The following is a 57,671-nucleotide window of genomic DNA, read 5'->3' on the forward strand; positions in this document are numbered from 1 at the left end:
TACCAGCGCTGGCCGGGTTAAACCAGGTAATTAAACGATTTACTTATACCTGACTAAGGGTCGATTCCGTTCTGTGGAACCGACCTGAAGCCGTGAATCAGTGGGCTTCATCCCAGTTGTCACCCACACCGACTTCAACCAGTAAAGGCACGTCGAGCTGCACGCTACCTTCCATCAGCGCGCGGATTTTCTGACTGGCTGCTTCAACGGCCTCCGCTTTCACTTCGAACACCAGTTCATCGTGAACCTGCATGATCATTCTGACACTATTGTCGTTTTGCTGTTCCAGCCACGCATCAACAGCAATCATCGCCCGCTTGATAATATCTGCTGCCGTTCCCTGCATCGGCGCATTGATCGCGGCACGTTCAGCGGCTTTCCGGCGAATGGCATTGCTGGATTTAATATCCGGCAACCACAGTCGACGGCCTTCAATCGTTTCGACATAGCCTTTACTTGCCGCCAGCTGGCGGGTGTTCTCCATATAGCGCAGTACGCCCGGATAACGTTCAAAGTAGAGGTCCATATACTTTTTCGCTTCGCCTGCGCCAATGTTCAGCTGGCGCGAAAGACCAAATGCACTCATGCCATAGATCAGACCAAAGTTGATCGCTTTCGCACTACGGCGCTGTTCGGCGCTGACCTTGTCCAGTGGTACACCAAATACTTCGGATGCCGTGGCACGGTGAATATCTTCGCCCTGGGCAAAAGCGTCCAGTAATCCTTTATCCTGAGAGAGATGCGCCATGATACGCAGTTCGATTTGTGAATAGTCTGCCGCCACAATGCGATAACCTTTGGCCGCGACAAAGGCCTGACGGATTCGGCGTCCTTCGTCATTACGCACCGGGATGTTTTGCAGATTCGGATCGGCAGAGGATAAGCGACCGGTTGCGGTAACGGCCTGATGATAAGAGGTATGCACCCGCCCGCTCAGCGGGTTGATCATCAGGGGCAATTTATCCGTATAGGTCGACTTAAGTTTAGATAAGCCGCGATGTTCCAGAATCACTTTGGGCAGCGGATAGTCGAGTGCCAGCTCAGCTAACACCTCTTCGCTGGTTGACGGCGCACCGCCCGGTGTTTTCTTGGTGGGTTTGATACCCTGTTTTTCAAACAGGATCACCTGCAGCTGCTTGGTGGATGAGAGGTTGAAGGGTTCTCCCGCCAGCTCATGTGCTTTTAATTCAAGCTCAGCCAGTCGGGCAGTCAGCTCTTTCGAATGTTGCGCCAGAATAGCCTGATCGATTAACACGCCATTGCGCTCAATCCTGGAAATTACCGTCAGTAATGGCATCTCAATCTGCTCGAAGACTTTTCTCGGGCCCGCTTCTTTCTCCAGCTCTGGCCACATCTTCAGATGCAACTGCAGGGTCACATCGGCATCTTCGGCAGCATAATGGGATGCCTGCTCCAATGCGATTTGATTGAACGTCAGCTGATTTTTGCCTTTACCAGCGATCTCCTGGAAGGTGACCGTTTTGTGGTTAAGCCAGCGAGCAGCCAGGCTATCCATGTCATGTTTACCCACCACGCTATTGAGAATATAGGACTCAAGCATGGTGTCGAATTTGATACCGGCCAGTTCAATATCGTAGTTTTTCAGTACGCCACGATCGTATTTCAGGTTCTGGCCCACTTTCCAGGCGCTGTCATCTTCCAGCAGGGGCTTGAGCTGTGCCAGAACGGCCGCGCGATCCAGTTGTTCAGGCGCATCGAGATAGTCATGGGCAACCGGCAGGTAGGCGGCTTCGCCGGGCGCAATCGCGAAGCTGATGCCCACGATGTTAGCGCTCAGGGTATCCAGCGCGTCGGTTTCCAGATCAAAGGCGAAGACCTCGCTGTTTTTCAGTTTCTCCAGCCAGCTGTCAAAAAGATCCTGATCCAGAATGGTGACATAATTCTCGGTCGGTAATACGCTGCTGGTTTCAGGCACAGCAACCGGCTCATCGGAGAGCGCTTTCTGTGCCTGAGTATTACTTTTCTTGCCCTGCAGCCATTTCCCATCCTGCAGGTCACTCAGCCAGCGTTTGAACTCATAACGGCTGAACAGGGTCTGCAGCGCCTCGACATTGGGTTCAGTGACCGTGAGCTCTTCACAGGGCAGCGCCAGCTCGACGTCCGTCTTGATGGTCGCCAGCTGGTAAGAGAGAAACGCCACGTCCCGATTCTGCTCAAGTTTGGTCGCCATGGTTTTCGCGCCACGAAACCCGAGATCCGCTACTTTATCCAGATTGTCATAGATGGTCTGCATGCTGCCCAGACCCTGCAGCAGAGCCTGTGCCGTTTTCTCACCCACGCCGGGAACGCCAGGGATGTTATCTGAGCTGTCGCCCATCATGGCCAGAAAATCGATGATTAAGGCTGGTGGCACACCATATTTCTGCTCGACCTCTTCCGGCCCCAGGATGGTGTTGCTCATGGTGTTAATCAGCGTGATGGCTGGCGTGACCAGCTGCGCCATATCCTTGTCGCCGGTGCTGATTAGCACTGAAAGGCCTTTTTTCTCCGCTTCCAGCGCCAGCGTACCGATAACATCATCGGCTTCAACGCCGCTCACAGCCAGTAGCGGCAGACCCATCGCCCGCACCATCTCATGCAGCGGCTCGATTTGCGCCCGCAGTTCGTCAGGCATCGGCGGACGATGAGATTTATAATGCTCGAACAGCTCATCCCTGAAGGTTTTGCCTTTGGCATCGAACACTACAGCAACGTGACTCGGATTATATTGCGCCAGCAGGCTTTTCAGCATGTTGAGCACGCCGTACATGGCGCCAGTGGGTTCACCTGCACTATTGGTCAGCGGCGGAAACGCGTGATACGCGCGATAAAGATAGGATGAGCCATCGACCAGAATGAGGGGATTTTCTGCTATTTGCGCCATAAGTCTGTGTTGTCTTCGTTGCTATGGGTTGGTCTATAAGGATGCCACAAGCTGGCGGAAATGGTGAACTAAGGCACAGGATATGTCGCGTTTTTAACGGTTCTGGAGGAAAGATCGCAACGATCATTCTGTGGATAACTTTGTGCGTAAAAATTATAACGCGCTGCTATTCAGGATCTTAAATGATTTGGCTATTAATAAAATACATAATTTTCATTAGCTTATTTAATTTCCGTGACCCGATCGCCATTTTTAATTACGTGATCCCTTGTGTGGATATTAAATTTATGCCCTGGAGATGGACAAAATTTACGTCTCTGTTTAATGGCATAAAAAAACGCCAGCAGAGCTGGCGTCAGATGGGGTGGTAAGGCAGATTACTTCTGGCTTACGAGGAATTTAACCACGTTCGCGTAATCAGCAACGAAATTGTCCATAGAGCTGGTATCGAGGCCGCCGTTGTTCACCATATATTTGCCATTCACGAACATCGCTGGCACACCGCGCAGATCAACATCCGCAGCCGCTTTCTGCTGTTGTGCAACCAGCGCTTTTACGGCAAAGCTGTTCCAGGCAGCATCGTAGTCAGCAGCGGAGATACCGGCCGCTTTAACAAAAGCCTCTTTCAGACTGGCAGGATCGGTAATGGTCTGCGTTTTCTGAATGCCATCAAAGATCGGTGCTGTCACCTTATCTTCAACGCCCAGCGCCATGGCGACGGCCCATGCCTGAGTCACAACCGGTCCCAGATCACCACCAAGGAAATCGACGTGGTATTTCACCAGCTTTGTATCAGCAGGCAGATTCTTTTTCACCGCGTCATTAACGTGATAAATACGTTCAAACTGATAGCAGTGCGGGCAGAAGAAGGAGAAGAACTCCATCACCTGAGGTTCACTGGCCACAGGTTTTGGCAGACTCACATATTGTTTACCTTCAGTGAACTGGGCAGCAGACGCGCTGAATGCCAGCACTAAACCCATCAGTGCAAACCAAATTTTTTTCATCGTGAAAACTTCTCCTGACTACGTCGTTAATATTGCGGTGTCAGCTGCAGAGGAGGTTCCTGCAACAGCTTCTCCTGCTCGGTAAAGAGTGAAATTTGCCTGCGCCAGAAATCTTCATCTGTCATCCAGGGGAAAGCGCGCGGAAAAGCGGGATCCTGCCAGCGTCGGACAACCCAGGCCAGATAATAAACCATGCGCATAGCGCGTAAAGGTTCAATCAGTGACAATTCATTAATATCAAAGTCACTGAATTCACTGTAAGCCTCCAGCAAAATATCCCACTGTATACGCTGTTCCTGTCGATCGCCGCTGATGAGCATCCACAAATCCTGTACCGCCGGACCATTACGGGCATCATCCAGATCGACAAATAGCGGTCCATCGCGCCACAGGATATTCCCCGGATGACAGTCGCCATGTAATCGTAGCGGCTGCCACGTGGTATGCCACTGTTGCTGCAGCGTGTTACCCAGCTTATCGATAGCCTGTAGCAGCGCGGTCTTAAGCGAAGCAGGCACTAATTGTGAGTGCTCCAGCGCCTGTCGGGGTTCATGCAGATACTCATCAAGACCGATGGCAGGACGATGGTTGAACAGCGCTTTGCGCCCGGTCTGATGAATGCGGCCCAGGAATCGGCCTACCCATTCCATCTGATCTTCATTGTCTGTCTCATATTGCCGTCCGCCCAGACTGGGAAATACGGCAAAGAAGAAGCCAGCGTGGCTGTGCAGTGTCTCGCCCTTTAACCGCAATGGTGCCGCGATGGGCACCTCATCAGCCAGCAGATCGAGCGCATACTGATGCTCTTCAGCGATCTGTTCAGCACGCCAGCGCTGTGGGCGATAAAACTTCGCGACATAGCGGCGTTTTTCATCATCGCTGAATTGGTAAACCCGGTTCTCATAGCTGTTCAGGGCTGTCAGACCTGATTCGACGCGAATTCCTGTATCCCAGAGCGCATCAAGCAATACGTCGGGATTCAATGTCTGGAAGTTGAAAGCAGCGTCGCTCATCATATTACCTGTAGTTGCCCTTGCAAATAGCAGCCAAGGATAACACTACTCGTCCTGTTTAATGACACCCCGTGCGCGAAGCAGTGCGGTTTTGAAATCAACTTCATAGTCTTTTTTCAGGCCTGGGATCGCATCATCGCTGGCTGAGTCACGCATTTTGAGATGGTAAATTAATACATCGTCGGTTAATTCACTTAACGGGCCACGCAAACCAGATTCCTGCGCCAGTTTCTGCAAAAATGTGACCAGATTCAGGTCAGGCTCTTTTTGCCAGGCGGGTTGCAGCAGTTCGATCAACTCGTTTAAACGATGGCATTTCATTGAGGTTTCTCCGTTATTCACAGTGCGTCATCAGCGAGGGCAAAGCCATGACAATATTGACCGGCATCATTCTGGCTGGTGGTCAGGGCCGCCGTATGGGTGGTCAGGATAAAGGATTAGTGCAACTGGATGGCAGGCCGCTTTATCAGCATGTCCTTGAACGGCTCAGGCCACAAGTCGACATTGTCATGATTAATGCCAATCGTAATATTGATCGCTATCAGTTAAGCGGGTGTCGGGTTGTGCAGGATGTTTTTGATGGCTATCCGGGTCCGCTGGCCGGTATCTACAGTGCATTAGTGGCCATCGACGGTGAATGGGCTGCCTTTTGCTCCTGTGATACGCCTGCAGTTCCTCTTAACTTTGTTGAAAAACTGGCTGAACAATGTGGAGACGCCCCTGCAGTCTGGGTCCGCTCACAATCACGCGACCACCCCACGCTGGCGCTGATTCATCGGAAGATGGCAGTGCCTCTTCATGACTATCTTCACGCCGGTGAACGACGTCTGATGCATTTCCTGCGCGACCACGGCGGCCATGCTGTTCAGCTGGATAATGATGAATCTGCCTTCCGCAATATCAATACGCCTGATGATCTAAATCATACTAGCTCAACCAACTGAGGAGGGGATTAATATAGATAAAATTGAAAAAACGAAGCTCAGTTAACAATGTCTTTTTTTATTAAAAATAAGGCAGGCAATTTATCACGCTCGAAAAAATAATCCGTTACTCATTTAAAATAATAGAATTGTATCTGAGTTGAATTTTCCTGAAAGTGACCAATAAAATTGTTAACGGGAAGTCAGCGGACTACATTAAATGGGCAATAATAGTCATTACTGCCCAGGCGCTTTAGAGAGCTATCAGCCAGCAGTGAGGATATTAGTCCAAACTGCATCAGCACGGGCCACTGAGTCAGTAGTCCCTTCAGCAGCACCGACTACCAGTCCAAAAACAGCACCCCAAATACCGCCAAACAGGCCACCAAGGACACCCTGTGCTGGAGCCAGAATTCCACTGGTTACGCCGTCAGTATTAGCAGAAATATTATAGCAGGACCATGCAACGCCCATTGCGCCAGCAATCATTCCAACCACTGCGCCGCCGATGCTGTCTAAGAATCCAGTAGAGGCAGCACCTGATACTAATTCTGTTTCAGCGATAGTAAGTTCTTTCATTTTAATCTTCCTTAAATTAGTTAATACGCAATTGAAATCCATCTAAAACATTTAACTTAATTAAACATCATCATTAGTTTCAATCAGTCACTAATAAATGTAAATAGAATAAAATCCATTTATTCCAGCAATATATTTCCCGTCTGTTATAAAATCCACAATCACATTAAGTTAATAAGTTAGTTAAATATTAAATTGTAGAATATCAAAAGTAATTAACTCGATATTTATTCTATTTTTCACCTGTTGAGTGTCGTAATAGTCAATATAAAGGAGATCACTGGCCGTAGTTTACCGTATCAGAGAGGGGTTCTCAGGCTGTTTTCGGAGATTATGGTGCGGTTTTTCACGATCTGCAGACGTAAAAAAGCCCCGCACTCGCGTGCGGGGCTTCTTCACTTATTTAATGCCTGGCAGTTCCCTACTCTCGCATGGGGAGGCCCCACACTACCATCGGCGCTACGGCGTTTCACTTCTGAGTTCGGCATGGGGTCAGGTGGGACCACCGCGCTAAAGCCGCCAGGCAAATCTTGGTGCACGAAACGAATCTTTTACGCCATGACCGCGTTGCCATCGCTCAGCCACACCGGTCACATGCCTCAGTATGCTCCCGCTGATGTCTTCGCTCTGCGCCTTGTCACGCCGCAAAATCTTTCGTTTCCGCTAATTTTATCCGGAATAAGCTGAAAATCTGTCTCTCAAAAACGCCTCTGGCGTTGTAAGGTTAAGCCTCACGGGTCATTAGTACCGGTTAGCTCAACGCATCGCTGCGCTTACACACCCGGCCTATCAACGTCGTAGTCTTCAACGTCCCTTCAGGACCCTCAAGGGGTCAGGGAGAACTCATCTCGGGGCAAGTTTCGTGCTTAGATGCTTTCAGCACTTATCTTTTCCGCACTTAGCTACCGGGCAATGCCATTGGCATGACAACCCGAACACCAGTGGTGCGTTCACTCCGGTCCTCTCGTACTAGGAGCAACCCCCCTCAATTCTCCAGCGCCCACGGCAGATAGGGACCGAACTGTCTCACGACGTTCTAAACCCAGCTCGCGTACCACTTTAAACGGCGAACAGCCGTACCCTTGGGACCTACTTCAGCCCCAGGATGTGATGAGCCGACATCGAGGTGCCAAACACCGCCGTCGATATGAACTCTTGGGCGGTATCAGCCTGTTATCCCCGGAGTACCTTTTATCCGTTGAGCGATGGCCCTTCCATTCAGAACCACCGGATCACTATGACCTGCTTTCGCACCTGCTCGAGCCGTCACTCTCGCAGTCAAGCCAGCTTATGCCATTGCACTAACCTCACGATGTCCGACCGTGATTAGCTGACCTTCGTGCTCCTCCGTTACTCTTTAGGAGGAGACCGCCCCAGTCAAACTACCCACCAGACACTGTCCGCAGCCCGGATCACGGGCCTACGTTAGAACATCAAACATTAAAGGGTGGTATTTCAAGGTTGGCTCCACGCAGACTGGCGTCCGCGCTTCAAAGCCTCCCACCTATCCTACACATCAAGGCTCAATGTTCAGTGTCAAGCTGTAGTAAAGGTTCACGGGGTCTTTCCGTCTTGCCGCGGGTACACTGCATCTTCACAGCGAGTTCAATTTCACTGAGTCTCGGGTGGAGACAGCCTGGCCATCATTACGCCATTCGTGCAGGTCGGAACTTACCCGACAAGGAATTTCGCTACCTTAGGACCGTTATAGTTACGGCCGCCGTTTACCGGGGCTTCGATCAAGAGCTTCTCCTTGCGGATAACCCCATCAATTAACCTTCCGGCACCGGGCAGGCGTCACACCGTATACGTCCACTTTCGTGTTTGCACAGTGCTGTGTTTTTAATAAACAGTTGCAGCCAGCTGGTATCTTCGACTGGCTTCGGCTCGGGGAGTAAATCCCTCCACCTACGCGCCAGCGTGCCTTCTCCCGAAGTTACGGCACCATTTTGCCTAGTTCCTTCACCCGAGTTCTCTCAAGCGCCTTGGTATTCTCTACCTGACCACCTGTGTCGGTTTGGGGTACGATTCTGTGTTACCTGATGCTTAGAGGCTTTTCCTGGAAGCAGGGCATTTATCACTTCAGCACCGTAGTGCCTCGTCGTCACGCCTCAGCGTTAATAAGGGACCGGATTTACCTGGACCCTCCGCCTACACGCTTAAACCGGGACAACCGTCGCCCGGCTGATATAGCCTTCTCCGTCCCCCCTTCGCAGTAACACCGAGTACAGGAATATTAACCTGTTTCCCATCGACTACGCCTTTCGGCCTCGCCTTAGGGGTCGACTCACCCTGCTCCGATTAACGTTGAACAGGAACCCTTGGTCTTCCGGCGAGCGGGCTTTTCACCCGCTTTATCGTTACTTATGTCAGCATTCGCACTTCTGATACCTCCAGCATGCCTCACAGCACACCTTCGACGGCTTACAGAACGCTCCCCTACCCAACAACGCATAAGCGTCGCTGCCGCAGCTTCGGTGCATGGTTTAGCCCCGTTACATCTTCCGCGCAGGCCGACTCGACCAGTGAGCTATTACGCTTTCTTTAAATGATGGCTGCTTCTAAGCCAACATCCTGGCTGTCTGTGCCTTCCCACATCGTTTCCCACTTAACCATGACTTTGGGACCTTAGCTGGCGGTCTGGGTTGTTTCCCTCTTCACGACGGACGTTAGCACCCGCCGTGTGTCTCCCGTGATAACATTCCTCGGTATTCGCAGTTTGCATCGGGTTGGTAAGCCGGGATGGCCCCCTAGCCGAAACAGTGCTCTACCCCCGAGGATGAGTTCACGAGGCGCTACCTAAATAGCTTTCGGGGAGAACCAGCTATCTCCCGGTTTGATTGGCCTTTCACCCCCAGCCACAGGTCATCCGCTAATTTTTCAACATTAGTCGGTTCGGTCCTCCAGTTAGTGTTACCCAACCTTCAACCTGCCCATGGCTAGATCACCGGGTTTCGGGTCTATACCCTGCAACTTAACGCCCAGTTAAGACTCGGTTTCCCTGCGGCTCCCCTATACGGTTAACCTTGCTACAGAATATAAGTCGCTGACCCATTATACAAAAGGTACGCAGTCACCCTGATAAATCAAGGCTCCCACTGCTTGTACGTACACGGTTTCAGGTTCTGTTTCACTCCCCTCGCCGGGGTTCTTTTCGCCTTTCCCTCACGGTACTGGTTCACTATCGGTCAGTCAGGAGTATTTAGCCTTGGAGGATGGTCCCCCCATATTCAGACAGGATACCACGTGTCCCGCCTTACTCATCGAGCTCACAGCATATGCGCTTTTGTGTACGGGAGTATCACCCTGTACCCTGCGACTTTCCAGACGCTTCCACTAACACACATGCTGATTCAGGCTCTGGGCTGCTCCCCGTTCGCTCGCCGCTACTGGGGGAATCTCGGTTGATTTCTTTTCCTCGGGGTACTTAGATGTTTCAGTTCCCCCGGTTCGCCTTGCAGCACTATGTATTCATGCTGCAATGATGCACAGAGTGCACCGGGTTTCCCCATTCGGACATCGACGGCTGTAGCGGTTCATATCACCTTACCGTCGCTTTACGCAGATTAGCACGTCCTTCATCGCCTCTGACTGCCTGGGCATCCACCGTGTACGCTTAGTCGCTTAACCTCACAACCCACAGGCGTTTTTCAACGCTGCAGACTGCAAGCATTTGAGAGACTCGGACGCATCGTATTTTTCATTCTTATTACGGAGAATGAAAACGACACGTCGTTTCAATTTTCAGCTTGTTCCGGATTGTTAAAGAGCAAATATCTCAAACGCGGCCCGGCTGCTTACGCAACCAAATCGGTTTTGAGATACTGTATGGAGACACCTTTCACCTGTCACCAAGCAGGTGGCGTCCCCTAGGGGATTCGAACCCCTGTTGCCGCCGTGAAAGGGCGGAGTCCTAACCGCTAGACGAAGGGGACACGATAGTGTCACGACTTCGCAGCCGTCCTGCTCATTACTTTTTATCAGACAATCTGTGTGGACACTGCGCGGGAAGGTATCTTCAGGTAAGGAGGTGATCCAACCGCAGGTTCCCCTACGGTTACCTTGTTACGACTTCACCCCAGTCATGAATCACAAAGTGGTAAGCGCCCTCCCGAAGGTTAAGCTACCTACTTCTTTTGCAACCCACTCCCATGGTGTGACGGGCGGTGTGTACAAGGCCCGGGAACGTATTCACCGTGGCATTCTGATCCACGATTACTAGCGATTCCGACTTCACGGAGTCGAGTTGCAGACTCCGATCCGGACTACGACGCACTTTGTGAGGTCCGCTTGCTCTCGCGAGGTCGCTTCTCTTTGTATGCGCCATTGTAGCACGTGTGTAGCCCTACTCGTAAGGGCCATGATGACTTGACGTCATCCCCACCTTCCTCCGGTTTATCACCGGCAGTCTCCTTTGAGTTCCCGACCGAATCGCTGGCAACAAAGGATAAGGGTTGCGCTCGTTGCGGGACTTAACCCAACATTTCACAACACGAGCTGACGACAGCCATGCAGCACCTGTCTCAGAGTTCCCGAAGGCACCAAAGCATCTCTGCTAAGTTCTCTGGATGTCAAGAGTAGGTAAGGTTCTTCGCGTTGCATCGAATTAAACCACATGCTCCACCGCTTGTGCGGGCCCCCGTCAATTCATTTGAGTTTTAACCTTGCGGCCGTACTCCCCAGGCGGTCGACTTAACGCGTTAGCTCCGGAAGCCACTCCTCAAGGGAACAACCTCCAAGTCGACATCGTTTACGGCGTGGACTACCAGGGTATCTAATCCTGTTTGCTCCCCACGCTTTCGCACCTGAGCGTCAGTCTTTGTCCAGGGGGCCGCCTTCGCCACCGGTATTCCTCCAGATCTCTACGCATTTCACCGCTACACCTGGAATTCTACCCCCCTCTACAAGACTCAAGCCTGCCAGTTTCAAATGCAGTTCCCAGGTTAAGCCCGGGGATTTCACATCTGACTTAACAGACCGCCTGCGTGCGCTTTACGCCCAGTAATTCCGATTAACGCTTGCACCCTCCGTATTACCGCGGCTGCTGGCACGGAGTTAGCCGGTGCTTCTTCTGCGGGTAACGTCAATCGACGCGGTTATTAACCGCACCGCCTTCCTCCCCGCTGAAAGTACTTTACAACCCGAAGGCCTTCTTCATACACGCGGCATGGCTGCATCAGGCTTGCGCCCATTGTGCAATATTCCCCACTGCTGCCTCCCGTAGGAGTCTGGACCGTGTCTCAGTTCCAGTGTGGCTGGTCATCCTCTCAGACCAGCTAGGGATCGTCGCCTAGGTGGGCCATTACCCCGCCTACTAGCTAATCCCATCTGGGTTCATCCGATAGTGAGAGGCCCGAAGGTCCCCCTCTTTGGTCTTGCGACGTTATGCGGTATTAGCCACCGTTTCCAGTGGTTATCCCCCTCTATCGGGCAGATCCCCAGACATTACTCACCCGTCCGCCACTCGTCACCCGAGAGCAAGCTCTCTGTGCTACCGTCCGACTTGCATGTGTTAGGCCTGCCGCCAGCGTTCAATCTGAGCCATGATCAAACTCTTCAATTTAAGTTTGATTTGCTTAAACAAGTTAAGCGGTGCTCATCTGTAAAACGTCATAATGAATTTCATTATGTGTTCACTCGTGAGGCTTTGATATTTTGTTGCGTCCTAAGACGCTGATATCAATCCTGCGAGTGCCCACACAGATTGTCTGATAAATTGTTAAAGAGCAGTGCGAACAGTGCGTTAGCGCCCTGTCGCGAGGTGGCGTATATTACGCTTTCCTCCTGCAGAGTCAACCTCTTTCTCAGAAGTTTTTCTCCGGCGGCGCAGTCTCCTGTGCCTCTCAGCCCGTTTCCCGTTGCCGGTGTTCCGTGTCGATGGAGGCGCATTATAGGGAGTTTCCTCAGGCTGACAAGTGTTTCTTCGAATTAATTTACTGAGCGCATCTTTTTTAAACGAACGGCTTAAAAAGAGACGTTTCATGGCCGAATAACGCACAAAAACAGCGATCAAACGTTGTAAAGAGACCTGCCGTTGCGGGTTGCGGGTGCTATTATTTTGCTTCTTCTCGCAGGATAACCCCAGGAAGGATACTCAATGATAAAATCCTCGCGCAGCATGGCCGGTTTGCCATGGATAGCGGCTATGGCCTTTTTCATGCAGTCACTCGACGCCACTATACTAAATACTGCCCTGCCCGCTATCGCCACCAGCCTCGACCGTTCTCCCCTGGCCATGCAATCCGCCGTTATCAGTTACACCCTCACTGTCGCGATGCTGATTCCGGTCAGCGGCTGGCTCGCCGATCGCTTCGGCACGCGCAAGGTATTTATCATTGCGGTTTCGCTGTTCACTCTTGGCTCGCTGGCGTGTGCGCTCTCACCGACGCTTTCGGTGCTGGTTATATCGCGAATCGTACAGGGCGTGGGTGGCGCAATGATGATGCCGGTCGCACGACTGGCGCTGCTACGCGCCTATCCGCGCAGTGAACTGCTGCCGGTGCTCAATTTCGTCACCATGCCAGGATTGGTTGGCCCGATACTGGGCCCGATGCTGGGCGGTGTGCTGGTCACCTATGCGACGTGGCACTGGATCTTCCTGATTAATATCCCGATAGGTATTCTCGGCATTATCTACGCACGCAAATATATGCCGGACTTCACCACGCCCAAGCGCCGCTTCGACTTTCTGGGCTTTATACTGTTCGGGGCTGGGCTGGTAATGATCTCGATTGGGATTGAGCTGTTCGGTGAGCGGATTGTTTCCGCCTGGCTGGCTGGCGGGATATTACTCAGCGGCATCGTGCTTTTACTTCTCTATATAGTGCATGCCCGAAATCACCCGTCGCCCCTCATCAACCTGCCGATGTTTAAAACCCGGACCTTCTCGGTTGGCATTGGCGGCAACATTGCATCACGTCTCGGTACCGGCTGCGTCCCCTTTTTAATGCCGCTCATGTTGCAGGTTGGCTTTGGCTATTCAGCTATTATTGCAGGCTGCATGATGGCGCCTACCGCCATTGGTTCAATACTGGCGAAGTCGACGGTGACACAACTGCTGCGCTGGCTGGGTTACCGCCGCCTGCTGGTCGGCATCACCGCGATTATTGGCATCCTGATCGCCAGCTTCTCTCTGCAGTCGCCTGCTGAAAGCATCTTTGTGCTGTTGCTTCCGCTGTTTATTCTCGGCATGGCGATGTCTACGCAGTTCACCGCCATGAACACCATTACTCTGGCCGACCTGGATGATGATAATGCCAGCGGGGGTAACAGCGTGCTGGCCGTGACGCAGCAGTTAGCGATTAGTTTTGGTGTGGCGGTCAGTGCTGCGGTACTGCGCTTCTATCAGGAGTTTGAAACCAGCACCATTTCACAGTTCCATGCCACGTTCCTGACCATGGGTGTCGTTACCGTGCTTTCAGCGCTGACTTTTCTGCTGCTGAAAAACGGCGATGGACGTAACCTGATCACGAATCGCGACAGGAAGAAAAAGCGCTAAACTGAGCCACGTACCACCAGCTCCGGCGTCAGCACCAGCGTTTGCTGGCTGGCGTCGGGATCGCTGAGACGATGAATTAAGGTATCTATCGCCAGTTCGCCCAGCGCATCTTTGGGCTGGTGAATCGTACTCAGTGGCGGAGTGAGATAGCGCGCCAGTTCAATATCGTCATACCCCATGACAGCCATCTGCTGCGGAACCTGCATGCCAGCCTGATAGAGGGCGTGATAAACGCCGACAGCCATCGCATCGTTACTGGTAAATACTGCTTCCGGCAGCGTTTCCAGCGCCAGCAACTCGACCATCCCGTTGTAGCCACCCTGAAATTCAAAGTCACCATTCACGATATAGCCAGGCAAAATCTCCAGGCCACTCTTAGTCATGGCGTTGCGATAACCTTCCAGGCGCATACGGGCCGGGGTTTTATCCTGGGGACCGGCGATACAAGCGATGCGGGTATAGCCGCTGTCGATAAGATGCTGAGTGGCCAGCTCGCCGCCCAGCAACGCGTTATCCTGAATGATGTCACCGCGACCTTCAAACGGTGCCCAATCCATCATCACCGCAGGTATAGAGGGATAACGATTCAGGATGTCTGCCGACGGCAGGTGACTTTCAGTGCACATGATCAGTAAACCATCGACGCGCTTCTGCATCAGCGTCTCCAGGCTGCGGTTCATCCGCTCCTCATCACCCGCCGTGTTGCAGAGAATCAGGCTGTAGCCACGCTGATAGCAACTCTCTTCCACGCCCCGCACCACTTCGGCATAAAAGGGGTTACTACTGGTGGTCAGCAGCATACCGATGGTGTGCGTCTGATTGATCTTCAGACTGCGCGCCAGTGCAGAAGGGGCGTAGTTAAGGTGGCGGATAGCCTGCTCAACTTTTTCCCGCACGCCTTCACTGACAAAGCGATTGTTATTGATCACGTGCGAGACAGTGGAGGTAGAGACGCCCGCCAGCCGAGCGACATCTTTCATGGTGCTCAAAGGCTTAGCCCTGCTGTTGCAAAAAATCATCAATCTCCGCGCGCCACGGCACGGAGGGCTGCGCACCCGAGCGGGTAACGGCAATCGCGGCGGCGGCATGGGCAAATCGCACCGCGTCGTACATTGGCTTCTGCTCCAGTCGCGCGGTAATAAAGGCACCGTTAAAGGTGTCGCCCGCCGCGATGGTATCAATAGCTTTAACGCTGAAGCCCGCAATGCGCTGACCTTCTCCCTGCTCGCTCAGCCAGACACCGCGGCGACCCAGCGTAATCAGTACCGTGCCGATGCCTTTCGCATGCAGCACTGCCGCAGCGCGAGCCGCATCTTCATCGTTGTTAACCGCAATGCCGGTCAGACTCTCGGCTTCGGTCTCATTCGGCGTAATAATGTCGATCAGCGCCAGCAGCTCATCGGAGAGAGGGGTAGCGGGTGCCGGATTGAGAATTACCTGCGTCTGATGCTGTCGGGCGAAGGTCGCGGCGGCCAGCACGCTCTCCAGCGGCGATTCCAGCTGCATTAAGAGTGCATCGGCATCGGCGATAACCTGCTGATGACGTGCTACGCAATCGGGTGTTAACGCCGCGTTTGCACCGGAGTAGATGCCGATATTGTTCTCACCGTCACCGTTGACGAAAATCATCGCCACACCGGTCGATTCGCCCTCAACCACCTCTACAGGCGTGGTATCAATATTGTCCTGTGCGAGCTGCTCACGAATACGTTCGCCAATGTCGTCAGCGCCCACACAGCCAATAAAGGCGATATCGGCACCCGCACGACCCGCGGCGACCGCCTGATTCGCGCCTTTACCGCCAAACGCAACCTGATAATTCTGCCCGATCACCGTTTCACCGGGACGAGGGAAGTGCGCCAGATTAAGGATGTGGTCAGCATTAATGCTGCCAAGAACGGCCAGTTTTGCGTTTTTGCTCATTAGGGGAATCCGGAATAAGTGCGCCACCGGGAGGGTGGCGCGGTGCCCTGATTTTCTTTGAGTTATTGAGTGACCAGCTTCAGGTCGACCGGATTGATCGCCTTCACTTTTTCACCCTTCAGCACTTTATCAGCGGTATCCACGCCGATCATGCCAATTTTTTCTGGCATCTGTGCCACGGTCGCAGTCAGTTTGCCAGCTTCCACGGCTTTAACGCCATCAGCAGTGCCATCAAAACCCACCACGATCACACCGGTTTTTCCGGCAGTCTGCAGCGCACGCAGTGCACCCAGCGCCATTTCGTCGTTCTGAGCGAATACCGCCTGTACATCCGGATGCGCCTGCAGCAGGTTCTGCATGACATTCAGACCTTTGGTGCGGTCAAAGTCAGCAGGCTGGCTGGCGAGGATCTGGAATTTATGCGCATCAGCGGCCTGTTTGAAGCCTTCGCCACGTTCGCGGGCAGCAGAGGTTCCGGCAATGCCCTGCAGCTCAATAATTTTGGCATTTTTGCCGACTTTTTTGGCGATGAAGTCACCGGCCATTTTACCGCCGAAACGGTTATCGGAAGCGACGTGGCTGACCACCGTGCCCTGTGCCGCAACGCGGTCCAGCGTGATGACAGGAATATTCGCCTGGTTAGCCATCTTCACGGCGTTGCCCACAGCATCAGAGTCAGTCGGGTTGATCAGCAGCAGCTTAGTACCGCGAACGGTCAGATCCTGCACGTTCGCCAGCTCTTTAGCCGGGTTGTTCTGTGAATCCAGCACCACCAGGTTGTAGCCCAGTTTGTCCGCTTCTTTCTGAGCACCCTCTTTCAGAGAAACAAAGAACGGGTTGTTCAGGGTTGAAACCACCAGCGCGATGGTATCTTTTGCCATGGCGCTGGTACTGAGCATTGCGCCGAGGATCATGGCCAGTGCGGTTAACTTTTTCATCTTATTATCCTGTGTAAGGTCAGAGTTATTTACTGCTTTTATTATCCACCAGCACCGCCAGCAGGATGACCACCGCTTTAACGATCATCTGGTAGTACGAAGAGACGCCCATCAGGTTCAGGCCGTTGTTCAGGAAGCCGAGGATCAGCGCGCCAATCAGGGTGCCGAAAATACGGCCTTTACCGCCAGCCAGGCTGGTTCCGCCCAGCACGACCGCAGCAATTGCATCCAGCTCATAGCCGGTACCCGCTGTCGGCTGTGCTGATGAGAGACGCGCCACTTCAATGGTGCCCGCCAGCGCTGCCAGCATGCCGCTCAGTGAATAGACGATGATTTTGACGCGATTCACATTGATGCCGGAGAGACGCGTTGCCGCTTCGTTACCGCCAAGCGCATAAATGTAGCGACCCAGACGCGTGTGCTGCAGCATGTACCAGGCGGCGATAAAGACCAGCGCCATGAGCCAGACCGGCGCAGGGATACCCAGCGGGCGACCAATACCAAACCAGCCCAGTAGATCGGCATTGGCACTGAAACCGGTGTTAATCGGGCTGCCGTCGGTATAGACCATGGTCACACCGCGCAGCAGCAGCATCATAACCAGCGTGGCGATAAAGGCCTGAACCTTGCCGCGCGCCACAATGGTGCCGGTCAGAGCACCGATTGCCGCACCCAGCGCCAGCGAAGCCGCCACCGCGACCAGAGCATTGACCTCCATGCCCACCAGCGATGCACCCACTGCGCCCGTCAGAGCCAGCAGCGAACCCACCGAGAGGTCGATACCGGAAGTCAGGATCACCAGCGTCATCCCGACCGCCATAATGGCGTTAACCGAGGTCTGCTGCAGAATGTTGAACAGGTTCGCCACGGTAAAGAAGTTCGGGCTCTGGCTGGCCACCACGGCGATCAGCACCATCAGCGCAATCAGCGACTTCTGTTCCAGCAGCCAGCTTTTGCTAAACCAGCGACGGCTGGCCGGTAAAGTTTGGGTCGTCATACCACTAAATCCTCGCTGTGTTGCTTGCCTACGGCGGCTGCCATCAGGCTTTCCTGAGTGGCGTCTTCACGGGTAAATTCGCCGCTGATACGGCCTTCATGCATCACCAGAATTCGATCGCTCATGCCCAGCACTTCCGGCATTTCCGAGGAGACCAGGATGATGCTCAGCCCTTCGGCTTTAAACTGGTTAATCAGTTGATAGATCTCTTTCTTCGCACCGACATCCACACCGCGGGTCGGTTCGTCCAGAATCAGCACGTTAGGGCGGGTCATCAGACCGCGGGCAATCGCCACTTTCTGCTGGTTGCCGCCTGAAAGCAGACCAATCGGCTGCTCCATAGAAGGCGTTTTCACGTTGAACAGCCGGATAAAATCGCCTACCGCCAGCTGCTCTGCCGCATGTTTCAGCGTGCCGCTGCCGTGACTGAAATAGCCTAATGCCGTCAGCGACATGTTCTCTTTCACTGACATGCCCAGCACCAGACCATCACGCTTACGATCTTCCGAGATGTAGACGATACCGTTAGCCAGCCCGTCCTGCGGCGAACGCGTCACCACTTCCCGTCCATTAAGCCACATTGCACCTTCACGACGCGGCAGCGCGCCGTAGAGCACCTTCATCAGTTCGGTGCGGCCCGCGCCCATCAGACCCGAGATGCCAAGGATTTCGCCTTTGCGCAGACTGAAGCTGACGTTCTCCACGCCCGGCCCGCTGACGTTCTCCACTTTGAGCCGCACGTCGCCTGGCGCCTGATCAAGATGCGGATATTGATCTTCCAGCTTACGTCCGACCATCATCTCGATCAGACTCTCTTCGGTCAGCTCGCTGACCGGACGTTCAGCAATAAACTGACCGTCGCGGAATACCGTGACGTCATCGCAGATCTCAAAGATCTCTTTCATGCGATGCGAGATATAGACGATGCCGCAGCCCTGCGCTTTCAGTTCGTTGATCACCCGGAACAGCGACAGCGTTTCGGTATCGGTCAGCGCATCGGTCGGCTCATCCATGATGATGACCTGCGACTCAAAGCTCAGCACTTTGGCGATTTCGACCATCTGCTGATCGCCAATCGACAAATCGCCCACCAGCTTGTGGCTGTTGAAGCGCAGATTGAGCCTTTTGAGCAGCGTATCGGCTTCGGCATACATACGCGGCCACTGGATACGGCCAAAACGCCCCACATATTCGCGACCGAGAAAAATATTCTCCGCCACGGTTAACTGAGGGATCAGGTTCAGCTCCTGATGGATGATGCCAATGCCCGCTTCCTGTGACGCTTTCGGTCCACTGAAACGGGTCTCTTTGCCGAGCCAGCGCAGCGTACCGGCATCATATTGATAGATCCCGGTCAGCACTTTCATCATGCTGGACTTGCCTGCGCCGTTCTCGCCCACCAGCGCCATCACGCGTCCTGCACGGACATTCAGCGACGCCCCCTTCAGGGCTTTTACGCCCGGAAAGGATTTTTCAATGCCGTCGAGTTGCAGTAAAGGTTGCATAGCGGCCTCAGAAGGTCACACCGGCGCTGAGGATGACATTCGCAAACGGAGAGCACTCTCCGCTCCGAATGACCGCCTGACTACGCTGCGTTTGTTGTTTGAATTGTTCATGACTGGTGTAGCTGATGGTGATGCGATTCCCCTGGTGCTGTTGCAAGGCTTCGAGCACGGCGACAAGCGCGCTATGAAGGTGCGGATTATGCTGCTTAATCTCCTCCGCGATCAGGGCGCTCTCTACCTGCATCTCCAGTGCGACAGCATTAACCACCTGCATAAAATCGGGCGTACCTGGCGTGAGCGCTAAGTCGATGCGCTGCGGTCCAGCCGGAATCGGCAAGCCTGCATCGGCAATCGTCAGCGTATCCGTGTGTCCCAGGCGGGCAATCACATGTGAGAGTTCAGCGTTTAACAGGCGACCTTTTTTCATCTTTTCACTCCACAGCGAAACGTTTCGCTGTCTCGAGTGTATGAAAAGCCGCCATCAACTCAACCGGCAAAGAAGAAATCTGTGATCGCTATCGAAACGTTTCGCTCACGCGGGAGGAAATTTGCATTAAGGCGAGGAAAGGAACGAAAAAAGGGCCGCGAATGCGGCCCGGCAGGAGGGAATTAAGGCAGTTTCTTAACCTGCTTAACGTCCATCTCAATGCTGTTGAAATCTTTATCCAGTTCACCCGTCAGCTCAACGTTATCTTTGGGCGTGATGGTCTGGCCGTTCCAGTGCTTGTGGTCGATTTCAACTTTCATGGTGCCCGTCTGGTCGCGGAACAGATAATCTTCCTTGCCGATCTGTTTTTCCAGCTTGCCGCGTACGGTGATCCAGCTGTCATCTTTCATCTCTTCAGCCTGCTTCACGGTCACCACACTGGTGTGATCGGCACTGAAGCCGCCCTGACCGGATGCTGACGGCGTCTGTGCGGCTGGCGCACTGGGATCAACAAATCCGCCCTGCTGTGCAGCGAAAACCGGGGCGGAAGCCAGCATAACGACGGCCAGAATTGCAGCGTGCTTTTTCATGGTGTACCCCTTTCTCAGTGGTGTTTTCGGTTTGAATACGCCCAGTTGACCACAGAGTTCTTAACAGCTTCTTAAGCGTGAAAAATAAGCCATTTTCGCCGAAATCAGCTGTACAGTGAGGAAGTTGCTTCGTATAAAACGCTATCGGAACAGGGAGACGTGATGCGTATTTTACTGATTGAAGACGATCGCTTAATTGGCGACGGTATCAAAGCGGGGCTGAGTAAACTGGGCTTCAGCGTTGACTGGTTTACGTCTGGTGAGGCGGGCTGTAACGCGCTGGAGGCCGCGCCCTGGGATGCGGTGATCCTGGACCTTTCTCTGCCTGAGCGGGATGGACTCGATATCCTGCGGCAGTGGCGGCAGCAGGGAAATGATGTGCCGGTCCTGATACTGACTGCCCGCGATGCGCTCGATCAGCGGGTTGAAGGCCTGCAGATGGGAGCCGATGACTATCTGTGCAAGCCCTTTGCCTTAACCGAAGTGGCCGCGCGCTTACAGGCGCTAATCCGCCGCCGTCACGGTCAGCTGCAGCCCGAACTCCGTCACGGTAACGTGGTACTGGTCCCCGGCAGTCACAGTGTGATGCGCGAGGGCGAGACGATTGAGCTGAAAAGCCGTGAACTGGCGCTGCTGGAACTCTTTATGCGCAACCCGGGCCGGGTGCTGACGCGCAGCCAGCTGGAAGAGAAGCTCTACAGCTGGGATGCCGACGTCTCCAGCAACGCGGTAGAAGTGCATATCCATCATCTGCGTAAAAAGCTGGGCAGCGCGTTTATCCGCACGCTGCACGGCGTCGGTTATACCCTGGGAGCCGCTGAATGCGATCAATGAGCCTGTTTCTGCGGCTGGGCCTCGGTTTCGTGCTGCTGCTCGGCCTCTGCTGGGCCAGTGCCAGCCTGAGTGCCTGGCATCAGACCCGTGAAACCCTTGATGAGCTGTTTGATACCCAGCAGATGCTGCTGGCCAAGCGCCTGCTGACGCTGGATTTCTCTTCGCTGGACAACACCACATTGCCCCGAACCAAAGCGATGCTGCGGCACCATCGTGGCGATCAGGATGACGATGCCCTGGCCTTTGCTGTCTTCACACGTGACGGCAGGCAGGTGATGAATGATGGCGATAATGGCCGCTATCTGCCGTTTGAGGCGGACTATCAGGGATTTCATGAAGGACAGCTCACCAATGATGACGATCGCTGGCGGTTTGTCTGGCTGACCACGCCGGATCAGAAGTTCCGGGTAGTCGTCGGTCAGGAGTCGGAATACCGCGACGACATAACACAGGATCTGATGAAAGCCAGTATGCTGCCCTGGCTGATCGCGCTGCCGTTTATGCTACTGTTGCTCATCGGACTGGTCTGGTCTGAACTGCGACCGCTGAAGACGCTGGCGCAGCAGCTGGCACAGCGCGCGCCTGATGACGATACGCCGCTGCAGGCAGACCGCGTGCCGAAAGAGGTACAGCCGCTGATGATGGCGCTCAATGGCCTGTTCAGCCGCATCAGCGCCATGATGCAGCGTGAACGTCGCTTTACCTCCGATGCCGCACATGAGCTGCGCAGTCCGCTGGCCGCTCTGCAGGTGCAAAGCGAAGTGATCCAGCTGACGGCGGATGACGAAGTAATGCGAACCCATGCGCTGCAACAGCTGGATGCCGGCATTGCACGCGCTACGCGGCTGGTGGATCAGCTGCTGACGCTTTCGCGGGTTGAAGCCGATGATGCACGCAGCGCCTTCGAACCGGTGGCGCTGAAACGCACGGTGCAGGAGACGCTCGCCGCACAATTACCGCTGGCGGATAAAACCGGCGTCACGCTGCGGCTGCACGCGGAGGCCGATCCACAGATTCAGGGTCATCCGCTGCTACTGTCACTGCTGGTGCGGAATCTGCTGGATAACGCCATTCGCTATACGCCTGCGGGCAGCGAAGTCGATGTGCGGTTGCAGGCAAACAGCCTGTCGATAGAGGATAACGGTGAGGGTCTGAGTGCTGCCGACCTGCAACGGCTCGGTGAGCGTTTCTGGCGACCGCCAGGTCAGGAGAAGAGCGGGAGCGGGCTGGGATTATCGATAGTGCGTAATATTGCCCAGTTGCATGGGATGCAGGTTACGTTCAGCCAGCGACCCGGCGGCGGCTTGTGCGTCACGCTACGCTGGTCAGCGCCCGCCCCGTAAGGCGGGCGCTGCCAATCAAATCTCGACCTGGGTGCCCAGCTCAATCACGCGGTTTGGCGGGATCTCAAACTGGTCTGGCGCACGGAGCGCATTGCGCTGCAGCGCCAGGAAGAGTTTGCCGCGCAGGCGCAGATACCACGGCCGTTTGCCGATGATCAGCGACTCATGCGACATAAAGAACGAGGTCTCCATCATGCGGCAGTTAAGTCCTTCCAGCCCGCAACGGTGGAAAATCTCCTCAACGTTTGGCGTCTCACGCCAGCCATAGCTTGCCACCACCCGCCAGAAGGTCGGCGACAGCTGCTCAATGGTGACACGACGCACGTTGTGCACGTAAGGTGCATCTTCAGTACGCAACGTCAGCAGCACGACCCGCTCATGCAACACTTTGTTGTGCTTGAGGTTGTGAAGCATGGCAAACGGAATCACATTCAGGGCACGTGACATATAGACCGCCGTGCCCGGCACGCGAACCGGTGGCGATTTCTCCAGCGACGCGATCATCGCCTCCAGGGAGTTACCATGTTCGTGCATACGGCGCAGCAGACGGAAACGTTCGCTTTTCCACGTCGTCATAATGATAAACATCACCAGGCCGAGACAGAGCGGCAGCCAGCCACCAGAGAAAATTTTCACCAGGTTGGCGGTAAACAGCGGCACGTCAATGCAGAGCATCAGCACCAGGATGACGGCGACCGCCAGCTTGTTCCAGTGCCAGTTTTTAACCGCCACGGTGCAGGAGAGCATTGCCGTCAGCACCATGGTGCCGGTCACCGCAATACCGTAGGCCGCAGCCAGATTACTTGAATGCTCAAAGCTGATAATCACAATCAGCACGGCGAAGTAGAGCACCCAGTTGATCACCGGAATATAAATCTGGCCCGATTCGCGCTCAGAAGTGTGGATGATACGCATCCCCGGCAGATAACCCAGTCGCACCGCCTGACGCGTCAGCGAGAAGACACCGGAGATCACCGCCTGTGAAGCGATAACGGTGGCCAGCGTTGCCAGAATCAGCATCGGGATCAGCGCCCAGTCCGGAGCCAGCAGGAAGAAGGGGTTTTTAATTGCTTTAGGATCGCTGAGTAACAGCGCGCCCTGACCAAAGTAGTTCAGCACCAGCGACGGCAGCACCACCGAGAACCAGGCCAGCCGAATCGGCACTTTACCGAAGTGCCCCATATCGGCATAAAGCGCCTCGACCCCGGTAATTGCCAGCACAACTGCACCGAGGGCGAAGAACGAAACGGACTTATAGTGCAGGAAGAATTCCACCGCATAGGCAGGATTCAGCGCATGCAGTACGTCCGGGTTCCGCATGATGCCCATGACACCCAGGATCGCCAGCACCAGAAACCAGACCAGCATTACCGGCGCGAAGAGTTTGCCCACCATACCGGTGCCATGCTTCTGAATGGCAAACAGCAGCGTCAGCACCGCAATCGACATCGGCACAATAAAGGGATCCAGCGACGGCGCGGCAATCTCAAGGCCTTCGATGGCGGACATCACCGAAATGGCTGGCGTAATTACCACCTCTCCATAGAAGAAGCTGCCACCAATCAGGCCCATGATCACCAGCACCGCCGTGGCGCGTGCACCGGTATGGCGACCTGCCAGCGACATCAGGGTCAGAATCCCGCCTTCCCCGGCGTTGTCGGCACGCATCACATAACTGATGTACTTCAGTGAGACCACCAGCACCAGCAGCCAGAAAATCAGCGACAGAAAGCCAAATACCGCCTCCCGCTCAACGCCGAAGCCAAACTGTCCGGAGAGACATTCACGCAAGGTATACAGCGGACTGGTGCCGATATCCCCGTAAACAACACCAATAGCGGCCAGCGTTAATCCGCGAAGTGACTGCTTATTATCCGAGCTCATAGAGTTATCTTTTGTTGGAGTCTAAGAGGTGCAAAAACCCCTCGCTCAGGCCATCAAAAAGCGCACAGTATGCACGGTTTAACGAAAATTCCTATACCCGCTTCGCCTCGCGGTCAGGGTAACGGGGTTATTTCAGACAATAAATTGTCATCCGGCACCACTTTAAAACAGGCAAACCTTCTGAAACAAAAAAGCTGACAGCTATCAACGCTTTCACGCATGATGATCTATAGAGTAAGGCGCTTGCTTAAGCGCGGCGGCCCGACGATCGTAAGGACATTGATGTGATTATGGCTCAACCCCATCTTTTGGCAGAAAGAATTTCTCGCCTTAGCAATGCGTTAGAAAAAGGATTATATGAACGGCACCATGCCATTCGCCTTTGCCTGCTGGCCGCGCTGAGCGGTGAAAGCGTGTTTCTGCTGGGACCGCCGGGCATCGCCAAGAGCCTGATTGCCCGCCGCCTTAAATATGCCTTTCAGCACGCCCGCGCCTTTGAATATCTGATGACCCGTTTCTCCACGCCGGAAGAAGTGTTTGGCCCGCTCTCCATTCAGGCACTGAAAGACGAAGGACGCTACCAGCGTCTCACTAAAGGGTATCTGCCCGACGCCGAGATTGTTTTTCTGGATGAGATCTGGAAAGCCGGCCCGGCGATTCTGAATACCCTGCTGACCGCTATCAATGAACGCCGCTTCCGCAATGGTGACAGCGAAGAGACCATCCCGATGCGGCTGCTGGTTACCGCCTCCAACGAACTGCCGGAAGCGGATAGTGGCCTTGAGGCGCTCTATGATCGAATGCTGATCCGCCTGTGGCTGGATAACGTGCATGAGAAGCAGAACTTTCGCAGCATGCTGACCCACCAGCAGGATGAGCACACCAATCCTGTCGCGGAATCCCTGCGCATCAGTGATGAAGAGTATGCGCAGTGGCAGCTCGGCATCAGCCAGGTCAGCCTGCCCGATGCCGTCTTTGAGCTGATTTATCAGCTGCGTCAGCAACTGGAGAGCCAGCCTGCCGCACCTTACATTTCCGATCGTCGCTGGAAAAAAGCCATCCATCTGCTGCAGGCCAGCGCCTTCTACAGCGGTCGCAATACCATTGCCCCGATAGACCTGATCCTGCTGAAAGATTGCCTCTGGCACGACGTCGCCTCCATGCAGCTGCTGGAACGAGAAATCGATCAGCTGATGACGCAGCACGCCTGGCAGCAGCTGCCAATGCTGCTGAAACTGCAGCAGATCAAAGCGCGTCGTCTGGCTCTGCAACAGCAGCAGAGCATCGCGCAGGCGATCACTCTGGAAAGACACAGCGGCATGTTCAGCCGCAAGCCCCATTACGATCTGCCGGAAAGCTTTACCGATGAGCAACTGACGCTGATGCTGCAAAAGCCGCTGATGCTGCATGACATGCAGGTAAGCCATATTGTGATTGCGCGTGATGCCCTGAATCAGTGGCTGCAGAAAGGCGGTGAGGTTCGCGGCAAGCTCAATGGGATTGGCTTTGCACAAAGCCTGGATTTACAGGTGGATGCGCAGCACTGCCTGGCTATCCGTGATGTGAGCCTGCAATCGTCACGTCTGATGCTGCCAGGCGTCAGCAACAGCGAGCCGTTGCCCGGTGAAATCACCGAAGCACTGGATGCGCTGGAAAGTGAGCTGCGGTCGCAGCGTCATCTGTTCAGCCAGCATCAGCGCTGCCTGTTTATCAGTGATGACTGGCTGGCGCGGGTCGAAACCAGCCTGCAGGATGTGGCAGAACAGCTGAAACAGGCGCGTAAATGATCTCAGTCGAGACGCTGAGCACGCTGCTCTCAGTGGGTGAGACCGAACTGATTGAAGAGCTGATTATTGCCCTGCTGGCGTCCCCACAGCTGGCGCTGTTTTTTGAAAAATTCCCCGGACTGAAAAAAGCGCTGCTGCGCGATGTGCCACGCTGGCGAGCGGAGATTAGTGCTGAACTCAAAGACACGCCGGTTCCGGCCACGCTGGCCGAAGAGTTTCAGCTGTTCCAGCGCATCCAGCTCCTCAGCGATCGTGAATTCAGCCAGCAGCTGACTGCCACACTTGAGGCGCTTCAAAGCCTGCCGTCTCCTTTTCTTGATGAAGCTAACCGGCTGCTGCAACACACCGATATCGGGCATCTCAGCAGCGCGCAGCACCAGCTTTTTTTACAGCGCTGGCGGCTGAGCCTGACCTTACAGACTCTGACGCTGAATCAGGATTTGCTGGAGCAGCAGCGCGAACGCCTGCTGGCGGAACTGCAGCAGCGCATGGCACTGAGCGGTCAGCTGGCTCCGATTCTCAGTGACGATGATGAAGCCGCCGCTGGCCGGCTGTGGGACATGAGCAAAGCGTCACTGCAGCCCGGCGATTATCAGCTGATGCTGCAATATGGCGACTTTCTGGCGCAGCAACCGGAGCTGCTGAAGCTGGCCCAGCAGCTGGGTCGCAGCCGCGAGGCAAAATCGGTGCCGTCACAGGATGCCCCGATGGAAGCTTTTCATCATCTGGTGCAGGAGCCTGCATCCGTGCCGGAAGAGGTCAGCGGCATTCATCAGAGCGATGACGTGCTGCGACTGTTACCGCCGGAGTTAGCCGCGCTGAGCATCAGCGAACTGGAGCTGGAATTTTACCGGCGGCTGGTCGAGAAACGGCTGCTGACCTATAAGCTGCAGGGCGATGCCTGGCATGAAAAGGTGACGATGCGTCCGGCCAGCCACCAGCAGCATGAAGAGCAGCCGCGCGGGCCGTTTATCGTCTGCGTGGATACCTCCGGTTCGATGGGTGGCTTTAATGAGCGTTGCGCTAAAGCCTTTTGTCTGGCACTGCTGAAGGTCGCGCTGGCCGATCGCCGTCGCTGCTACATCATGCTGTTTGCGCATGAGGTGATTGGCTATGAGCTGACCGGTGAGGACGGACTGGAGCAGGCGATTCGCTTTCTGAGCCAGCGTTTCCGTGGCGGCACCGATCTGGCCGCCTGTCTCTCTTCGGTTGTCACCCGAATGGAAGGCGCACTGTGGGAGGAAGCCGATGCGGTGATCGTTTCCGATTTTATTGCCCAGCGTCTGCCGGAAGAGGTCATCGGGGCGATCAAAAAGCGCCAGCGACATAATCAGCAACGTTTTCACGCCGTGGCAATGTCGGCCCACGGGAAACCAGGTATTCTGCGCATCTTCGACCATATCTGGCGCTTCGACACCGGCATGAAAAGCCGCCTGCTGCGCCACTGGCGCCGTTAAGTCATCTTGCAGAAATGCTTATTTGCTATAGTGAATTACCGTTTCACTTACTCAGCAATCTGGAGCTTCCTGTGACGCTTGCTCAACCCCATCGCGATCTGCCAGCACCGACGCGGACGTTAATGCTCTCCGGCCAGAACATAGAACAAAAACGTGCCGAATTGCTGGCCTATTTTCATCAGACCTGGGAACAGTATGAAAGTCTGTTCACCTGTCTGGCCGATTCACAGGCCTGGTTTACCAAAGCCATTCCGCTGCGCCATCCATTAATCTTCTATTTTGGTCACACCGCCACCTTCTACATTAATAAGCTGATGGCCGGACGCCTCATTGATGCGCGTCTGGACGATCGTATCGAAGCGATGATGGCGATTGGTGTGGACGAGATGAGCTGGGACGATCTCAACGACAGTCACTATGACTGGCCTACCATTGATGAAGTCCGTGAATACCGCGGACGCGTTAAAGCGCTGGTCAGCGATCTGATCCAGACCCTACCGCTCACGCTGCCGATCAGCTGGGAGAGCCCGGCCTGGGTGATCCTGATGGGCATTGAGCATGAGCGTATTCATCTGGAAACCTCCAGCGTGCTGATCCGCCAGTTACCGATTGAGTGGGTCAGACCGCAGGCCGCATGGCCGGTCTGTCCAATGGCGCGCCATCAGCGCGAAGCTGTTCCGGCCAATGCCCTGCTGCCGATGCCAGGCGGCACCGTCACGCTGGGTAAAACCGACGATACCTACGGCTGGGATAATGAATATGGCCGCCAGCAGGTTACGCTGCAGCCGTTCCAGGCGAGCAAAATGCTGGTCAGCAATGCGGAATTCATGGCGTTCGTTGATGCGGGCGGTTATCAGGATGCCCGCTGGTGGGATGATGAAGGCTGGGGCTGGTGTCAGTTTGCCAAAGCAGAGATGCCCACTTTCTGGGTCGGCACGCCTGCGATGCCCGATCAGCTTAAACTGCGTCTGATGTGTGAAGAAGTGGCGATGCCGTGGGACTGGCCTGCCGAGGTCAATCAGCTGGAAGCGGCGGCTTTCTGCCGCTGGAAAGCGGAACAGACCGGTATGAGCGTTCAGCTCCCCTGTGAAGCGGAGTGGGCTCAGCTGCGCGAACAGGTCGCGGGCGATCAGCCGGACTGGGAACCGGCGCCAGGCAACATTAACCTGGCGTACTGGGCGTCCTCATCGCCGGTGGATCTCTTCGCTCAGGGCGCGTTCTTCGATATCGTCGGTAACGTCTGGCAATGGACGACCACGCCGACCAATGGCTTTGAAGGCTTCAAAGTTCACCCGCTTTACGATGATTTCTCTACCCCGACCTTCGATGGCAAACATTCCCTGATCAAAGGCGGCAGCTGGATCTCGACCGGCAATGAGGCGCTGAAATCGGCACGCTATGCGTTCCGCCGCCACTTCTTCCAGCACGCCGGTTTCCGCTACGTGGTGTCCAGCCATCAGGAAACCATGGCGCTGAACCCGTATGAATCCGACGCGATGGTGTCGCAGTACCTCGACTTCCAGTATGGCCCGCGCTATTTCGGCGTGGATAACTATGCCGAGAGCCTGGTGAAGCTGGCGCTGAATTACACCTCAGCCCGTGGTGATGCCCTGGATATCGGCTGTGCCACCGGACGCGCCAGTTTCGAACTGGCTCGCCACTTTGAGCGCGTTACCGGAATGGACTACTCGGCACGCTTCATCGACGTGGCGCTGCAGCTGGCCAGCGGCGAAGACTTCCGCTATCTGCTGCCTCAGGAAGGCGATCTGGTGGAGTATCGGCAGGTTCGCCTGAAAGATTTTGCGCTGGAGAGTGAACTGGCACAGCGGATTCAGTTTGTTCAGGGCGACGCCTGTAACCTGAAGCCGCAGCCGGGTCGTTACGATCTGGTACTCGCCTCCAACCTGATCGACCGCCTGCGCCAGCCTGCTCGTTTCCTGCGGGATGTCACGCCGATGCTGCGTCAGGGCGGCATCCTGCTGCTCTCATCGCCTTATACCTGGCTGGAGGATTTCACGCCGAAGGAGAACTGGCTGGGCGGCGTGCGTGAAAATGGTGAGGCGCTGACGACGCTGCAGGCACTGCAGCGTCTGCTGGCAGCCGACTTCGAACTGGTCGGTGAACCGCAGGATAAACCCTTTGTAATCCGCGAAACGGCCCGCAAATTCCAGCACACGCTGGCGCAGGTCACCGTCTGGCGCAAACGCTAAGTGAACCGGCAGCGGCGCCCGTCGCTGCCGGTAGTTGCCTGAACCGCTATTTTGCTGCACATTCACCCTTGTTTACTTAAAGCAGACCAATAACGAGGATGGCCATGGCCGAACATCTGCAGCTCGATAACCTGGATCGCGGCATTCTGAATGCCCTGCTGGATAATGCGCGCACCGCTTACGCCGAGCTGGCAAAACAGTTTAATGTCAGCCCCGGCACCATTCATGTGCGGGTGGAAAAGATGAAGCAGGCGGGCATTATCCTGGGCACCCGGGTTGATATCGATCCGCGTCAACTGGGGTTTGATGTCTGCTGTTTTATCGGCATCATCCTCAAGAGCGCACGAGACTATCCGGCGGCGCTGAGCAAACTGGAGGCGCTGGATGAAGTGGTTGAGGCCTGGTACACCACCGGCCACTACAGCATCTTTATTAAAGTGATGTGCCGGTCAATCGACGCTCTGCAACAGGTGCTGATCAACAAGATCCAGACCATCGATGAAATTCAGTCGACAGAAACCCTGATCTCGCTGCAAAACCCGATCATGCGTACTATCAAGCCCTGATCCATCCCGCCTTGTGCATAATCTTATCCCTGACGAATGTAGCGGCTGACAACGGCTGCGTTCGCTTCTTCTGATCTATTAACCCTGTTGTCCACAGGTGGATCACTGCTTGATCACAGCGTACAATGCTCGCCTTAATCTCCGGGAGAGCAAGATGGCCGATATTACCTTAATCAGTGGCAGTACCTTGGGTAGCGCAGAGTATGTGGCTGAACATCTGGAAGAAAAATTACAGGAAGCGGGCTTCTCAACGCAGATGCTGCATGGCCCGGAGCTGGATGAGCTGCCGCAGGAGGGTATCTGGCTGGTGGTCTGCTCAACCCACGGTGCAGGGGATATTCCCGACAATCTGCTGCCACTGTTCGAAGCCATCCGTGACAGCCAGCCCGATCTCTCTCAGGTCCGGTTTGGTGCGATTGGACTCGGCAATCATGAATATGATCTCTTTTGTGGCGCGATCCGCCAGATAGAAGCGCTGTTAATTGCTCAGGGTGCCCGTCAGATCGGCGATCGCCTGGAGATTGACGTGCTGGAGCATGAGATCCCTGAAGATCCGGCGGAAGCCTGGCTGGAAAGCTGGAAAAAGGCGATCTGAATGGGGCTGGGGATCGCGAAATAGTCACGATCCCCAGTGGAAGATGCTGATTTTATCCTTTTCCTCTCGTTTATTTTGTGGATAACTACCCTATTTTACCGCGTATAACCGGTAGTTATCCAAAGAACAACGGCAGAATGATTTTTGAGCTGTGGATAACATGGCGTTTTGATCCCAGCTTATACGGATCAGGATCACCGATCACTCACAGGTAGTGATCCTCTTCATCCCGTTGTTTCTGCAATGCTTCTGGCACATATCCACAGAAAGCAGGGATCCTAATAAGAGATCTAACAGAAAGATCATATACAGATCTAAGATCCTTTCTTTTAAAACCGGACGATCCCGCGGCTTTCACCCCAGACGGAATTTGAGTAGAATCCACGCCCCAGGACGACGATCCTGCAAGTTCATCAACCGAGGTACCACTTCATGTTTTATCAGGATCCTTTTGACGTCATCGTAATTGGTGGTGGTCATGCGGGCACCGAAGCCGCAATGGCGGCAGCCCGAATGGGTCAGCAAACCCTGTTACTCACCCATAACATTGATACGCTTGGACAAATGTCCTGTAACCCGGCGATTGGTGGTATTGGCAAAGGACATTTGGTGAAGGAAGTGGATGCCCTGGGTGGTCTGATGGCCAGTGCGATTGACCAGGCGGGTATTCAGTTCAGGATACTAAACGCCAGTAAAGGCCCGGCAGTACGGGCGACCCGTGCTCAGGCCGATCGCGTGCTCTATCGCCAGGCGGTGCGTACGGCACTGGAGAATCAGCCCAATCTGATGATCTTCCAGCAGGCGGTCGACGATCTTATCGTGGAAAACGATCGTGTCGTGGGTGCCGTCACTCAGATGGGACTGAAGTTCCGCGCGAAAACCGTCGTTCTTACCGTCGGAACATTCCTTGACGGCAAAATTCATATCGGTCTGGACAACTACAGCGGCGGTCGCGCTGGCGATCCCCCGTCTATTCCACTGGCAAAACGACTGCGGGCGCTGCCGCTGCGGGTAAACCGCCTCAAGACCGGTACGCCACCGCGTATCGATGCGCGCACCATCGACTTTTCAGTGCTCAGCCCGCAGCACGGTGATAACCCGATGCCGGTCTTCTCGTTTATGGGCAATGCCTCTCAGCATCCGCAGCAGGTGCCGTGCTGGATCACGCATACCAACGAGAAAACCCATGAGGTGATCCGCAATAACCTGGATCGCAGCCCGATGTACGCCGGGATCATTGAAGGGATCGGCCCACGCTACTGCCCGTCGATCGAAGACAAAGTGATGCGTTTTGCCGATCGCAACTCGCATCAGATCTTCCTGGAGCCGGAAGGGCTGACCAGCAATGAGATCTACCCGAACGGTATCTCGACCAGTCTGCCTTTTGATGTGCAGATTCAGATCGTCCGGTCGATGCAGGGCATGGAGAATGCGAAGATCGTGCGTCCGGGCTATGCCATCGAGTATGACTTCTTCGATCCGCGCGATCTCAAACCGACGCTGGAAAGTAAATTCATTCACGGCCTGTTCTTTGCCGGACAGATCAACGGCACAACCGGCTACGAAGAAGCGGCTGCGCAGGGAATGCTGGCCGGTCTGAATGCGGCCCGTCAGTCTGCCGACAAAGAGGGCTGGGCACCACGCCGCGATCAGGCTTATCTCGGCGTACTGGTGGATGACCTCTGCACACTTGGCACCAAAGAGCCGTACCGGATGTTTACCTCCCGTGCGGAATACCGCCTGATGCTGCGCGAAGACAATGCTGACCTGCGCCTGACCGAAACCGGCCGTGAACTGGGCCTGGTGGATGATGCGCGCTGGGCGCGTTTCAATCAGAAGCTGGAAGCGATTGAACAGGAGCGTCAGCGCCTGCGCGATATCTGGGTTCATCCGAAGTCAGAGCATGTGACCGAAGTGAACACGGTACTCAGCGCGCCGCTGACTAAAGAAGTGAGCGGTGAAGATTTGCTGCGCCGTCCTGAGCTGACCTATCTGAAGCTGATGACGCTGGATGCCTTTGGTCCGGCACTGGCTGATGAACAGGCCGCTGAGCAGGTTGAGATTCAGGTCAAATATGAAGGCTATATCGCGCGTCAGCAGGAAGAGATCGATCGGCAGCTGCGTCATGAGAATACGCTGCTCCCGGTGGAGCTCGACTACCGTCAGGTGAATGGCCTCTCGAACGAGGTGATCGCCAAGCTGAACGATCACAAACCCGTGTCGATTGGTCAGGCAACGCGTATTTCCGGCATTACTCCGGCGGCCATCTCAATACTGCTGATCTATCTGAAAAAACAGGGTCTGCTGCGCAAAAGCGCCTGATCTGAAACGGGGCGAGGCGACTCGCCCCCGCTGAATGGACTTATGCTGTGATTAACACACTCACGTCGCTGCTAAAGGCAGCCGGTATTTCCCTCTCCGATCAACAAAAACAGCAGCTGGTTGCCTATGTCGGCCTGCTGGATAAGTGGAACAAAGCCTACAATCTGACATCCGTGCGCGATCCGCAGCAGATGCTGGTTCGCCATATCCTCGACAGCATTGTGGTGGCGCCGCATCTGAAAGGTTCGCGTTTCATTGATGTCGGCACCGGTCCCGGTCTGCCTGGCATTCCGCTGGCTATCGTGATGCCCGATGCGCATTTTACGCTGCTCGACAGTCTGGGCAAGCGGGTGCGCTTCCTGCGTCAGGTTCAGCATGAGTTAGGACTCACTAACATTACTCCGGTACAGAGCCGGGTTGAGGCGTTTCCGGCTGAGCCACCTTTTGATGGCGTCATCAGCCGTGCATTCGCCTCGCTGACCGACATGGTGAACTGGTGTCACCATCTGCCTGGCGGGGAAGGGCGCTTTTATGCGCTCAAAGGTGTCCGTCCGGACGATGAAATGGCTGAGTTACCCGCTGGCTATCTCTCCGATGCAGTGATAAAGCTGCAGGTGCCTAAGCTGGAAGGTGACCGTCATCTGGTCATTATTCGTCACCAGCAGGCCTGAGTTTCCAGAAATTTAACGCTTATCTGCCAGGATTTTTATCAGGGTATGGATGAAAAAAGTGCAGATGATGCGCTATCAATAAAAGATTTTGATTAAGCCCTGGCTGAGCGAAGGTTAAAAACGGAGACGGAAATTATCCGAAAAGCTCTGTTACATTTAACGTTTAATTCACATTCAGTTATCAGAAATATCACTTGTATAGGCGGGTCGCGGAATAAAAGTAGTCACGCCGGAAAATATATCGTGGTAATAACTTTGCGTACGTAATATCAATTTCACGATTCTCATGCACAGTTCGATGTCAATAGCGTGTTTTCTGTGAAAATAGTCTTGCGGACACATTTTTTTAATTTCAATATTCTGATTTTAAAGGATTAATCTGTTTTGCAGATTGTTCTTAAATAGACCGCAGATAAAACTCAATGTCGTGTGAGTGCTTATTATGTGATCTAAAGCACGCTTTAAAAGCAAGATGCGAGTGAATTTTCAGTCAGATTCGGGTGAATCTCTGCAGGGTAATCTTTGGAAAAATAGCCATCCGGAAAGAAATTTAAATAATTGTTCACCTTTTCGCTACTTACCGATTGAAATCGCAGGTGCGGCCCGTATAATTTGCACGGCTTTTGCTGCTTGACTCAACTGCGCAAAGGCAGTCTTATACGACACGCGACATACCCCTAACGGGGCAGGAGAGTATCAGCGTCATGTCAGTGTCTCTTTACAGTGTAAAATTCGCCCGAACGGTGCTGATGATTCAGCTGGTGACGATAGTCATCATCGGCGGACTCTTTGCTGTTAAAGATGTCACCTGGGGTGTCTCTGCTCTTGCTGGCGGAGCGGCAGCCTGGCTGCCAAACGTATTGTTTTTGTTTTTAGCCTGGCGCCTGCAGGGGCAACCCCCCGCTTCGGGGCGAGTCGCGTGGAGCTTCGCTTTAGGTGAAATTGCTAAAGTGTTTGCGACCATCATTTTGCTCATTGTGGCGTTGGGTCTGTTCGGGGCGGTCTTCTGGCCGGTCGGAATAACCTGGTTATCGGTGCTGGTGGTTCAAATGCTGGCACCGGCGGTAATTAACAACAAAGGGTAAGAGGCATCATGGCTGCAGGAGAAATCTCTACTCCGCAAGAGTACATTGGTCACCACCTGACTCATCTTCAGTTGGACCTGCGTACCTTCGAGTTAGTGAATCCGCACGACGCTCCCGCGACGTTCTGGGTATTAAATATCGATTCCATGTTTTTCTCTATGGTGCTGGGAATCATCTTCCTGGTGTTGTTCCGTAGCGTGGCGAAGTCTGCTACCAGCGGTGTACCAGGGAAAATGCAGGCGGCTATCGAACTGGTTGTCGGTTTCGTTGATAGTAACGTGCGCGACATGTATCACGGTAAGAGCAAACTTATCGCCCCGCTGGCTCTGACAATTTTTGTCTGGGTCTTCCTGATGAACTTCATGGATCTGCTGCCAATCGACCTGCTGCCATATATTGGTGAGCACGTATTGGGGTTACCGGCGCTGCGCGTCGTACCGTCTGCAGACGTGAACATCACGCTATCTATGGCGTTGGGCGTATTTATTTTGATTCTGTTCTACAGCATCAAAATGAAAGGCATTGGCGGCTTCACGAAAGAGCTGACGCTGCAGCCTTTTAACCACCCGATCTTCATCCCGATCAACCTGATTCTGGAAGGTGTAAGCCTTCTGTCTAAGCCTGTGTCACTGGGTTTACGACTGTTCGGTAACATGTATGCGGGTGAACTGATCTTTATCCTTATTGCCGGTCTGTTGCCGTGGTGGTCGCAGTGGGTGCTGAATGTGCCGTGGGCCATTTTCCACATCCTGATCATTTCGCTACAGGCTTTCATTTTCATGGTCCTCACGATTGTCTATCTGTCGATGGCATCTGAAGAGCATTGATTTTTTTCTCAACACTACTTTCCCTCTTGATTCCGGGTTGCAGCGTACTCCGCTGAAGCCCGGAAGATGAAGGGAGCATTTAACTGAAACAAACTGGAGACTGTCATGGAAAACCTGAATATGGATCTGCTGTACATGGCTGCCGCTGTGATGATGGGCCTGGCGGCAATCGGTGCTGCGATCGGTATCGGCATCCTCGGAGGAAAATTCCTGGAAGGCGCTGCTCGTCAGCCTGACCTGATTCCTCTGCTGCGTACGCAGTTCTTTGTTGTAATGGGTCTGGTGGATGCAATCCCGATGATCGCTGTTGGTCTGGGTCTATACGTGATGTTTGCTGTCGCCTAAAGCCCTGTGTTCACTCAGCGCACAATGTGCAGGGGTGAACGGATTCTGCCGCTTATCACAACGATAACGGCAGAAAAGTTAAATACTCAATCTAGAGGCATTGTGCTGTGAACATTAATGCAACAATCCTCGGCCAGGCTATCGCGTTCATCCTGTTTGTCGCGTTCTGCATGAAGTACGTATGGCCGCCGCTCATGGCTGCTATCGAAAAGCGCCAGAAAGAAATTGCTGAAGGCCTTGCTTCTGCTGAACGTGCAAAGAAAGATTTGGATCTCGCGCAGGCTAATGCGACCGACCAGCTGAAAAAAGCCAAAGAAGACGCTCAGGTCATTATCGAGCAAGCGAACAAGCGTCGCGCGCAGATTCTGGACGAAGCGAAAACCGAAGCTGAAAACGAACGTAATCGCATCGTGACACAAGCGCAGGCTGAAATTGATGCCGAACGTAAACGTGCACGTGAAGAACTGCGTAAGCAGGTTGCGTTGCTGGCTATGGCTGGCGCCGAGAAGATCATCGAACGCTCCGTGGATGAAGCTGCTAACAGCGACATCGTTGATAAACTGGTCGCTGAACTGTAAGGAGGGAGGGGCTGATGTCTGATCTGATTACTGTAGCTCGCCCCTACGCCAAAGCAGCTTTTGACTTTGCTGTTGAGCATCAAAGTATAGAACGCTGGCAACAGATGCTGGCGTTTGCCGCAGAAGTGGCTCGCAATGAACAGATGGCTGATCTTCTCTCCGGTGCATTAGCACCTGAAGCGCTGGCAGCGTCGTTTAACGCAGTCTGTGGCGATCAACTGGATGAACCCGCGCAGAACCTGATTAAGGTTATGGCGGAAAACGGACGTTTGACAGCGCTTCCGGCTGTACTGGCCCAATACATCGAACTGCGTGACGCTCATGAAGCCACCGCTGAAGTTGATGTTATCTCCGCCAGTACGCTGAGTGACGACCAGCTGAGTAAAATCAGCGCCGCGATGGAAAAACGTCTGTCACGCAAAGTTAAGCTGAATTGCAAAATTGATAAGTCTGTGATGGCAGGCGTGATCATCCGTTCGGGTGATCTGGTTATTGATGGCAGCGTACGCGGCCGTCTTGACCGTCTGGCTGACGTCTTGCAGTCTTAAGGGGACTGGAGCATATGCAACTGAATTCCACCGAAATCAGCGAACTGATCAAGCAGCGCATTGCTCAGTTCAATGTCGTGAGTGAAGCTCACAACGAAGGTACGATTGTTTCTGTAAGTGACGGTATCATCCGCGTACACGGCCTGGCCGATGTGATGCAGGGTGAGATGATTGCCCTGCCGGGTAACCGTTACGCCATCGCCCTGAACCTCGAGCGTGACTCGGTTGGTGCAGTGGTGATGGGTCCTTACGCTGACCTCGCCGAAGGCATGAAGGTTAAGTGTACTGGCCGTATTCTTGAAGTACCGGTAGGCCGTGGCCTGCTGGGCCGCGTGGTGAACACCCTGGGTGCGCCAATCGACGGTAAAGGCGCAATCGACAACGACGGTTTCTCACCGGTCGAAGTGATTGCACCTGGCGTTATCGATCGTCAGTCAGTCGACCAGCCGGTTCAGACCGGTTATAAGTCGGTCGATGCGATGATTCCAATCGGCCGTGGCCAGCGTGAGCTGATCATCGGTGACCGTCAGACCGGTAAAACCGCGATGGCGATCGATGCGATCATCAACCAGCGCGACTCAGGCATCAAGTGTGTCTATGTTGCGATTGGTCAGAAAGCCTCAACCATCTCTAACGTGGTTCGTAAGCTGGAAGAGCATGGCGCACTGCAGAACACCATCGTTGTTGTGGCGTCTGCTTCTGAATCAGCTGCACTGCAGTATCTCTCTCCGTACGCAGGTTGTGCGATGGGCGAATACTTCCGTGACCGTGGTGAAGACGCGCTGATCGTATACGATGACCTCTCCAAGCAGGCTATCGCTTACCGTCAAATCTCTCTGCTGCTGCGTCGTCCACCAGGCCGTGAAGCGTTCCCTGGCGACGTGTTCTATCTCCACTCCCGTCTGCTGGAACGTGCATCACGCGTAAGCGCTGATTATGTAGAGCGTTTCACCAATGGCGCAGTGACAGGTAAAACCGGTTCACTGACCGCGCTGCCGATCATCGAAACCCAGGCGGGCGACGTTTCTGCGTTCGTTCCGACCAACGTAATCTCGATTACTGATGGTCAGATCTTCCTGGAATCGAACCTGTTTAACTCCGGTATTCGTCCGGCCGTTAACCCAGGTATTTCGGTATCCCGCGTTGGTGGTGCTGCACAGACCAAGATCATCAAGAAACTGTCCGGTGGTATCCGTACCGCGCTGGCACAGTATCGTGAACTGGCGGCGTTCTCGCAGTTCGCATCTGATCTGGATGATGCCACCCGCAAACAGCTGAGCCATGGTCAGAAAGTGACCGAGCTGCTGAAGCAGAAACAGTATGCGCCGATGTCTGTCGCGCAGCAGGGTCTGGTTCTGTTCGCTGCAGAGCGTGGCTACCTGAACGACGTTGAACTGGCAAAAATTGGCAGCTTCGAAGCTGCACTGCTGGCCTTCGCCGATCGCGACCACGCTGAGCTGATGGCTGAAATCAACCAGTCGGGTAACTTTAACAACGATATCGAAGCGAAGCTGAAAGGCCTGATCGATACGTTTAAAGCAACCCAGTCCTGGTAATGTCTGGCGGCTTGTCTGAAAAGGCAGGCCGCAAGGCTTTGAGGAGAAGCTAATGGCCGGCGCAAAAGAGATACGAAGCAAGATTGGAAGCGTGAAAAACACGCAGAAGATCACCAAAGCGATGGAAATGGTCGCCGCCTCCAAGATGCGTAAAACGCAGGAACGCATGGCGGCCAGCCGTCCGTATGCAGACACCATGCGCAAAGTGATTGGTCACCTTGCGTTGGGTAATCTGGAATACAAGCACCCTTACCTGGAACAGCGCGACGTCAAGCGCGTCGGCTACCTGGTCGTTTCTACAGACCGCGGGCTTTGTGGTGGTTTGAACATTAACCTGTTCAAAAAATTACTGGCGGATATGAAGTCCTGGTCCGATAAAGGCGTGCAGAGCGATCTATCGATTATCGGTTCAAAAGGGGCGTCATTCTTCAGTGCTGTGGGTGGCAACATTGTGGCGCAAGTCAGCGGCATGGGCGATAAACCTGCCCTGTCTGATCTGATTGGCCCGGTAAAAGTGATGTTGCAGGCTTATGATGAAGGCCGCATCGACAAACTGATGATCGTCAGTAACAAGTTCAATAACACCATGTCTCAGACTCCGACCATCACCCAACTGCTGCCGTTAGCGCCAGCGGAAGGTGAAGAAGAGATGAAGGCGAAGACCTGGGATTACCTGTACGAACCCGATCCGAAAGCGCTGCTGGATACCCTGCTGCGTCGTTATGTCGAATCGCAGGTTTATCAGGGTGTGGTGGAAAATCTGGCCAGTGAGCAGGCTGCACGTATGGTGGCGATGAAAGCCGCAACCGACAACGGCGGAAATCTGATCAAAGAGCTGCAGTTGGTATACAACAAAGCTCGTCAGGCCAGCATCACCCAGGAACTTACCGAGATCGTCTCGGGGGCCTCCGCGGTTTAACCAGGTTTGGAATTAGGTAGAGGATTCAAGATGGCAACTGGAAAGATTGTCCAGATTATCGGCGCCGTTGTTGACGTCGAATTCCCTCAGGACGCGGTACCGCAAGTGTACAGCGCCCTTGAGGTAATGAATGGTGATGCGCGTCTGGTGCTGGAAGTACAGCAGCAGCTCGGCGGCGGCGTAGTTCGTACCATCGCAATGGGGACGTCTGACGGCCTGAAGCGTGGTCTGAACGTCAACGACCTGCAGAAACCTATTCAGGTTCCGGTCGGTAAAGCGACCCTGGGCCGTATCATGAACGTTCTCGGCGAGCCAATCGACATGAAAGGCGAGCTGAAAGAAGAAGACGGCAGTGCAGTAGAGATCGCCTCTATTCACCGCGCAGCGCCTTCTTATGAAGATCAGTCTAACTCGCAGGAACTGCTGGAAACCGGCATCAAGGTTATCGACCTGATGTGTCCGTTTGCTAAAGGCGGTAAAGTGGGTCTGTTCGGTGGTGCGGGTGTCGGTAAAACCGTCAACATGATGGAACTGATCCGTAACATCGCGGCTGAACACTCAGGTTACTCTGTGTTTGCCGGTGTGGGTGAGCGTACTCGTGAGGGTAACGACTTCTACCACGAAATGACTGACTCAAACGTTATCGATAAAGTTGCGCTGGTCTATGGCCAGATGAACGAGCCGCCGGGTAACCGTCTGCGCGTTGCACTGACCGGTCTGACCATGGCAGAAAAATTCCGTGATGAAGGCCGCGACGTTCTGCTGTTCATCGATAACATCTACCGTTATACCCTGGCCGGTACAGAAGTTTCTGCACTGCTGGGTCGTATGCCATCTGCGGTAGGTTACCAGCCAACGCTGGCAGAAGAGATGGGCGTGTTGCAGGAGCGTATTACCTCCACCAAGACCGGTTCAATCACCTCCGTACAGGCCGTTTACGTCCCTGCGGATGACCTGACTGACCCGTCACCAGCAACCACCTTTGCGCACTTAGACTCAACGGTAACGCTGAGCCGTCAGATCGCTTCTCTGGGTATCTACCCGGCCGTTGACCCGCTGGATTCTACCAGCCGTCAGCTGGATCCGCTGGTTGTCGGTCAGGAACACTATGATGTTGCGCGTGGCGTTCAGTCACTGCTGCAGCGTTATCAGGAACTGAAAGACATCATCGCCATCCTCGGTATGGATGAGCTGTCTGAAGAAGACAAACTGCTGGTGGCACGTGCGCGTAAAATTCAGCGCTTCCTGTCTCAGCCGTTCTTCGTTGCGGAAGTATTCACCGGTTCACCGGGTAAATACGTTACGCTGAAAGACACTATCCGTGGCTTTAAAGGCATCATGGAAGGTGAGTTTGACCACCTGCCAGAGCAGGCCTTCTACATGGTTGGTGCCATCGAAGAAGCCGTGGAAAAAGCGAAGAAACTGTAATAACGGTTTCCCGGGAGGAAGATTATGGCTATGACTTATCACCTGGATGTGGTCAGCGCAGAGGAGCAGTTGTTCTCTGGTCTGGTACAGAAAATTCAGGTGTCAGGTAGCGAAGGTGAACTGGGGATTTTCCCTGGCCATGCGCCGCTGCTGACTGCCATTAAGCCTGGAATGATCCGTATCGTGAAACAGCACGGCGAAGAGGAGTATATCTACCTCTCTGGCGGCGTGCTGGAAGTGCAACCGGGCAGCAGCACCGTTTTGGCCGATACCGCGATTCGCGGTACCGATCTGGACGAAGCGCGAGCTCTGGAAGCAAAACGCAAAGCAGAAGAGCACATGAACAGCAGCCACGGCGACGTGGACTACGCTCAGGCCTCTGCCGAGCTGGCGAAAGCCATTGCTAAACTGCGCGTGATCGAACTGACCAAAAAAGCGATGTAATCCAGCTTTATGCGTCACGAAATGCCAGCCCTCGGGCTGGCATTTTTTTTGCCTGCGGTGCCCGATCTGCCCGTCCGCCTAATTTCGGCCTGAGAAAAATGTAGTAATCTCAACCCCAAACCGTTTTACTTTCACCCGTAAAAATTCACTCAGGATAGTTATGTCTAACAGTGCGATGAGTGTGGTGATCCTTGCTGCTGGCAAGGGCACCCGTATGTATTCCGATCTGCCTAAAGTTCTGCATACGCTGGCAGGCAAACCGATGGTTCAGCACGTCATTGATGCCGCCAAAGGGCTGGGCGCACAGCAGGTGCATCTGGTCTATGGTCACGGCGGCGATCGCCTGAAAGCGACACTTACCGACAGCACGCTGAACTGGGTACTGCAGTCTGAGCAGCTCGGCACTGGCCATGCCATGCAGCAGGCCGCGCCTGCCTTCGCCGATGATGAAGATATCATGATGCTCTATGGCGACGTGCCGCTGATCTCTCAGGCGACATTACAGCGTCTGCGCGAAGCAAAACCGCAGGGCGGCATTGGCTTACTTACCGTGGTACTGGACGACCCGACCGGCTATGGCCGCATCGTGCGTGAGAACGATACCATCACCGGCATTATCGAACAGAAAGATGCCAGCCCGGCGCAGCTCATGATTAAAGAGATCAACACCGGTATTCTGATCGCCAACGGCGGCGATTTAAAACGCTGGCTGTCACAGCTCACCAATAACAATGCGCAGGGTGAGTATTACATTACCGATATTATCGCGCTGGCACATCAGGAAGGTCGGGTGATCAACGCGGTTCATCCGGCACGCATCAGTGAAACCGATGGCGTGAATAACCGTCTGCAGCTGGCGACATTAGAACGCACATACCAGGCTGAACAGGCCGAAAAACTGCTGCTGGCCGGCGTGATGCTGCGCGATCCGGCACGGTTTGATCTGCGCGGGACGCTGGCGCATGGACGGGATGTCGAAATCGACACCAACGTTATTATTGAAGGCCGGGTCACGCTGGGCTCGCGCGTCAAAATCGGCGCGGGCTGCATCATCAAAAACAGCGTGATCGGCGATGATTGTGAAATCAGCCCCTATACGGTGATCGAGGATGCTCATCTCGCTACCGCCTGTACCGTCGGACCCTTTGCCCGTCTGCGTCCTGGCAGCGATTTGGCCGACGCTGCGCACGTGGGCAACTTCGTCGAAATGAAGAAAGCGCGTCTGGGCAAGGGATCGAAAGCGGGCCACCTCTCCTATCTTGGCGATGCGGAGATTGGCGACAACGTGAACATCGGTGCAGGCACTATCACCTGCAACTATGATGGCGCGAACAAATTCAAAACCGTGATTGGCGATGACGTATTTGTAGGCTCAGATACGCAGCTGGTGGCTCCGGTCAGCGTCGCGGCAGGTGCTACCATTGCGGCAGGCACCACCATCATGAAAGATGTGACCGAAGCCGGTCTGGTCTATAACCGTAAAGAGCAGAATCACAAAGCGGACTGGCAGCGTCCGGTGAAGAAAAAATAAAATTTTTAACGGCCCGCTTTATGCGGGCCGATGCAGTGCAGTGCCAAAACTATAATCCCCACTCTCTACAAGGCTCGGGGAACCGGCAAAGCCGGATATCAGGTCGCATGACAACAGAAGTGGCGAAAAGCCATGTAGTCAGGAAAACATCATTATGTGTGGAATTGTTGGTGCAGTAGCGCAACGCGATATCGCAGAGATTCTGCTGGAAGGTCTGCGTCGTCTTGAATATCGCGGATATGATTCGGCCGGTCTGGCCGTGGTCGATCGTCAGGGGCACGCCACGCGCCTGCGGCGGTTAGGGAAAGTGCAGAAACTGGCGGAAGCCGCTGAACAGCAGCCGCTGATCGGTGGTACCGGCATCGCGCACACGCGCTGGGCAACTCATGGCGAGCCGTCGGAAGCAAATGCGCATCCGCACGTCTCAGAGCACATCATCATCGTGCACAACGGCATCATCGAAAACCATGAGCCGCTGCGTGCTGAGCTGATCGAACGCGGCTACGTTTTTGCCTCTGAAACCGACACCGAAGTGGTGGCGCATCTGGTTCACTGGGAGCAGAAGCAGGGCGGTTCGCTGCGCGAAGTCGTATTGCGCGTGATCCCACAACTGCGTGGTGCTTATGGCATGGTGATCATGGACAGCCGCGATCCGTCGCTGCTGGTGGCAGCCCGTTCCGGCAGTCCGCTGGTGATTGGCCGTGGCATGGGCGAAAACTTTATCGCCTCGGATCAGCTGGCCCTGCTGCCGGTGACCCGCCGCTTCATCTATCTGGAAGAGGGTGATATCGCCGAGATCAGTCGTCGTGATGTGACGGTGATCGACCGTGAAGGCAATACCGTGACGCGTGCCGAGATCGAATCGAACCTGCAATATGACGCCGGTGATAAAGGTATTTACCGTCACTACATGCAGAAAGAGATCTACGAACAGCCGATGGCGCTGAAAAGCACCCTGAGTGGGCGCTTCAGTCAGGGGCAGGTTGACCTCAGCGAGCTGGGCGCGGGCGCTGAAGCACTGCTGAGTCAGGTGGAGCATATCCAGATTATCGCCTGCGGCACCTCTTATAATTCCGGGATGGTGTCACGCTACTGGTTTGAGTCGCTGGCAAATATCCCCTGTGACGTGGAGATCGCCTCAGAGTTCCGCTATCGCAAGTCAGCGGTGCGCAAAAACAGCCTGCTGATCACCCTGTCGCAGTCGGGTGAAACGGCAGATACCCTGGCAGCGCTGCGTCTCTCGAAAGAGCTGGGCTACCTGGGGTCGCTGGCCGTCTGCAACGTGGCGGGTTCGTCACTGGTTCGGGAATCTGACCTGGCACTGATGACCAAAGCGGGCACCGAAATCGGCGTCGCCTCCACCAAAGCGTTCACCACTCAGTTAGCGGTGCTGCTGATGCTGGTGGCGAAACTGGGTCGTCTGAAAGGGATGTCTGTGGAGACTGAGCATGAGATCGTTCATGCCCTGCAGGCGTTGCCGAACCGGATTGAGCAGATGCTGGCGCAGGATAAGCTGATTGAGAATCTGGCCGAAGGCTTCTCTGACAAGCATCACGCGCTGTTCCTGGGCCGTGGCGATCAATACCCGATTGCCATGGAAGGGGCGCTGAAGCTCAAGGAGATCTCCTACATTCATGCGGAAGCCTACGCCGCAGGCGAGCTGAAACATGGCCCGCTGGCGCTGATTGATGCGGACATGCCGGTGATCGTAGTGGCACCTAACAACGAACTACTGGAGAAGCTGAAATCCAACATCGAAGAGGTGCGCGCACGCGGCGGCCTGCTCTATGTGTTTGCCGATCAGGATGCGGGTTTCAGCGACAGTGACGGGATGAAGATTATCCCGCTGCCGCATGTTGAAGAGGTGATTGCGCCGATCTTCTACACCGTGCCGTTGCAGTTACTCTCCTATCACGTTGCCCTGATCAAAGGCACCGACGTCGATCAGCCTCGTAACCTGGCAAAATCGGTTACCGTGGAATAACCTGGTGGGCCCCGTCGCGGGCCCACTTCATTCTGGCCCTTTGTCATATAACTGTCATATTTCGTACATTTCACTGTCATCAAACTGTCCTATTTTCCCTCCTGCAGCAATCACAGACTCTTACTAAAACGGCCCCTAGCCTGACTTTTCTCCCCTGGAGGGAATATGACACTGATGCGTAGCACCGTAGCCCGAATCCTCGCCACCACCTTCGCCGTAAGCGCGGTATCTGCTTTTGCGGCCACCGATCTCACCGGTGCAGGCGGGACGTTCCCGGCGCCGGTTTATGCCAAGTGGGCAGCAGAATATCAGCAAGCCACCGGTAGCAAAATTAACTACCAGGGCATCGGTTCATCTGGCGGCGTGAAACAGATTATCGCCAAAACCGTTGATTTCGGTGCGTCCGATGCGCCAATGAAAGATGAAGATCTGCAGAAAAATGGTCTGTTCCAGTTCCCTACCGTGATCGGTGGTGTGGTACTGGCGGTTAACCTGCCGGGCATCAAGTCAGGCCAGCTGACGCTGGATGGCAAAACTGTGGGTGATATCTACCTCGGCACCATCAAAAAGTGGAACGACCCGGCGATTGCCAAACTTAACCCGGGCGTGAAACTGCCAGAGACCAACATCAACGTGGTGCGTCGCGCTGATGGTTCAGGCACCTCGTTCGTCTTCACCAGCTATCTGGCGAAGGTAAACCAGGACTGGAACAGCAAAATCGGTAAAGGCAACACTGTTAACTGGCCGGTGGGTCTGGGCGGTAAAGGCAACGACGGCGTCGCTGCATTTGTTCAGCGTCTGCCGGGTTCAATCGGCTATGTGGAATACGCCTACGCCAAACAGAACAACCTGACCTACACCAAACTGATCGATGCCGATGGTAAAGCGGTCGCGCCAAGCGAAACCAGCTTCAGTAATGCCGCGAAAGGCGCTGACTGGAGCAAATCGTTCGCACAGGATCTGACCTTCCAGAAGGGCGCGGATGCCTGGCCAATCTCCTCAACCACCTTCATTCTGATCTACAAAGATCAGGCGAATGCGGCCAAAGGCGCTGAAGTGCTGAAGTTCTTCGACTGGGCTTACAAAAGCGGCAGCAAAACCGCCACAGCGCTGGATTATGCTGCGCTGCCAGAGAGCGTGACCGAGCAGATTCGCGCCGCCTGGAAAGCCAACATCAAAGACAGTTCTGGTAAAGCGCTTTATCAGTAATTGACCGACCCTGGCCGGACGGCTGTCCGGTCAGACCCAATGGGCGGCTCATGCCGCCCTGATAACTTCTGAAGACTGAGACTTCTATGGCTGCAACGAAGCCGGCATTCAAAGCCCCAGGCAAACAAGGTGACAGAATTTTTGGCGCGCTGGTCAGGCTGGCTGCGCTGATTGTGCTGTTACTGATGGGCGGCATTATTGTCTCCCTGATCATCTCCTCGTGGCCCAGCATCCAGAAGTTTGGTTTCGCCTTTTTGTGGACCAAAACCTGGGATGCGCCCAACGAACAATTTGGCGCACTGGTTCCGATCTACGGCACCCTTGTGACCTCCATTATCGCCCTGATTATCGCCGTGCCGGTGAGTTTTGGTATCGCGCTGTTCCTGACCGAACTCGCGCCAGGCTGGCTGCGTCGCCCGCTGGGTACCGCCATTGAGCTGCTGGCAGCAATTCCGAGCATCGTTTACGGCATGTGGGGCCTGTTTGTCTTCGCACCACTGTTTGCCGAATATTTCCAGACACCGGTTAACGACGTGATGTCGGGTATTCCTATTGTCGGCGAGCTCTTTTCCGGCCCCGCTTTCGGTATCGGTATCCTCGCGGCGGGAGTGATTCTGGCGATCATGATCATCCCCTACATCGCCTCGGTGATGCGCGACGTCTTTGAGCAGACCCCGGTAATGATGAAAGAGTCAGCCTACGGCATCGGCTGCACCACCTGGGAAGTGATCTGGCGCATCGTCCTGCCATTTACCAAAAACGGTGTGATTGGCGGCGTAATGCTGGGACTGGGTCGTGCGCTGGGTGAAACCATGGCAGTGACCTTTATTATCGGCAACACCTACCAGCTCGACAGCCCGTCGCTGTTTATGCCGGGTAACAGCATCACCTCGGCGCTGGCCAACGAGTTTGCGGAAGCGGAATCGGGTGTCCATGTCGCCGCGCTGATGGAGCTGGGCCTGATCCTGTTTGTGATTACCTTTATCGTACTGGCGATTTCAAAGCTGATGATTATGCGACTGGCGAAAAGTGAAGGAGCGCGCTCATGACCACGATTGAAATTCAGGCGCGCGCCGAACTGGACGCATCACGTCGTAAAATGCAGTCCTGGCGCAGCACGAAAAATAAAATTGCGCTGTCGCTGTCGCTGCTGACTATGGCGTTTGGCCTGTTCTGGCTGGTGTGGATCCTTTTCACCACCGTATCGCGTGGCGTGGATGGGCTGTCATGGTCACTGTTCACCGAATCAACCCCACCACCGAATACGGCGGGCGGCGGGCTGGCGAACGCCCTGGCAGGCAGTGGCTTGCTGATTTTCTGGTCGACCTTTTTCGGCACGCCGCTGGGCATCATGGCCGGGATCTATCTGGCGGAATATGGGCGCAAATCGGCCCTGTCAGAAGTAATACGCTTTATTAATGACATTCTGCTTTCAGCCCCCTCCATTGTGGTTGGCCTGTTCGTCTACACCCTGGTGGTGTCGCAAATGCAGCACTTCTCCGGCTGGGCCGGGGTGATTGCGCTGGCGCTTCTGCAGGTACCGATTGTGATTCGAACCACCGAAAATATGCTGCGGCTGGTGCCAGACAGCATGCGTGAAGCGGCTTATGCGCTTGGCACGCCCAAGTGGAAGATGATTTCGGCCATCACCCTGAAAGCCTCGGTCTCGGGCATCATCACCGGCGTGCTGCTGGCGATTGCCCGCATCGCAGGGGAAACGGCTCCGCTGCTGTTTACGGCGCTGTCGAACCAGTTCTGGAGCACCGACATGATGCAGCCGCTGGCAAACCTGCCGGTCACCATCTTTAAGTTCGCCATGAGCCCGTTCGCCGAATGGCAGAGCCTGGCCTGGGCGGGCGTGCTGATCATTACCCTCTGCGTGCTGCTGCTGAACATTGTGGCACGGGTGATTTTCGCCAAAGGTAAACACGGTTAACTTCCGGCGTGGCCTTGCGCGGCGCCGTATAAGAGAGATGAATTATGAGTATCGCGACAGTAACAGCCGATAAAATTCAGGTCCGTAATCTGAACTTCTATTACGGCAAGTTTCATGCGCTGAAGAACATTAACCTGGATATCGCTAAGAATCAGGTCACCGCGTTTATCGGCCCATCGGGCTGTGGTAAGTCGACCCTGCTGCGTACCTTCAATAAAATGTACTCGCTCTATCCGGAGCAGCGGGCCGAAGGGGACATTCTGCTGGATGGCGAAAACATTCTGGCGACACAGCAGGATATTGCGCTGCTGCGCGCCCGCGTCGGCATGGTATTCCAGAAGCCGACGCCGTTCCCGATGTCGATCTATGACAACATTGCGTTTGGCGTGCGCCTGTTTGAAAAGCTGTCGCGTGCCGATATGGACGAGCGCGTCCAGTGGGCGCTGACCAAAGCGGCGCTGTGGAATGAAACCAAAGACAAGCTGCATCAGAGCGGTTACAGTCTCTCCGGCGGCCAGCAGCAGCGGTTGTGCATTGCGCGTGGCATCGCGATTCGTCCGGAAGTGTTGCTGCTGGATGAGCCCTGCTCCGCACTGGATCCCATCTCCACTGGCCGTATTGAGGAGCTGATCACCGAGCTGAAGCAGGACTATACCGTGGTGATCGTGACGCACAATATGCAGCAGGCGGCACGCTGCTCTGACCATACTGCTTTCATGTATCTGGGCGAACTGATTGAGTTCAGCGACACCGACACGCTGTTCACCAAGCCCGCGCAGAAGCAAACCGAAGACTACATTACTGGCCGCTACGGCTGATCTGACAGGAGATCGACATGGATAATCTGAATCTGAATAAGCACATCTCCGGTCAGTTCAATGCCGAACTGGAGCATATCCGCACCCAGGTGATGATCATGGGCGGCATGGTCGAGCAGCAGCTGACCGATGCGATTACCGCCATGCATAATCTGGATGGCGAGCTGGCGCAGCGGGTGATCGACGGCGACCAGAAGGTCAATATGATGGAAGTGGAGATTGATGAAGCCTGCGTGCGCATCATCGCCAAACGTCAGCCAACCGCGATCGATTTGCGGCTGGTGATGGCGATCATCAAAACCATTTCCGAGCTGGAGCGCATTGGTGACGTAGCGGAGAAAATCAGCCGCACGGCGCTGGAGAAGTTTGGTCAGCAGCATCTTCCCCTGCTGGTGAGCCTTGAGTCGCTGGGTCGTCACACCGTGCAGATGCTGCATGATGTGCTGGACGCTTTCGCGCGAATGGATCTCAATGAAGCGATCACTATCTACCGTGAAGACAAAAAGGTGGATAAAGAGTACGAAGGCATTGTGCGCCAGCTGATGACCTACATGATGGAAGATCCGCGCACGATTCCCAGCGTGCTGACAGCGCTGTTCTGCGCCCGCGCGATTGAGCGCATCGGCGATCGCTGCCAGAACATCTGCGAAATTATCTTCTACTTCGTCAAAGGTCAGGATTTCCGTCACGTGGGTGGAGATCGGCTCGATGAATTACTGTCAGGTGACGATGGCAGCAACCGCCCTTCCTGATCCATCTTATCCCTGTGCCGGAGTGGCGCAGGGATAAGCCTTTTCAATTGGTCACATCCTGAACTCTCTTTATAATTGCGGCACTTTTCTTTCAGAGGTGCGCAACGATGTCCCCTTCTCCCCAATCTAAGCCGGGCGTAACGCCGGGCAAAGCGATGCTGGCTGCGGTCAGCGGTTATGCCATGGATGGATTTGACCTGCTGATACTCGGCTTTATGCTGCCGGCTATCAGTGTTTCGCTGGCGCTCAATCCATCACAGGCGGGATCGCTGGTGACATGGACGCTGATTGGCGCGGTTATCGGTGGCATCGTCTTCGGTCATCTCAGCGACCGTTATGGCCGTATCCGCATGCTGACCGTCACGATTCTGGTCTTCTCGATCTTTACCGGCCTGTGCGCGGTGGCGCAGGGCTACTGGGACCTGCTCGCCTGGCGAACGCTGGCAGGTGTGGGCCTGGGTGGTGAATTCGGTATCGGCATGGCGCTGATTGCCGAAGCCTGGCCTGCTGAAAAGCGTAACCGCGCCTCAGCGTGGGTCGGTATCGGCTGGCAGCTCGGCGTGCTGATGGCAGCCTTTATCACGCCGCCGCTGCTGAATATCATCGGCTGGCGCGGCATGTTCCTGGTCGGATTATTACCGGCGCTGGTCTCGTTTGCCATTCGTCGCGGCATGGGCGAACCGGAGGCGTTTCAGCGGCAGGTTAAACATGTGCCGTCGCTGTCATTTCCGGCGCGCCTGAAGCTGCTGGTGCGCGACCGCGCGACCGCCAAAGCCAGTCTCGGTATTTTTATCCTCTGTTCAGTCCAGAACTTTGGTTACTACGGGCTGATGATCTGGATGCCGAGCTACCTCTCTTCCAGCTTTGGCTTTAGCCTGACGAAATCTGGCCTCTGGACTGCGGTAACCGTGGTCGGGATGACCTTTGGCATCTGGTTGTTTGGCGTGCTGGCCGACCGCTTTGCGCGCTGGAAAATCTTCCTGCTCTATCAGTTTGGTGCCGTCGTGATGGTGGTGGTTTATGCTCAGCTGCGCGACTCTGACATCATGCTGTTTACCGGTGCGATCATGGGAATGTTTGTTAACGGCATGATTGGCGGCTATGGCGCGTTGATTTCCGATACCTTCCCGCCACAGGTGCGTGCCACCGCGCAAAACGTCCTGTTCAACCTGGGTCGTGGCGTGGGCGGCTTCGGCCCGGTGGTGATTGGTCTGCTGGCGAGCCAGTTCTCGTTCACCGCGGCGATTACCCTGCTGGCGCTGATCTATCTGCTGGATATTGCGGCAACGCTGTTCCTGCTGCCGAAGAAACAGGGTCAGGAAGATACGCTGGGCGCGATTGGCTGATGCGAAGTGCGCGTTCGCCGGATGATTTTCTGCCGGCAACAACAGATCAGGGATGATGGTCATCCGCTAAGCAGGACGCCAGGCAAAACGGTTCAGATGCCTGGCGTCCTCTTTATTTCATCAGCGGCAGGAGCTGCTGATACAGGGTCGCAAACGTCTCACGACGCGGCTGATAGTACGCCCGCCTGGCCGGATCGGGCTGATGGCGCTGCACCAGCGCCGGCCGTGGAACGGTGACGTCGGCGTCAAGCGCCTGCTGCGCCAGCCTTGCGGCGCCCAGCGCCGGACCAACGTCACCGCCGTGGCAGTAATCCAGCGTCTGACCACTGATGTCTGCCAGCATCTGACGCCACAGGGCACTGCGTGCGCCACCGCCGATCAGCATAATACTATTTGGCTGAACGCCACACTCATGCAGCACGTCCATGCCCTGCGCCAGGGCGAACCCTACGCCTTCCAGCACCGATCGTGCCAGCTCGGGACGACCATGCTGGTGGGTGAAGCCAAAGAAAGCGCCCCGGGCACTGGGGTTGTTATGCGGCGTGCGTTCTCCGGAAAGATAGGGCAGAAACCATAGTCCTGGCACGTCATCGCGCGCGCGCGCCGCTTCAGCCAGCAGTTCCGGAACATCTTTGCATCCGGTCAGCGTGGCTGCCCAGTCGAGACAGGAAGCCGCACTAAGCATCACCGACATCAGATGCCAGCGCTGCGGTAACGCATGACAGAAGCTGTGAACCGCACGTTCCGGATTGCTGAGATAGCCGTCGCTCACCACGAAGTAGACGCCCGACGTCCCCAGCGACAGCATCCCCTGGCCCGGTTCGGTCATACCGACGCCAACAGCGCCCGCCGCATTGTCACCACCGCCAGCGGCCAGCGGCACCGTGTTCATCTTCCAGCGCGTCGCCAGATCGGCATGCAACGTGCCGGTCAGGGCATTGCCTTCACAGAGTTGCGGCATCTGATCGCGGCTGAGGTCGCAGGCGCGCAGCATCACATCGCTCCAGTCACGCTGCGCTACATCCAGCCACATCGTCCCTGCGGCATCGGACATATCGGTGGCGAAGTCGCCACTCAATCGCCAGCGCAGATAATCCTTGGGCAACAGCACGTGAGCAATCTGACTGAAGATGGCCGGTTCATGCTGCTGCACCCACAGCAGCTTGGGGGCCGTGAAGCCGGGCATCATCAGATTGCCGGTGATCGCCCGTGAATCCGGCACCTTCTGCTCCAGCTCACGGCACTGCGCCTCGCTGCGCCCGTCATTCCAGAGCATGGCCGGACGCAATACCTGGTTCGCGCTGTCGAGCAGCGTGGCACCATGCATCTGTCCGCTCAGCCCGATGGCCTGCACCGCGCGCAGGTCCTGCTGCGCGCTCAGCGCCTGCATGGCTGAATCCAGCGCCTGCCACCAGCTTTCAGGATCCTGCTCGCTCCACAAGGGCTGCGGACGCGAAACCTGCAGCGGCGACGTCTCTGTCGCCACCACGTTGCCCTGTGCATCCATCAGCACCACTTTGACGCCAGAGGTGCCTAAATCGATCCCGATAAACATGCGCTGCTCCTGAAGGGTCAGAAATCAAACAGGTAGTGATTCACCAGATTTTCCAGCTGCTCCTGACGTCCGCTCTGATGCTGCGGATTGAGCTGCTGTTGCTGAGCATGCGCCGCCAGCGCCTCCAGTGAAAACTCACCTTTCAGAATTTGCTGGCCGAACTCACCATTCCAGCCACTGTAGCGCTGCGCCACACGCTTATCGAGTTCACCGTCGCTAATCATGCGGGCCGCCACCTTCAGCGCCTGCGCCATGGTGTCCATCGCGCCGATATGGCCGTAGAAGAGATCATATTTATCGGTGCTCTGACGACGCACTTTGGCATCAAAGTTTAAGCCGCCAGTGGTAAAGCCGCCCGCCTTAAGGATTTCGTACATCACCAGCGCGTTTTCTTCCACGCTGACCGGGAACTGATCGGTATCCCAGCCGCACTGCGGATCGCCACGGTTGGCGTCCACGGAACCAAAAATGCCCAGAGCAATGGCGGTCGCAATTTCATGATGGAACGAGTGGCCAGCCAGCGTGGCGTGGTTCGCCTCAACGTTAACCTTGATCTCTTTCTCCAGTCCGAACTGTTTCAGGAAGCCATAAACTGTCGCGACATCGTAGTCATATTGGTGTTTGGTCGGCTCCTGCGGTTTGGGTTCGATCAGCAGCGTTCCCTGGAAGCCAATTTTGTGTTTGTGCTCGACCACCATCTGCATAAAGCGGCCAATCTGCTCGCGCTCCTGGCGAAGATCGGTATTCAGTAGAGTTTCATAGCCTTCGCGCCCGCCCCACAACACATAGTTTTCACCGCCCAGGGTTTTGGTCGCCTGCATGGCGCTGCAGACCTGCGTTGCCGCCCAGGCAAAAACCTCAGGATCGGGATTAGTGGCAGCACCGGCACCGTAGCGCGGATGGGTAAAGCAGTTAGCCGTGCCCCATAACAGTTTCACGCCGGTTTCCTGCTGTTTCTCCAGCAGTTTATCAGTCATGGCGGCAAAGTTTTCTTTATAGCTGTGCAGCGAATCACCTTCCGGTGAGACATCAACGTCATGGAAGCAGTACCACGGCACATTCAGCTTATGGAAAAACTCAAAGGCGACATCCGCTTTCAGTTTTGCCTGCTGCAGCGCATCCCCGTTCTTCTGCCACGGACGATCAAAGGCACCGACGCCAAACATATCCGCACCATTCCAGCAGAAGGTGTGCCAGTAACAGGCAGCAAAGCGCAGATGCTCCGCCATGGTCTTGCCGAGGATGACCTCATCGGGATTGTAGTGGCGGAAAGCGAGAGGATGCGTCGACTGGGTGCCTTCATAACGAACCCGATCGATCTGATCGAAATAAGCGTGCATGGTTTGCTCCTTAGCATCAGTACCCGGATGGTCTGCGTTGAAGCAATATTCAATATGGGCTGTAACCTCAGCTCAATTACGATATTTCATTACGGGTGTCAGATAATTATTATTTGTGCGCTGGCTCGCAAAATAATGTTATTTGCGAGGCGGTTTATCCCTGTCACTCTTTTGTCCTAAAAAGATGAAACCTCGATCGCGCTCATAAAAAAAGAAATAAACCAAAAAACGTAATAGCCGGATAAAAATCAGTAATTGCTGCGACAGGAAAAGAAGGGCAACAATTCATCCGCCTGGTTTATCGGCCTGCGATAACAATAGCCTCCACCTACAGGATGATCACAATGAAGATGAAACATGCACTGTTAGCCGCCTGCGCGGCGCTGGCACTCTTCAGCCAGACCAGCGTGGCAAAAGAAGTGAAGATCGGCATGGCAATTGACGATTTGCGCCTCGAGCGCTGGCAGAAAGACCGCGATATTTTCGTTAAACAGGCGGAGACGCTGGGCGCTAAGGTGTTTGTTCAGTCGGCCAACGGCAACGAAGAAACACAGATGTCGCAGATTGAAAATATGATCAACCGCGGTGTCGATGTGCTGGTGATTATTCCCTACAATGGTCAGGTCTTGAGTAACGTTGTCGCTGAAGCGAAACGGGAAGGCATTAAAGTGCTGGCCTATGATCGAATGATAAATAATGCCGATATCGATTTTTATATTTCGTTCGATAATGAAAAAGTGGGCGAACTTCAGGCCGAAAGCATTGTGAAACAGGTGCCTAAGGGCAACTATTTTTTAATGGGCGGATCGCCGGTAGATAATAACGCCCGCCTGTTCCGTGCCGGGCAGATGAAAGTGTTAAAACCTTATATCGACAACGGCAGTATTAAAATTGTCGGCGATCAGTGGGTCGATGCCTGGCTGCCGGAAAACGCCCTGAAAATTATGGAAAACGCCCTGACCGCTAACAGTAACCACATCGATGCGGTCGTGGCCTCTAACGATGCCACCGCAGGCGGTGCGATTCAGGCGCTGAGTGCACAGGGACTGGCCGGAAAAGTGGCGATTTCGGGTCAGGATGCCGATCTGGCCGCGATTAAGCGCATCAAAGCGGGCACCCAGACCATGACGGTTTATAAACCGATCACCGAACTGGCCACCGAAGCGGCGAAAATTGCCGTCGAACTGGGTGATGGCAAAACACCAGCCAGCAACAGCAAGCTGAACAATGGCCTGAAAGATGTGCCGTCGCGACTGCTGAAGCCGGTTCCGGTCAACAAAGACAATATCGAAAGCACCGTGGTGAAAGACGGTTTCCATAAACAGAGCGAACTCTGACCGCGCATAGCGTGAGGGAGAACAGTCGATGCTGCTGGAAATGAAAAACATCACCAAGCGTTTCGGTGCCGTGAAGGCGGTTAATGATGTCAGTCTGCAACTGGAGGCGGGCGAAGTGATGTCGCTGTGCGGTGAGAATGGATCGGGCAAATCGACGCTGATGAAAATCCTGTGCGGCCTCTATCCGCACGGCGATTTTGAAGGGCAGATTCACTTCTCTGGCGAAGAGATTCAGGCGCAGACTATTCGCGACACCGAACGTAAAGGCATTGTGATTATTCATCAGGAGCTGGCGCTGGTGCGGCAACTCACCGTGATGGAGAACATCTTCCTGGGTGCCGAACTGAGCCGTTTCGGCATGGTGGATGATGAAACCATGACCCTGCGCTGCCAGCAGCTGCTGGCGCGGGTCGGGCTGAACGTCTCTCCCGCGACCCGTGTCGGTGAGTTAGGCCTGGGCCAGCAGCAGCTGGTGGAGATCGCCCGTGCCCTCAACAAACAGGTCCGGCTGCTGATTCTGGATGAGCCGACCTCATCGCTGACGGAGCAGGAGACGGATGTGCTGCTGGGTATCATCCGTAATCTGCGCGAACACGGCATCGCCTGCATCTACATCTCACACAAGCTGAATGAGGTGAAGGCGATCTCCGACACCATCTGCGTGATCCGTGATGGCCAGCATATCGCCACCCGTCCGGCGGCGGGCCTGAGCGAAGATGACATCATCACCATGATGGTCGGACGCGAGCTGACCGCGCTCTATCCCCACGCGCCCCATCAGATTGGCGATGTGATACTGAAAGTCGATAACCTTACCGCCTGGCATCCGGTTAACCGCCACATCCGCCGCGTTAACAATGTTTCGTTCACGCTCAGACGCGGTGAGATTCTGGGTATCGCCGGGCTGGTGGGCGCGGGCAGAACCGAAACCGTGCAGTGTCTGTTTGGCATCTGGCCGGGGCGCTGGCAGGGTGATATCTGGATCAATGGCCAGCAGGTCAGCATCACCGACTGCCGCGCTGCGATTGCGCACGGCATCGCGATGGTGCCCGAAGATCGCAAAAAGGATGGCATCGTGCCGCTGATGGCGGTGGGCAAAAATATCACCCTGGCGGCGCTGGATCAGTTTAGTCACCGCCTCTCTACCCTGGATGAAGCGCAGGAGCAGCAGGCGATCAACGACGCGATCAGCCGGCTGCGGGTGAAAACCTCCTCATCGGAACTGCCCATTGGCCGCCTGAGCGGCGGCAATCAGCAGAAAGCGATTCTGGCGAAGTGCCTGCTGCTTAATCCCAAAATCCTGATCCTGGATGAACCGACACGCGGCATCGATGTGGGCGCCCGTCAGGAGATCTACCTGCTGATCAATGCGCTGGTGCAGCAGGGTATCGCGGTGATTGTGATTTCATCTGAGCTGCCGGAGGTGCTGGGCCTGAGCGATCGGGTGCTGGTGATGCATGAAGGGCAGATCAAAGCCGATCTGATTAACGATAACCTGACTCAGGAGCAGGTGATGGAAGCTGCCCTGCGGAGTGAACATTATGCTTAAAAGTGAAAGTACCCAAAGCCGCCTCACCGGCACGTCGGGCAAACCGTCACCGGGCAGGTTCACGCTGCCTAATCTGCAGGTGCTGGTGATGCTGGGCGCGATTGTGCTGATTGCGTTGTTCTTTACCTGGACCACCGACGGCGCGTGGCTCAGTGCGCGTAATGTCTCCAACCTGCTGCGTCAGACCGCCATCACCGGTATCCTGGCGGTAGGCATGGTGTTCGTGATTATCTCGGCGGAGATCGACCTGTCAGTCGGCTCCATGATGGGGCTGCTGGGCGGGGCGGCGGCGATATTCGACGTCTGGCTCGGCTGGCCACTGCCGCTGACCATCGTGGTGACACTGGTGATGGGGCTGTTACTCGGTACCTGGAATGGCTGGTGGGTGGCCTACCGTAAAGTGCCGTCGTTTATCGTCACGCTGGCAGGGATGCTGGCGTTCCGCGGCATTCTGGTCGGAATTACTGACGGCACTACGGTTGCGCCCATCACGCCGGGCATGTCGCAGATTGGACAGAGTTATCTGCCGGGTGGCGTTGGTTTCGGCTTTGGTGTGGCTGGTCTGGCGCTGTTTACGCTGTGGCAGTGGCGGCTGCGGCTGCGTCGTCAGCAGCTCGGTTTGGCGCAGGGC

General features: G+C 54.9%; 46 protein-coding genes, 1 tRNA gene and 3 rRNA genes (1 of these 50 cut by a window edge). 31 read left to right on the plus strand and 19 right to left on the minus strand.

What is annotated here, in order from left to right; genetic code table 11:
• Window positions 1–97 precede the first annotated feature (97 nt).
• From polA to BY447_RS10455, 4 genes are all read right to left on the minus strand, one after another.
• A complete protein-coding gene (gene polA / locus BY447_RS10435) occupies window positions 98–2,884 on the minus strand; it encodes a DNA polymerase I (RefSeq protein ID WP_013359538.1) in 2,787 nt (928 codons plus the stop codon).
• 377 nt (window positions 2,885–3,261) lie between these two features.
• Entirely contained in the window at window positions 3,262–3,891 is a 630-nt protein-coding gene (gene dsbA, locus BY447_RS10445; protein ID WP_013359539.1) for a thiol:disulfide interchange protein DsbA, read from the minus strand.
• Between the two features lie 26 nt (window positions 3,892–3,917).
• The gene (locus tag BY447_RS10450; protein WP_013359540.1) at window positions 3,918–4,904 is read right to left on the minus strand and encodes a serine/threonine protein kinase; all 987 of its coding nucleotides are present in this window, start codon (window positions 4,902–4,904) and stop codon (window positions 3,918–3,920) included.
• Window positions 4,905–4,949: 45 nt separating this feature from the next.
• Window positions 4,950–5,225 carry a YihD family protein gene (locus tag BY447_RS10455; RefSeq protein WP_110331091.1) on the minus strand — a complete coding sequence of 92 codons (276 nt, stop codon included), beginning with the start codon at window positions 5,223–5,225 and terminating at the stop codon, window positions 4,950–4,952.
• A 47-nt stretch (window positions 5,226–5,272) separates the two neighbouring features.
• Between BY447_RS10455 and mobA the strand changes: the two genes are divergently transcribed.
• Window positions 5,273–5,848 (plus strand): molybdenum cofactor guanylyltransferase MobA, encoded by a 576-nt coding sequence (gene mobA / locus BY447_RS10460; protein ID WP_110331929.1) that lies wholly within the window; start codon window positions 5,273–5,275, stop codon window positions 5,846–5,848.
• Between the two features lie 243 nt (window positions 5,849–6,091).
• On the opposite strand, the gene BY447_RS10465 is transcribed toward mobA, so the two are convergent.
• From BY447_RS10465 to BY447_RS10485, 5 genes are all read right to left on the minus strand, one after another.
• Window positions 6,092–6,406 (minus strand): hypothetical protein, encoded by a 315-nt coding sequence (locus tag BY447_RS10465; RefSeq protein ID WP_041457144.1) that lies wholly within the window; start codon window positions 6,404–6,406, stop codon window positions 6,092–6,094.
• A gap of 408 nt (window positions 6,407–6,814) precedes the next feature.
• Window positions 6,815–6,930: ribosomal RNA gene (gene rrf, locus BY447_RS10470) — 5S ribosomal RNA — on the minus strand.
• A gap of 196 nt (window positions 6,931–7,126) precedes the next feature.
• Window positions 7,127–10,036, minus strand: a 23S ribosomal RNA gene (locus tag BY447_RS10475).
• A 230-nt stretch (window positions 10,037–10,266) separates the two neighbouring features.
• Window positions 10,267–10,341 (minus strand) — tRNA-Glu (locus BY447_RS10480).
• An 88-nt stretch (window positions 10,342–10,429) separates the two neighbouring features.
• Window positions 10,430–11,969 (minus strand): 16S ribosomal RNA (locus BY447_RS10485).
• Together the 16S, 23S and 5S rRNA genes with 1 tRNA gene alongside form the textbook arrangement of a ribosomal RNA operon.
• A gap of 534 nt (window positions 11,970–12,503) precedes the next feature.
• Here BY447_RS10485 and mdtD point away from each other — a divergent pair.
• Window positions 12,504–13,904, plus strand: a complete 1,401-nt coding sequence (gene mdtD, locus BY447_RS10490; RefSeq protein WP_013359543.1) for a multidrug transporter subunit MdtD — start codon at window positions 12,504–12,506, stop codon at window positions 13,902–13,904.
• Here the strand turns inward: mdtD and rbsR are convergent.
• From rbsR to BY447_RS10525, 7 genes are all read right to left on the minus strand, one after another.
• The gene (gene rbsR, locus BY447_RS10495) at window positions 13,901–14,884 is read right to left on the minus strand and encodes a ribose operon transcriptional repressor RbsR (RefSeq protein ID WP_041457145.1); all 984 of its coding nucleotides are present in this window, start codon (window positions 14,882–14,884) and stop codon (window positions 13,901–13,903) included. The two genes, mdtD and rbsR, sit on opposite strands and share 4 nt — an antisense overlap.
• Window positions 14,885–14,897: 13 nt before the next feature.
• Window positions 14,898–15,827, minus strand: a complete 930-nt coding sequence (rbsK, locus tag BY447_RS10500) for a ribokinase (RefSeq protein WP_110331092.1) — start codon at window positions 15,825–15,827, stop codon at window positions 14,898–14,900.
• A 62-nt stretch (window positions 15,828–15,889) separates the two neighbouring features.
• Window positions 15,890–16,765 carry a ribose ABC transporter substrate-binding protein RbsB gene (rbsB, locus tag BY447_RS10505; protein WP_110331093.1) on the minus strand — a complete coding sequence of 292 codons (876 nt, stop codon included), beginning with the start codon at window positions 16,763–16,765 and terminating at the stop codon, window positions 15,890–15,892.
• Between the two features lie 25 nt (window positions 16,766–16,790).
• On the minus strand, window positions 16,791–17,762 hold the full coding sequence (gene rbsC / locus BY447_RS10510; protein ID WP_013359547.1) for a ribose ABC transporter permease: 972 nt from the start codon (window positions 17,760–17,762) through the stop codon (window positions 16,791–16,793).
• Window positions 17,759–19,267 carry a ribose ABC transporter ATP-binding protein RbsA gene (gene rbsA, locus BY447_RS10515; protein ID WP_110331094.1) on the minus strand — a complete coding sequence of 503 codons (1,509 nt, stop codon included), beginning with the start codon at window positions 19,265–19,267 and terminating at the stop codon, window positions 17,759–17,761. The genes rbsC and rbsA overlap by 4 nt, the downstream gene beginning before the upstream one ends.
• A gap of 7 nt (window positions 19,268–19,274) precedes the next feature.
• Window positions 19,275–19,694: a D-ribose pyranase gene (gene rbsD, locus BY447_RS10520; RefSeq protein ID WP_033784336.1), complete on the minus strand. Its 420-nt coding sequence runs from the start codon at window positions 19,692–19,694 to the stop codon at window positions 19,275–19,277.
• 182 nt (window positions 19,695–19,876) lie between these two features.
• Window positions 19,877–20,284: a YgiW/YdeI family stress tolerance OB fold protein gene (locus BY447_RS10525; RefSeq protein ID WP_033784337.1), complete on the minus strand. Its 408-nt coding sequence runs from the start codon at window positions 20,282–20,284 to the stop codon at window positions 19,877–19,879.
• Between the two features lie 162 nt (window positions 20,285–20,446).
• Here BY447_RS10525 and qseB point away from each other — a divergent pair, with 162 nt between their 5' ends.
• Together qseB and qseC are read left to right on the plus strand one after the other, a co-directional pair.
• Window positions 20,447–21,118 carry a quorum sensing response regulator transcription factor QseB gene (gene qseB, locus BY447_RS10530; protein WP_110331095.1) on the plus strand — a complete coding sequence of 224 codons (672 nt, stop codon included), beginning with the start codon at window positions 20,447–20,449 and terminating at the stop codon, window positions 21,116–21,118.
• Window positions 21,106–22,461, plus strand: coding sequence for a quorum sensing histidine kinase QseC (gene qseC / locus BY447_RS10535; protein WP_110331096.1), 1,356 nt, complete (start codon window positions 21,106–21,108; stop codon window positions 22,459–22,461). The genes qseB and qseC overlap by 13 nt, the downstream gene beginning before the upstream one ends.
• 15 nt (window positions 22,462–22,476) lie before the next feature.
• Here qseC and kup read toward each other — a convergent pair whose 3' ends face one another.
• Window positions 22,477–24,345: a low affinity potassium transporter Kup gene (gene kup, locus BY447_RS10540; protein ID WP_013359553.1), complete on the minus strand. Its 1,869-nt coding sequence runs from the start codon at window positions 24,343–24,345 to the stop codon at window positions 22,477–22,479.
• A gap of 290 nt (window positions 24,346–24,635) precedes the next feature.
• On the opposite strand from kup, the gene ravA reads away from it, so the two are divergent.
• The 24 genes from ravA (at window position 24,636) to BY447_RS10660 (ending at window position 51,259) form a co-directional block, all read left to right on the plus strand.
• A complete protein-coding gene (gene ravA, locus BY447_RS10545; protein WP_110331930.1) occupies window positions 24,636–26,132 on the plus strand; it encodes an ATPase RavA in 1,497 nt (498 codons plus the stop codon).
• A complete protein-coding gene (gene viaA / locus BY447_RS10550) occupies window positions 26,129–27,589 on the plus strand; it encodes an ATPase RavA stimulator ViaA (RefSeq protein WP_033784340.1) in 1,461 nt (486 codons plus the stop codon). The genes ravA and viaA overlap by 4 nt, the downstream gene beginning before the upstream one ends.
• A gap of 71 nt (window positions 27,590–27,660) precedes the next feature.
• Window positions 27,661–29,799, plus strand: coding sequence for a 5-histidylcysteine sulfoxide synthase (ovoA, locus tag BY447_RS10555; protein ID WP_199226927.1), 2,139 nt, complete (start codon window positions 27,661–27,663; stop codon window positions 29,797–29,799).
• 104 nt (window positions 29,800–29,903) lie between these two features.
• On the plus strand, window positions 29,904–30,365 hold the full coding sequence (gene asnC, locus BY447_RS10560; RefSeq protein WP_013359557.1) for a transcriptional regulator AsnC: 462 nt from the start codon (window positions 29,904–29,906) through the stop codon (window positions 30,363–30,365).
• A 154-nt stretch (window positions 30,366–30,519) separates the two neighbouring features.
• A complete protein-coding gene (gene mioC, locus BY447_RS10565; RefSeq protein WP_110331098.1) occupies window positions 30,520–30,960 on the plus strand; it encodes an FMN-binding protein MioC in 441 nt (146 codons plus the stop codon).
• A gap of 432 nt (window positions 30,961–31,392) precedes the next feature.
• Entirely contained in the window at window positions 31,393–33,282 is a 1,890-nt protein-coding gene (gene mnmG, locus BY447_RS10570; RefSeq protein WP_110331099.1) for a tRNA uridine-5-carboxymethylaminomethyl(34) synthesis enzyme MnmG, read from the plus strand.
• A 47-nt stretch (window positions 33,283–33,329) separates the two neighbouring features.
• Window positions 33,330–33,953 carry a 16S rRNA (guanine(527)-N(7))-methyltransferase RsmG gene (rsmG, locus tag BY447_RS10575; protein WP_110331100.1) on the plus strand — a complete coding sequence of 208 codons (624 nt, stop codon included), beginning with the start codon at window positions 33,330–33,332 and terminating at the stop codon, window positions 33,951–33,953.
• A 704-nt stretch (window positions 33,954–34,657) separates the two neighbouring features.
• Window positions 34,658–35,038, plus strand: a complete 381-nt coding sequence (atpI, locus tag BY447_RS10580; protein WP_013359561.1) for a F0F1 ATP synthase subunit I — start codon at window positions 34,658–34,660, stop codon at window positions 35,036–35,038.
• 8 nt (window positions 35,039–35,046) lie between these two features.
• Window positions 35,047–35,865 carry a F0F1 ATP synthase subunit A gene (gene atpB / locus BY447_RS10585; RefSeq protein WP_003849506.1) on the plus strand — a complete coding sequence of 273 codons (819 nt, stop codon included), beginning with the start codon at window positions 35,047–35,049 and terminating at the stop codon, window positions 35,863–35,865.
• Between the two features lie 105 nt (window positions 35,866–35,970).
• A complete protein-coding gene (atpE, locus tag BY447_RS10590) occupies window positions 35,971–36,210 on the plus strand; it encodes a F0F1 ATP synthase subunit C (RefSeq protein WP_003849523.1) in 240 nt (79 codons plus the stop codon).
• A gap of 107 nt (window positions 36,211–36,317) precedes the next feature.
• On the plus strand, window positions 36,318–36,788 hold the full coding sequence (gene atpF, locus BY447_RS10595; RefSeq protein WP_003849528.1) for a F0F1 ATP synthase subunit B: 471 nt from the start codon (window positions 36,318–36,320) through the stop codon (window positions 36,786–36,788).
• Between the two features lie 14 nt (window positions 36,789–36,802).
• Window positions 36,803–37,336, plus strand: coding sequence for a F0F1 ATP synthase subunit delta (gene atpH / locus BY447_RS10600; protein WP_033784344.1), 534 nt, complete (start codon window positions 36,803–36,805; stop codon window positions 37,334–37,336).
• Window positions 37,337–37,350: 14 nt separating this feature from the next.
• A complete protein-coding gene (gene atpA / locus BY447_RS10605) occupies window positions 37,351–38,892 on the plus strand; it encodes a F0F1 ATP synthase subunit alpha (RefSeq protein ID WP_003849532.1) in 1,542 nt (513 codons plus the stop codon).
• A 52-nt stretch (window positions 38,893–38,944) separates the two neighbouring features.
• Window positions 38,945–39,811 (plus strand): F0F1 ATP synthase subunit gamma, encoded by an 867-nt coding sequence (gene atpG / locus BY447_RS10610; protein ID WP_003849534.1) that lies wholly within the window; start codon window positions 38,945–38,947, stop codon window positions 39,809–39,811.
• 30 nt (window positions 39,812–39,841) lie between these two features.
• Complete coding sequence (gene atpD / locus BY447_RS10615) at window positions 39,842–41,239, plus strand: F0F1 ATP synthase subunit beta (protein ID WP_008926373.1); 1,398 nt, start codon at window positions 39,842–39,844, stop codon at window positions 41,237–41,239.
• A 24-nt stretch (window positions 41,240–41,263) separates the two neighbouring features.
• Window positions 41,264–41,683 (plus strand): F0F1 ATP synthase subunit epsilon, encoded by a 420-nt coding sequence (locus BY447_RS10620; protein WP_008926374.1) that lies wholly within the window; start codon window positions 41,264–41,266, stop codon window positions 41,681–41,683.
• Window positions 41,684–41,843: 160 nt separating this feature from the next.
• Window positions 41,844–43,214, plus strand: a complete 1,371-nt coding sequence (gene glmU, locus BY447_RS10625) for a bifunctional UDP-N-acetylglucosamine diphosphorylase/glucosamine-1-phosphate N-acetyltransferase GlmU (RefSeq protein WP_110331101.1) — start codon at window positions 41,844–41,846, stop codon at window positions 43,212–43,214.
• A 154-nt stretch (window positions 43,215–43,368) separates the two neighbouring features.
• Window positions 43,369–45,198, plus strand: coding sequence for a glutamine--fructose-6-phosphate transaminase (isomerizing) (glmS, locus tag BY447_RS10630; RefSeq protein ID WP_110331102.1), 1,830 nt, complete (start codon window positions 43,369–43,371; stop codon window positions 45,196–45,198).
• Between the two features lie 165 nt (window positions 45,199–45,363).
• Window positions 45,364–46,407, plus strand: a complete 1,044-nt coding sequence (gene pstS, locus BY447_RS10635) for a phosphate ABC transporter substrate-binding protein PstS (RefSeq protein ID WP_033784347.1) — start codon at window positions 45,364–45,366, stop codon at window positions 46,405–46,407.
• Window positions 46,408–46,493: 86 nt separating this feature from the next.
• Window positions 46,494–47,456 (plus strand): phosphate ABC transporter permease PstC, encoded by a 963-nt coding sequence (gene pstC / locus BY447_RS10640; RefSeq protein WP_013359566.1) that lies wholly within the window; start codon window positions 46,494–46,496, stop codon window positions 47,454–47,456.
• Window positions 47,453–48,343 (plus strand): phosphate ABC transporter permease PstA, encoded by an 891-nt coding sequence (gene pstA / locus BY447_RS10645; RefSeq protein WP_033734597.1) that lies wholly within the window; start codon window positions 47,453–47,455, stop codon window positions 48,341–48,343. Before pstC ends, pstA begins: the two co-directional genes overlap by 4 nt.
• Window positions 48,344–48,387: 44 nt before the next feature.
• The gene (pstB, locus tag BY447_RS10650) at window positions 48,388–49,161 is read left to right on the plus strand and encodes a phosphate ABC transporter ATP-binding protein PstB (RefSeq protein WP_033784348.1); all 774 of its coding nucleotides are present in this window, start codon (window positions 48,388–48,390) and stop codon (window positions 49,159–49,161) included.
• A gap of 17 nt (window positions 49,162–49,178) precedes the next feature.
• Window positions 49,179–49,913 (plus strand): phosphate signaling complex protein PhoU, encoded by a 735-nt coding sequence (phoU, locus tag BY447_RS10655; RefSeq protein WP_009088225.1) that lies wholly within the window; start codon window positions 49,179–49,181, stop codon window positions 49,911–49,913.
• A gap of 107 nt (window positions 49,914–50,020) precedes the next feature.
• Window positions 50,021–51,259 (plus strand): MFS transporter, encoded by a 1,239-nt coding sequence (locus tag BY447_RS10660; protein ID WP_110331103.1) that lies wholly within the window; start codon window positions 50,021–50,023, stop codon window positions 51,257–51,259.
• Between the two features lie 112 nt (window positions 51,260–51,371).
• On the opposite strand, the gene xylB is transcribed toward BY447_RS10660, so the two are convergent.
• Window positions 51,372–52,814, minus strand: a complete 1,443-nt coding sequence (gene xylB, locus BY447_RS10665) for a xylulokinase (RefSeq protein WP_110331104.1) — start codon at window positions 52,812–52,814, stop codon at window positions 51,372–51,374.
• Between the two features lie 17 nt (window positions 52,815–52,831).
• Complete coding sequence (gene xylA, locus BY447_RS10670; protein ID WP_110331105.1) at window positions 52,832–54,154, minus strand: xylose isomerase; 1,323 nt, start codon at window positions 54,152–54,154, stop codon at window positions 52,832–52,834.
• Between the two features lie 344 nt (window positions 54,155–54,498).
• On the opposite strand from xylA, the gene xylF reads away from it, so the two are divergent.
• The 3 genes in view from xylF to xylH are tightly spaced (at most 28 nt apart) and all read left to right on the plus strand, a layout consistent with a single transcriptional unit that may run on beyond the window.
• Window positions 54,499–55,491, plus strand: a complete 993-nt coding sequence (xylF, locus tag BY447_RS10675; protein ID WP_013359572.1) for a D-xylose ABC transporter substrate-binding protein — start codon at window positions 54,499–54,501, stop codon at window positions 55,489–55,491.
• A gap of 28 nt (window positions 55,492–55,519) precedes the next feature.
• Window positions 55,520–57,040, plus strand: a complete 1,521-nt coding sequence (locus BY447_RS10680) for a xylose ABC transporter ATP-binding protein (protein WP_110331106.1) — start codon at window positions 55,520–55,522, stop codon at window positions 57,038–57,040.
• A protein-coding gene (gene xylH / locus BY447_RS10685; protein WP_110331107.1) for a xylose ABC transporter permease XylH crosses the window boundary here: on the plus strand, window positions 57,033–57,671 show its 5' portion. The gene runs 546 nt beyond the window's last position; only the first 639 of its 1,185 coding nucleotides appear in the window; its start codon is at window positions 57,033–57,035; its stop codon lies off the right edge, out of view. The genes BY447_RS10680 and xylH overlap by 8 nt, the downstream gene beginning before the upstream one ends.

It is taken from the genome of Pantoea sp. JKS000250, from assembly GCF_003201065.1.
Classification (GTDB): domain Bacteria; phylum Pseudomonadota; class Gammaproteobacteria; order Enterobacterales; family Enterobacteriaceae; genus Pantoea; species Pantoea vagans.

Excerpts from the sequence above, each read along its gene's own strand:
- atpD (WP_008926373.1), top strand. The coding sequence starts at position 39,842 with ATGGCAACTGGAAAGATTGTCCAGATTATCGGCGCCGTTGTTGACGTC.
- glmU (WP_110331101.1), top strand. The coding sequence starts at position 41,844 with ATGTCTAACAGTGCGATGAGTGTGGTGATCCTTGCTGCTGGCAAGGGC.
- pstB (WP_033784348.1), top strand. The coding sequence starts at position 48,388 with ATGAGTATCGCGACAGTAACAGCCGATAAAATTCAGGTCCGTAATCTG.
- glmS (WP_110331102.1), top strand. The coding sequence starts at position 43,369 with ATGTGTGGAATTGTTGGTGCAGTAGCGCAACGCGATATCGCAGAGATT.
- BY447_RS10620 (WP_008926374.1), top strand. The coding sequence starts at position 41,264 with ATGGCTATGACTTATCACCTGGATGTGGTCAGCGCAGAGGAGCAGTTG.
- BY447_RS10450 (WP_013359540.1), bottom strand. The coding sequence starts at position 4,904 with ATGAGCGACGCTGCTTTCAACTTCCAGACATTGAATCCCGACGTATTG.
- rbsR (WP_041457145.1), bottom strand. The coding sequence starts at position 14,884 with ATGAAAGATGTCGCTCGGCTGGCGGGCGTCTCTACCTCCACTGTCTCG.
- qseB (WP_110331095.1), top strand. The coding sequence starts at position 20,447 with ATGCGTATTTTACTGATTGAAGACGATCGCTTAATTGGCGACGGTATC.
- mnmG (WP_110331099.1), top strand. The coding sequence starts at position 31,393 with ATGTTTTATCAGGATCCTTTTGACGTCATCGTAATTGGTGGTGGTCAT.
- phoU (WP_009088225.1), top strand. The coding sequence starts at position 49,179 with ATGGATAATCTGAATCTGAATAAGCACATCTCCGGTCAGTTCAATGCC.
- BY447_RS10660 (WP_110331103.1), top strand. The coding sequence starts at position 50,021 with ATGTCCCCTTCTCCCCAATCTAAGCCGGGCGTAACGCCGGGCAAAGCG.
- dsbA (WP_013359539.1), bottom strand. The coding sequence starts at position 3,891 with ATGAAAAAAATTTGGTTTGCACTGATGGGTTTAGTGCTGGCATTCAGC.
- viaA (WP_033784340.1), top strand. The coding sequence starts at position 26,129 with ATGATCTCAGTCGAGACGCTGAGCACGCTGCTCTCAGTGGGTGAGACC.
- qseC (WP_110331096.1), top strand. The coding sequence starts at position 21,106 with ATGCGATCAATGAGCCTGTTTCTGCGGCTGGGCCTCGGTTTCGTGCTG.
- pstS (WP_033784347.1), top strand. The coding sequence starts at position 45,364 with ATGACACTGATGCGTAGCACCGTAGCCCGAATCCTCGCCACCACCTTC.
- kup (WP_013359553.1), bottom strand. The coding sequence starts at position 24,345 with ATGAGCTCGGATAATAAGCAGTCACTTCGCGGATTAACGCTGGCCGCT.
- mioC (WP_110331098.1), top strand. The coding sequence starts at position 30,520 with ATGGCCGATATTACCTTAATCAGTGGCAGTACCTTGGGTAGCGCAGAG.
- rbsD (WP_033784336.1), bottom strand. The coding sequence starts at position 19,694 with ATGAAAAAAGGTCGCCTGTTAAACGCTGAACTCTCACATGTGATTGCC.
- ravA (WP_110331930.1), top strand. The coding sequence starts at position 24,636 with ATGGCTCAACCCCATCTTTTGGCAGAAAGAATTTCTCGCCTTAGCAAT.
- asnC (WP_013359557.1), top strand. The coding sequence starts at position 29,904 with ATGGCCGAACATCTGCAGCTCGATAACCTGGATCGCGGCATTCTGAAT.
- atpE (WP_003849523.1), top strand. The coding sequence starts at position 35,971 with ATGGAAAACCTGAATATGGATCTGCTGTACATGGCTGCCGCTGTGATG.
- xylF (WP_013359572.1), top strand. The coding sequence starts at position 54,499 with ATGAAGATGAAACATGCACTGTTAGCCGCCTGCGCGGCGCTGGCACTC.
- rbsK (WP_110331092.1), bottom strand. The coding sequence starts at position 15,827 with ATGAGCAAAAACGCAAAACTGGCCGTTCTTGGCAGCATTAATGCTGAC.
- pstC (WP_013359566.1), top strand. The coding sequence starts at position 46,494 with ATGGCTGCAACGAAGCCGGCATTCAAAGCCCCAGGCAAACAAGGTGAC.
- rbsA (WP_110331094.1), bottom strand. The coding sequence starts at position 19,267 with ATGCAACCTTTACTGCAACTCGACGGCATTGAAAAATCCTTTCCGGGC.
- xylA (WP_110331105.1), bottom strand. The coding sequence starts at position 54,154 with ATGCACGCTTATTTCGATCAGATCGATCGGGTTCGTTATGAAGGCACC.
- pstA (WP_033734597.1), top strand. The coding sequence starts at position 47,453 with ATGACCACGATTGAAATTCAGGCGCGCGCCGAACTGGACGCATCACGT.
- BY447_RS10525 (WP_033784337.1), bottom strand. The coding sequence starts at position 20,284 with ATGAAAAAGCACGCTGCAATTCTGGCCGTCGTTATGCTGGCTTCCGCC.
- BY447_RS10680 (WP_110331106.1), top strand. The coding sequence starts at position 55,520 with ATGCTGCTGGAAATGAAAAACATCACCAAGCGTTTCGGTGCCGTGAAG.
- atpG (WP_003849534.1), top strand. The coding sequence starts at position 38,945 with ATGGCCGGCGCAAAAGAGATACGAAGCAAGATTGGAAGCGTGAAAAAC.
- atpI (WP_013359561.1), top strand. The coding sequence starts at position 34,658 with ATGTCAGTGTCTCTTTACAGTGTAAAATTCGCCCGAACGGTGCTGATG.
- BY447_RS10465 (WP_041457144.1), bottom strand. The coding sequence starts at position 6,406 with ATGAAAGAACTTACTATCGCTGAAACAGAATTAGTATCAGGTGCTGCC.
- mobA (WP_110331929.1), top strand. The coding sequence starts at position 5,273 with ATGACAATATTGACCGGCATCATTCTGGCTGGTGGTCAGGGCCGCCGT.
- xylB (WP_110331104.1), bottom strand. The coding sequence starts at position 52,814 with ATGTTTATCGGGATCGATTTAGGCACCTCTGGCGTCAAAGTGGTGCTG.
- rbsB (WP_110331093.1), bottom strand. The coding sequence starts at position 16,765 with ATGAAAAAGTTAACCGCACTGGCCATGATCCTCGGCGCAATGCTCAGT.
- polA (WP_013359538.1), bottom strand. The coding sequence starts at position 2,884 with ATGGCGCAAATAGCAGAAAATCCCCTCATTCTGGTCGATGGCTCATCC.
- atpA (WP_003849532.1), top strand. The coding sequence starts at position 37,351 with ATGCAACTGAATTCCACCGAAATCAGCGAACTGATCAAGCAGCGCATT.
- atpB (WP_003849506.1), top strand. The coding sequence starts at position 35,047 with ATGGCTGCAGGAGAAATCTCTACTCCGCAAGAGTACATTGGTCACCAC.
- mdtD (WP_013359543.1), top strand. The coding sequence starts at position 12,504 with ATGATAAAATCCTCGCGCAGCATGGCCGGTTTGCCATGGATAGCGGCT.
- atpH (WP_033784344.1), top strand. The coding sequence starts at position 36,803 with ATGTCTGATCTGATTACTGTAGCTCGCCCCTACGCCAAAGCAGCTTTT.
- rbsC (WP_013359547.1), bottom strand. The coding sequence starts at position 17,762 with ATGACGACCCAAACTTTACCGGCCAGCCGTCGCTGGTTTAGCAAAAGC.
- BY447_RS10455 (WP_110331091.1), bottom strand. The coding sequence starts at position 5,225 with ATGAAATGCCATCGTTTAAACGAGTTGATCGAACTGCTGCAACCCGCC.